General features: G+C 42.2%; 63 protein-coding genes, 2 tRNA genes and 10 pseudogenes (2 of these 75 cut by a window edge). 16 read left to right on the forward strand and 59 right to left on the reverse strand.

Annotation, left to right across the window (positions count from 1 at the left end; all coding sequences use genetic code 11):
- The 8 genes from JCM10519_RS10405 to JCM10519_RS28685 all read right to left on the reverse strand — a co-directional run.
- Positions 1-1,105, reverse strand: partial view of an acyl-CoA dehydrogenase gene (locus JCM10519_RS10405; protein WP_054739040.1) — the 5' portion only. 38 nt of this gene lie to the left of the window's left edge; the window shows 1,105 of its 1,143 coding nt (coding positions 1-1,105); the start codon lies at positions 1,103-1,105; its stop codon lies off the left edge, out of view.
- Positions 1,106-1,140: 35 nt separating this feature from the next.
- A complete protein-coding gene (locus JCM10519_RS10410) occupies positions 1,141-2,007 on the reverse strand; it encodes an acyl-CoA dehydrogenase family protein (RefSeq protein WP_347843788.1) in 867 nt (288 codons plus the stop codon).
- Entirely contained in the window at positions 2,004-2,276 is a 273-nt protein-coding gene (locus tag JCM10519_RS28680) for an acyl-CoA dehydrogenase family protein (RefSeq protein WP_347843789.1), read from the reverse strand. Before JCM10519_RS28680 ends, JCM10519_RS10410 begins: the two co-directional genes overlap by 4 nt.
- A gap of 59 nt (positions 2,277-2,335) precedes the next feature.
- A complete protein-coding gene (locus JCM10519_RS10415) occupies positions 2,336-3,109 on the reverse strand; it encodes an enoyl-CoA hydratase-related protein (protein ID WP_054739043.1) in 774 nt (257 codons plus the stop codon).
- Positions 3,110-3,115: 6 nt separating this feature from the next.
- Positions 3,116-3,775 (reverse strand): MBL fold metallo-hydrolase, encoded by a 660-nt coding sequence (locus JCM10519_RS10420; RefSeq protein ID WP_054739046.1) that lies wholly within the window; start codon positions 3,773-3,775, stop codon positions 3,116-3,118.
- Between the two features lie 68 nt (positions 3,776-3,843).
- Positions 3,844-5,022: a CoA transferase gene (locus JCM10519_RS10425; RefSeq protein WP_347843790.1), complete on the reverse strand. Its 1,179-nt coding sequence runs from the start codon at positions 5,020-5,022 to the stop codon at positions 3,844-3,846.
- A gap of 35 nt (positions 5,023-5,057) precedes the next feature.
- Positions 5,058-5,951: a CoA transferase gene (locus JCM10519_RS10430; RefSeq protein WP_347843791.1), complete on the reverse strand. Its 894-nt coding sequence runs from the start codon at positions 5,949-5,951 to the stop codon at positions 5,058-5,060.
- A complete protein-coding gene (locus JCM10519_RS28685) occupies positions 5,926-6,243 on the reverse strand; it encodes a CoA transferase (RefSeq protein WP_347843792.1) in 318 nt (105 codons plus the stop codon). Before JCM10519_RS28685 ends, JCM10519_RS10430 begins: the two co-directional genes overlap by 26 nt.
- Positions 6,244-6,608: 365 nt before the next feature.
- Between JCM10519_RS28685 and fixA the strand changes: the two genes are divergently transcribed.
- The 8 genes and pseudogenes from fixA (at position 6,609) to JCM10519_RS28705 (ending at position 12,247) form a co-directional block, all read left to right on the forward strand.
- The gene (gene fixA, locus JCM10519_RS10435) at positions 6,609-7,370 is read left to right on the forward strand and encodes a putative electron transfer flavoprotein FixA (protein ID WP_054739047.1); all 762 of its coding nucleotides are present in this window, start codon (positions 6,609-6,611) and stop codon (positions 7,368-7,370) included.
- A gap of 29 nt (positions 7,371-7,399) precedes the next feature.
- Positions 7,400-7,987 (forward strand): hypothetical protein, encoded by a 588-nt coding sequence (locus JCM10519_RS28690; protein WP_347843793.1) that lies wholly within the window; start codon positions 7,400-7,402, stop codon positions 7,985-7,987.
- Complete coding sequence (locus tag JCM10519_RS28695; RefSeq protein WP_347843794.1) at positions 7,956-8,327, forward strand: FAD-binding protein; 372 nt, start codon at positions 7,956-7,958, stop codon at positions 8,325-8,327. Before JCM10519_RS28690 ends, JCM10519_RS28695 begins: the two co-directional genes overlap by 32 nt.
- Positions 8,328-8,404: 77 nt before the next feature.
- Positions 8,405-9,925 carry an AMP-binding protein gene (locus JCM10519_RS10445; RefSeq protein ID WP_347843795.1) on the forward strand — a complete coding sequence of 507 codons (1,521 nt, stop codon included), beginning with the start codon at positions 8,405-8,407 and terminating at the stop codon, positions 9,923-9,925.
- A 14-nt stretch (positions 9,926-9,939) separates the two neighbouring features.
- Positions 9,940-10,744: pseudogene (locus tag JCM10519_RS10450) on the forward strand (electron transfer flavoprotein subunit beta/FixA family protein).
- A gap of 13 nt (positions 10,745-10,757) precedes the next feature.
- Complete coding sequence (locus tag JCM10519_RS28700) at positions 10,758-11,015, forward strand: hypothetical protein (protein ID WP_347843796.1); 258 nt, start codon at positions 10,758-10,760, stop codon at positions 11,013-11,015.
- On the forward strand, positions 10,919-11,761 hold the full coding sequence (locus tag JCM10519_RS10455; protein ID WP_347843850.1) for an electron transfer flavoprotein subunit alpha/FixB family protein: 843 nt from the start codon (positions 10,919-10,921) through the stop codon (positions 11,759-11,761). The genes JCM10519_RS28700 and JCM10519_RS10455 overlap by 97 nt, the downstream gene beginning before the upstream one ends.
- Before the next feature lie 315 nt (positions 11,762-12,076).
- Positions 12,077-12,247, forward strand: a complete 171-nt coding sequence (locus JCM10519_RS28705) for a hypothetical protein (protein ID WP_347843797.1) — start codon at positions 12,077-12,079, stop codon at positions 12,245-12,247.
- A 95-nt stretch (positions 12,248-12,342) separates the two neighbouring features.
- On the opposite strand, the pseudogene JCM10519_RS10465 reads toward JCM10519_RS28705, so the two are convergent.
- The 25 genes and pseudogenes from JCM10519_RS10465 to JCM10519_RS28740 form a co-directional block, all read right to left on the reverse strand.
- Positions 12,343-13,248, reverse strand: a pseudogene (locus JCM10519_RS10465) (DUF4261 domain-containing protein).
- Positions 13,249-13,673: 425 nt separating this feature from the next.
- A complete protein-coding gene (locus JCM10519_RS10470) occupies positions 13,674-13,973 on the reverse strand; it encodes an MGMT family protein (protein WP_054739051.1) in 300 nt (99 codons plus the stop codon).
- A 621-nt stretch (positions 13,974-14,594) separates the two neighbouring features.
- Entirely contained in the window at positions 14,595-14,756 is a 162-nt protein-coding gene (locus tag JCM10519_RS28710; RefSeq protein ID WP_347843798.1) for a PhoU domain-containing protein, read from the reverse strand.
- On the reverse strand, positions 14,701-15,249 hold the full coding sequence (phoU, locus tag JCM10519_RS10475) for a phosphate signaling complex protein PhoU (protein WP_347843799.1): 549 nt from the start codon (positions 15,247-15,249) through the stop codon (positions 14,701-14,703). The genes JCM10519_RS28710 and phoU overlap by 56 nt, the downstream gene beginning before the upstream one ends.
- Positions 15,250-15,294: 45 nt before the next feature.
- Positions 15,295-15,879 (reverse strand): phosphate ABC transporter ATP-binding protein, encoded by a 585-nt coding sequence (locus JCM10519_RS10480; RefSeq protein ID WP_347843800.1) that lies wholly within the window; start codon positions 15,877-15,879, stop codon positions 15,295-15,297.
- Positions 15,880-16,065: 186 nt separating this feature from the next.
- Positions 16,066-16,389 (reverse strand): ABC transporter permease subunit, encoded by a 324-nt coding sequence (locus JCM10519_RS28715; protein WP_347843801.1) that lies wholly within the window; start codon positions 16,387-16,389, stop codon positions 16,066-16,068.
- Between the two features lie 8 nt (positions 16,390-16,397).
- A complete protein-coding gene (locus JCM10519_RS28720) occupies positions 16,398-16,943 on the reverse strand; it encodes an ABC transporter permease subunit (protein WP_347843802.1) in 546 nt (181 codons plus the stop codon).
- Positions 16,909-17,754: a phosphate ABC transporter permease subunit PstC gene (pstC, locus tag JCM10519_RS10490; protein WP_054739053.1), complete on the reverse strand. Its 846-nt coding sequence runs from the start codon at positions 17,752-17,754 to the stop codon at positions 16,909-16,911. The genes JCM10519_RS28720 and pstC overlap by 35 nt, the downstream gene beginning before the upstream one ends.
- Entirely contained in the window at positions 17,751-18,629 is an 879-nt protein-coding gene (locus JCM10519_RS10495) for a phosphate ABC transporter substrate-binding protein (RefSeq protein WP_347843851.1), read from the reverse strand. Before JCM10519_RS10495 ends, pstC begins: the two co-directional genes overlap by 4 nt.
- An 83-nt stretch (positions 18,630-18,712) precedes the next feature.
- Positions 18,713-19,411: a phosphate ABC transporter ATP-binding protein PstB gene (gene pstB / locus JCM10519_RS10500; protein ID WP_347843803.1), complete on the reverse strand. Its 699-nt coding sequence runs from the start codon at positions 19,409-19,411 to the stop codon at positions 18,713-18,715.
- Between the two features lie 830 nt (positions 19,412-20,241).
- Positions 20,242-20,622, reverse strand: coding sequence for a CGGC domain-containing protein (locus JCM10519_RS10505; protein ID WP_054739057.1), 381 nt, complete (start codon positions 20,620-20,622; stop codon positions 20,242-20,244).
- A gap of 149 nt (positions 20,623-20,771) precedes the next feature.
- Positions 20,772-22,433, reverse strand: a complete 1,662-nt coding sequence (locus JCM10519_RS10510; protein WP_347843804.1) for an ATP-binding cassette domain-containing protein — start codon at positions 22,431-22,433, stop codon at positions 20,772-20,774.
- Positions 22,434-23,014: 581 nt separating this feature from the next.
- Positions 23,015-23,440 (reverse strand): hypothetical protein, encoded by a 426-nt coding sequence (locus tag JCM10519_RS10515; protein WP_054739059.1) that lies wholly within the window; start codon positions 23,438-23,440, stop codon positions 23,015-23,017.
- A gap of 591 nt (positions 23,441-24,031) precedes the next feature.
- Positions 24,032-24,688 carry a peroxide stress protein YaaA gene (gene yaaA / locus JCM10519_RS10525; RefSeq protein WP_347843805.1) on the reverse strand — a complete coding sequence of 219 codons (657 nt, stop codon included), beginning with the start codon at positions 24,686-24,688 and terminating at the stop codon, positions 24,032-24,034.
- Positions 24,689-24,691: 3 nt separating this feature from the next.
- On the reverse strand, positions 24,692-25,147 hold the full coding sequence (locus JCM10519_RS10530; RefSeq protein WP_347843806.1) for a peroxiredoxin: 456 nt from the start codon (positions 25,145-25,147) through the stop codon (positions 24,692-24,694).
- A 98-nt stretch (positions 25,148-25,245) separates the two neighbouring features.
- Positions 25,246-25,656, reverse strand: a complete 411-nt coding sequence (locus JCM10519_RS10535; protein ID WP_054739062.1) for a peptide deformylase — start codon at positions 25,654-25,656, stop codon at positions 25,246-25,248.
- 259 nt (positions 25,657-25,915) lie between these two features.
- The gene (locus JCM10519_RS28725; protein WP_347843807.1) at positions 25,916-26,647 is read right to left on the reverse strand and encodes an alkaline phosphatase family protein; all 732 of its coding nucleotides are present in this window, start codon (positions 26,645-26,647) and stop codon (positions 25,916-25,918) included.
- A gap of 74 nt (positions 26,648-26,721) precedes the next feature.
- The gene (locus tag JCM10519_RS28730) at positions 26,722-27,219 is read right to left on the reverse strand and encodes an ectonucleotide pyrophosphatase/phosphodiesterase (protein ID WP_347843808.1); all 498 of its coding nucleotides are present in this window, start codon (positions 27,217-27,219) and stop codon (positions 26,722-26,724) included.
- Positions 27,220-27,622: 403 nt separating this feature from the next.
- Positions 27,623-28,612, reverse strand: a pseudogene (locus JCM10519_RS10545) (virulence RhuM family protein).
- 1,317 nt (positions 28,613-29,929) lie between these two features.
- Positions 29,930-32,509, reverse strand: coding sequence for an AAA domain-containing protein (locus tag JCM10519_RS10555; RefSeq protein ID WP_054739066.1), 2,580 nt, complete (start codon positions 32,507-32,509; stop codon positions 29,930-29,932).
- A 136-nt stretch (positions 32,510-32,645) separates the two neighbouring features.
- Complete coding sequence (locus JCM10519_RS10560) at positions 32,646-32,969, reverse strand: hypothetical protein (protein ID WP_054739068.1); 324 nt, start codon at positions 32,967-32,969, stop codon at positions 32,646-32,648.
- A 158-nt stretch (positions 32,970-33,127) separates the two neighbouring features.
- Positions 33,128-33,835: a hypothetical protein gene (locus JCM10519_RS10565; protein WP_054739070.1), complete on the reverse strand. Its 708-nt coding sequence runs from the start codon at positions 33,833-33,835 to the stop codon at positions 33,128-33,130.
- 16 nt (positions 33,836-33,851) lie between these two features.
- Positions 33,852-34,295 carry a hypothetical protein gene (locus JCM10519_RS10570; protein ID WP_054739071.1) on the reverse strand — a complete coding sequence of 148 codons (444 nt, stop codon included), beginning with the start codon at positions 34,293-34,295 and terminating at the stop codon, positions 33,852-33,854.
- A 273-nt stretch (positions 34,296-34,568) separates the two neighbouring features.
- Positions 34,569-35,525: a 23S rRNA (uracil(1939)-C(5))-methyltransferase RlmD gene (rlmD, locus tag JCM10519_RS28735; protein ID WP_347843809.1), complete on the reverse strand. Its 957-nt coding sequence runs from the start codon at positions 35,523-35,525 to the stop codon at positions 34,569-34,571.
- 81 nt (positions 35,526-35,606) lie between these two features.
- Positions 35,607-36,050 (reverse strand): hypothetical protein, encoded by a 444-nt coding sequence (locus JCM10519_RS28740; protein ID WP_347843810.1) that lies wholly within the window; start codon positions 36,048-36,050, stop codon positions 35,607-35,609.
- 385 nt (positions 36,051-36,435) lie between these two features.
- Between JCM10519_RS28740 and JCM10519_RS10580 the strand changes: the two are divergent.
- Positions 36,436-37,018 (forward strand): annotated as a pseudogene (locus JCM10519_RS10580) (prolyl-tRNA synthetase associated domain-containing protein).
- A 206-nt stretch (positions 37,019-37,224) separates the two neighbouring features.
- Here the strand turns inward: JCM10519_RS10580 and JCM10519_RS10585 are convergent.
- Genes JCM10519_RS10585 through JCM10519_RS10595 form a run of 3 tightly spaced genes read right to left on the reverse strand, consistent with a single transcriptional unit; the run spans position 37,225 to position 38,241 of the window.
- Positions 37,225-37,542, reverse strand: coding sequence for a diguanylate cyclase (locus tag JCM10519_RS10585; RefSeq protein ID WP_054739073.1), 318 nt, complete (start codon positions 37,540-37,542; stop codon positions 37,225-37,227).
- Entirely contained in the window at positions 37,530-38,015 is a 486-nt protein-coding gene (locus tag JCM10519_RS10590) for a diguanylate cyclase (protein WP_054739075.1), read from the reverse strand. Before JCM10519_RS10590 ends, JCM10519_RS10585 begins: the two co-directional genes overlap by 13 nt.
- Positions 37,984-38,241, reverse strand: coding sequence for a hypothetical protein (locus JCM10519_RS10595; RefSeq protein ID WP_347843811.1), 258 nt, complete (start codon positions 38,239-38,241; stop codon positions 37,984-37,986). Before JCM10519_RS10595 ends, JCM10519_RS10590 begins: the two co-directional genes overlap by 32 nt.
- Positions 38,242-38,415: 174 nt before the next feature.
- Between JCM10519_RS10595 and JCM10519_RS28745 the strand changes: the two are divergent.
- A pseudogene (locus tag JCM10519_RS28745) lies at positions 38,416-38,611 on the forward strand (helix-turn-helix transcriptional regulator); the annotation flags it as partial.
- A 171-nt stretch (positions 38,612-38,782) separates the two neighbouring features.
- On the opposite strand, the pseudogene JCM10519_RS10605 reads toward JCM10519_RS28745, so the two are convergent.
- From JCM10519_RS10605 to JCM10519_RS10615, 6 genes and pseudogenes are all read right to left on the reverse strand, one after another.
- Positions 38,783-40,569 (reverse strand): annotated as a pseudogene (locus JCM10519_RS10605) (aminopeptidase P family protein).
- On the reverse strand, positions 40,566-41,177 hold the full coding sequence (locus tag JCM10519_RS28750; RefSeq protein ID WP_347843812.1) for an FAD-dependent oxidoreductase: 612 nt from the start codon (positions 41,175-41,177) through the stop codon (positions 40,566-40,568). Before JCM10519_RS28750 ends, JCM10519_RS10605 begins: the two are co-directional and overlap by 4 nt.
- Entirely contained in the window at positions 41,162-41,524 is a 363-nt protein-coding gene (locus JCM10519_RS28755; RefSeq protein WP_347843813.1) for an FAD-dependent oxidoreductase, read from the reverse strand. Before JCM10519_RS28755 ends, JCM10519_RS28750 begins: the two co-directional genes overlap by 16 nt.
- Positions 41,518-41,997, reverse strand: a complete 480-nt coding sequence (locus tag JCM10519_RS28760; RefSeq protein WP_347843814.1) for an FAD-dependent oxidoreductase — start codon at positions 41,995-41,997, stop codon at positions 41,518-41,520. The genes JCM10519_RS28755 and JCM10519_RS28760 overlap by 7 nt, the downstream gene beginning before the upstream one ends.
- A 93-nt stretch (positions 41,998-42,090) precedes the next feature.
- The gene (locus JCM10519_RS28765) at positions 42,091-42,222 is read right to left on the reverse strand and encodes an HAD hydrolase family protein (RefSeq protein ID WP_347843852.1); all 132 of its coding nucleotides are present in this window, start codon (positions 42,220-42,222) and stop codon (positions 42,091-42,093) included.
- Entirely contained in the window at positions 42,219-42,788 is a 570-nt protein-coding gene (locus JCM10519_RS10615) for an HAD hydrolase family protein (RefSeq protein WP_347843815.1), read from the reverse strand. The genes JCM10519_RS28765 and JCM10519_RS10615 overlap by 4 nt, the downstream gene beginning before the upstream one ends.
- Positions 42,789-42,917: 129 nt before the next feature.
- Here JCM10519_RS10615 and JCM10519_RS10620 point away from each other — a divergent pair.
- From JCM10519_RS10620 to JCM10519_RS10640, 5 genes are all read left to right on the forward strand, one after another.
- Positions 42,918-42,991: transfer RNA gene (locus tag JCM10519_RS10620), tRNA-Pro, on the forward strand.
- Between the two features lie 142 nt (positions 42,992-43,133).
- Positions 43,134-43,772: a CatA-like O-acetyltransferase gene (locus JCM10519_RS10625; protein ID WP_054739079.1), complete on the forward strand. Its 639-nt coding sequence runs from the start codon at positions 43,134-43,136 to the stop codon at positions 43,770-43,772.
- A 67-nt stretch (positions 43,773-43,839) separates the two neighbouring features.
- Positions 43,840-43,912: transfer RNA gene (locus JCM10519_RS10630), tRNA-Val, on the forward strand.
- Positions 43,913-44,569: 657 nt separating this feature from the next.
- Complete coding sequence (locus JCM10519_RS28770; protein ID WP_347843853.1) at positions 44,570-44,758, forward strand: methyltransferase; 189 nt, start codon at positions 44,570-44,572, stop codon at positions 44,756-44,758.
- A gap of 216 nt (positions 44,759-44,974) precedes the next feature.
- On the forward strand, positions 44,975-45,187 hold the full coding sequence (locus JCM10519_RS10640) for a GNAT family N-acetyltransferase (protein WP_347843816.1): 213 nt from the start codon (positions 44,975-44,977) through the stop codon (positions 45,185-45,187).
- Positions 45,188-46,305: 1,118 nt separating this feature from the next.
- Here JCM10519_RS10640 and JCM10519_RS28775 read toward each other — a convergent pair.
- The 17 genes and pseudogenes from JCM10519_RS28775 to JCM10519_RS10700 all read right to left on the reverse strand — a co-directional run bounded on the left by JCM10519_RS28775 (position 46,306) and on the right by JCM10519_RS10700 (position 56,952).
- Positions 46,306-46,458, reverse strand: coding sequence for a hypothetical protein (locus JCM10519_RS28775; RefSeq protein WP_347843817.1), 153 nt, complete (start codon positions 46,456-46,458; stop codon positions 46,306-46,308).
- 432 nt (positions 46,459-46,890) lie between these two features.
- Positions 46,891-47,292 carry a hypothetical protein gene (locus JCM10519_RS10655; RefSeq protein WP_054739084.1) on the reverse strand — a complete coding sequence of 134 codons (402 nt, stop codon included), beginning with the start codon at positions 47,290-47,292 and terminating at the stop codon, positions 46,891-46,893.
- Positions 47,293-47,391: 99 nt separating this feature from the next.
- Positions 47,392-48,273, reverse strand: a pseudogene (locus tag JCM10519_RS10660) (ROK family protein).
- 16 nt (positions 48,274-48,289) lie between these two features.
- Positions 48,290-48,601, reverse strand: a complete 312-nt coding sequence (locus JCM10519_RS28780; RefSeq protein WP_347843818.1) for a hypothetical protein — start codon at positions 48,599-48,601, stop codon at positions 48,290-48,292.
- Positions 48,577-48,771 carry a hypothetical protein gene (locus tag JCM10519_RS28785; RefSeq protein WP_347843819.1) on the reverse strand — a complete coding sequence of 65 codons (195 nt, stop codon included), beginning with the start codon at positions 48,769-48,771 and terminating at the stop codon, positions 48,577-48,579. The genes JCM10519_RS28780 and JCM10519_RS28785 overlap by 25 nt, the downstream gene beginning before the upstream one ends.
- A gap of 24 nt (positions 48,772-48,795) precedes the next feature.
- Complete coding sequence (locus JCM10519_RS28790) at positions 48,796-49,221, reverse strand: type I phosphomannose isomerase catalytic subunit (protein WP_347843820.1); 426 nt, start codon at positions 49,219-49,221, stop codon at positions 48,796-48,798.
- 208 nt (positions 49,222-49,429) lie between these two features.
- On the reverse strand, positions 49,430-49,708 hold the full coding sequence (locus tag JCM10519_RS28795) for a hypothetical protein (protein WP_347843821.1): 279 nt from the start codon (positions 49,706-49,708) through the stop codon (positions 49,430-49,432).
- Positions 49,705-50,223, reverse strand: a complete 519-nt coding sequence (locus tag JCM10519_RS10670; protein ID WP_347843822.1) for a hypothetical protein — start codon at positions 50,221-50,223, stop codon at positions 49,705-49,707. The genes JCM10519_RS28795 and JCM10519_RS10670 overlap by 4 nt, the downstream gene beginning before the upstream one ends.
- Before the next feature lie 61 nt (positions 50,224-50,284).
- A complete protein-coding gene (locus JCM10519_RS10675; RefSeq protein ID WP_347843823.1) occupies positions 50,285-50,929 on the reverse strand; it encodes a GntR family transcriptional regulator in 645 nt (214 codons plus the stop codon).
- A gap of 140 nt (positions 50,930-51,069) precedes the next feature.
- Complete coding sequence (locus JCM10519_RS10680; RefSeq protein ID WP_054739086.1) at positions 51,070-51,873, reverse strand: gluconate 5-dehydrogenase; 804 nt, start codon at positions 51,871-51,873, stop codon at positions 51,070-51,072.
- 366 nt (positions 51,874-52,239) lie between these two features.
- Positions 52,240-53,580 (reverse strand): annotated as a pseudogene (nrdD, locus tag JCM10519_RS28800) (anaerobic ribonucleoside-triphosphate reductase).
- Positions 53,468-53,785: an anaerobic ribonucleoside-triphosphate reductase gene (gene nrdD, locus JCM10519_RS28805; RefSeq protein ID WP_347843854.1), complete on the reverse strand. Its 318-nt coding sequence runs from the start codon at positions 53,783-53,785 to the stop codon at positions 53,468-53,470. The pseudogene nrdD (JCM10519_RS28800) and the gene nrdD (JCM10519_RS28805) overlap by 113 nt, the downstream one beginning before the upstream one ends.
- Positions 53,782-54,315 (reverse strand): annotated as a pseudogene (gene nrdD, locus JCM10519_RS28810) (anaerobic ribonucleoside-triphosphate reductase); the annotation flags it as partial. The gene nrdD (JCM10519_RS28805) and the pseudogene nrdD (JCM10519_RS28810), both read right to left, overlap by 4 nt.
- A 213-nt stretch (positions 54,316-54,528) precedes the next feature.
- Positions 54,529-55,353 carry a hypothetical protein gene (locus tag JCM10519_RS10690; RefSeq protein WP_054739089.1) on the reverse strand — a complete coding sequence of 275 codons (825 nt, stop codon included), beginning with the start codon at positions 55,351-55,353 and terminating at the stop codon, positions 54,529-54,531.
- On the reverse strand, positions 55,260-55,487 hold the full coding sequence (locus tag JCM10519_RS28815) for a hypothetical protein (RefSeq protein ID WP_347843824.1): 228 nt from the start codon (positions 55,485-55,487) through the stop codon (positions 55,260-55,262). The genes JCM10519_RS10690 and JCM10519_RS28815 overlap by 94 nt, the downstream gene beginning before the upstream one ends.
- 18 nt (positions 55,488-55,505) lie before the next feature.
- Positions 55,506-56,294, reverse strand: coding sequence for a hypothetical protein (locus tag JCM10519_RS10695; protein ID WP_054739091.1), 789 nt, complete (start codon positions 56,292-56,294; stop codon positions 55,506-55,508).
- A gap of 155 nt (positions 56,295-56,449) precedes the next feature.
- Positions 56,450-56,952, reverse strand: a pseudogene (locus JCM10519_RS10700) (manganese catalase family protein).
- A 119-nt stretch (positions 56,953-57,071) separates the two neighbouring features.
- Between JCM10519_RS10700 and JCM10519_RS10705 the strand changes: the two are divergent.
- A protein-coding gene (locus JCM10519_RS10705; RefSeq protein WP_347843825.1) for a DUF4163 domain-containing protein crosses the window boundary here: on the forward strand, positions 57,072-57,247 show its 5' end (the start). 325 nt of this gene lie beyond the right edge of the window; only the first 176 of its 501 coding nucleotides appear in the window; its start codon is at positions 57,072-57,074; its stop codon lies off the right edge, out of view.

Raw genomic sequence — 57,247 nt, forward strand, 5'->3', positions numbered from 1 at the left:
GAACTTCGCTGGTTCCTCCATAGATTTCTGTAATCTTTGCATCACGCATCATTCTTTCCACCGGATACTCTCTGGTATAGCCGTATCCTCCAAACAGCTGAACCGCTTTGCTGGTCACATACCCGGCAGTTTCAGACGCATATAGCTTTGCCATTGATGCTTGTGCAGTATATTTTTCTCCTGCCGTCTTCATACATGCGGCACGGTAGACCAGCAAACGAGCCGCGTCGACACGTGTCTGCATATCTGCCAACGTAAACTGTGTGTTCTGGAAAGCAGAAATTGGTTTTCCGAACTGGATGCGTTCTTTTACATAGGCCGTAGCCGCGTCAATTGCCCCCTGCGCAATGCCAAGTGCCTGTGCCGCAATCCCAATACGGCCCCCATCAAGTGTCGCCATCGCAATCTTGAATCCTTTTCCAGCTTCACCAAGTAAATTTTCCTTTGGAACCTTAACATTGTCAAATACCAGCTCATAGGTAGCTGAACCGCGGATTCCCATTTTGTGCTCCTTGCTTCCAAAGGTAAATCCTTCCATCCCTTTTTCAAGAATGAATGCGCTGATTCCTTTCTTTCCCAATTTCTTATCTGTCACTGCAAAGATGATATATACATCAGCGTAAGACCCATTGGTAATAAAAATTTTACTTCCATTTAACAGATAATGATCACCCTCATCGGAAGCCGTTGTTGCCTGCATGGCTGCATCCGTACCGGCATTCGGCTCGGTCAGGCCAAATGCACCAAGCTTTTCGCCTGCAGCCAAATCCGGCAGATACTTCTGTTTCTGCTCTTCTGTCCCAAAAGCAAGAATGGGCCAGCAGCAAAAGGAGGTATGGATCGATACGGTAACGCCTGTACTTGCACATGCTTTTGAAATCTCTTCTACCGCCATGGCACATTCTAAGTCTCCCATTCCGACTCCACCATACTCCTCTGGAATCGGAATACCCATTACGCCAATTTCGCCAAGCTGGGGTATCAACTCTTCCGGAAATCTCTCCTCCCTGTCAAGTTCTGCTGCAATGGGCGCAATTTCCGCTTCTACAAATTCCCGAATTGTGTCACGCAATAATTCCTGCTCATCATTTAATTTAAATTCCATAATTTTCTCCTTTTGTTTCCTATATCTGTTATCTCTTATCGATATCTTTTCAAAATCTGCTTGCTTGCAATCACCGTCTGAATCTCACCAGTACCTCCAGAGATGCGTGTAATTCTAAGATCACGGTAAATACGGCTTACACGGCTTCCGCAGAATCCAATGCCTGCCATTACCTGCATGGCATGATCTACCACAATATTGGCAGATTCGGAGCAGAACTGTTTTGCAATGGATGCTTCCTCTCTTCTTAGGATGCCATTATCCTTATTCCAGGCATAACGCAGCAGCATATCGCGCATTGCTTCAATTCTCATCGCCATCTCCATAATATGGTTTTGGATCAGCTGTAATCTTCCGATTTCTTTGCCAAAAGCGATTCTCTGGTTTGCATATCTGCATGCATCTTCGTATGCACACAAAGCCTGAGCATATGCGTTAAACGCATCAATGAGACGCTCATAATCAAATCCCTTTGAGGTCGCCAGCAGGCCGTTTCCTTCTGTGCTGAACATATCCTTTTCTTCGATTTCTACATCGTCAAACCAGATATCGTTTACATTTTCCATATGCAGACCCATGGTCTCCATAGGCTCCTTCTTACAGCCGTGGCCATTGGTAGGAACAAACCATAAGGTCAGCTGCTCCGGATTTTCACTGTTCTTTGCAAGTGTCAGGCAGTAATCACTTCCCTGTGCACCGGAGATAAAGTGCTTGTGTCCATTGATATATACTTTTCCATTTCTGCGTGTATAGGTGGTCAAAATCGTACCGCTGGAGAGATCCGTACCTGCAGTCGGTTCTGAAAAGCCCTGTGCATACGCCGGATGCCCCTCAAAAAACAATGGCATGAACTTTTCAATCTGCTCTTTTGTTCCATTCTCCAGCAATGCATCTGCTTTCACATGATCCCAGAATAAGTATACCGGTGTTCCGCATCTTCCAGCGCTTCCATTACAAGGAGCATCGTAATCGCGCCCTCGCCGTCTCCGCCTGCCTCCTCCGGCAAGAACATGCTAAAGCATCCCAATTCTTTTAAAATATCCCAGAACTTGTGGGGATGCTCGTGATTCTTATCGCATTCCTGAAAATAACTCTCTAAATTCTCACGTGTCAATGCCTCTTCAATTGCCTGTACCATTAATTCCTGTTCCTCTGTAATTCTAAAATCCATATTTCTTTCCTCCATTATTCTGTCTATCATTATCCTACGGGAGATTCAGCGGTTTTCAATCATTTTCCCTGCCAGTCAGGTTTTCGTTTCTCCAGAAATGCTCTTGGTCCTTCTACAGAATCTTCTGTTTTTTCTATATAATCCCAGCAACGGTTACAAAAGCGCTGCGCATCCTCCTGAGATACCTGGGGAGCAATGTGTAAAATCTCTTTGGTCAGCTTCAGGGAAATCGGCGCATTGGCAGCGATTATATGGGCAAGTTCCAGAGCCTTTATAAGTACCTGATCCGAAGGCACCACATAGTTCACCAGGCCAATCTCATATGCACGGGAAGCAGAAATTAATTTTCCAGTCAGGCACATCTCCGCCGCAATTTTAGGCGGCACCAGCTTGGGAAGACGAATCAGTCCGCCACTGGTTGCCAGAAGACCTACCTTCACCTCAGAAAGTCCAAATTTTGCATGTTCTGCCGCCACGATCAGATCACAGGACACTGCAATTTCAAGTCCTCCTGCAACTGCTGTTCCATTTGCCGCGCAGATAATCGGTTTTGTGGACACCCTTTCTGTGATTCCAGCGAAACCATGGGCCATAATCGTCTGACAACCGCCATTTTCATCGTATGCACTTAAATCTTCTCCTGCACAGAAGCTTCTTTCTCCAGCACCGGTTATGATAATGCAGCGTATCTTTGAATCATTTTCTGCATTATTTAAAATTTCTTCCAGCCTTGCAGATGTTTCCGGATCAATGGCATTCCTCCTCTCGTCGCGGTTGATTGTTACAATCAACACCTCATCCCTTAATTCTGTAAGTACCTTTTGTTTCTCCATGCTTCTTTACCTCCTGTTATTTATGTAATCTGCCTGAATCTTTACTAAAGCATTGCAAATACGGATTATTTCTTTTTTTTCTTCCGAAAGTGTCGTAAGCCCCTCATGCCCCGGATACACGTTATAATCTCCTTTCATTTCTGAAATCCGGCGCAATGACAAATGCATCTGGGCATCATCACCTCCTGCAAAGTCAGTACGTCCAATGCTATTGCAAAACAAGGTATCTCCTGTAAATAGTCCATCCTCCACCAAAAACAGTACAGACCCTTTTGTATGCCCCGGTGTGTGGTATACGGTAATTTCAAAACCCGCCAGCCAAAGCTTCTGACCTTCTTTGATTCCTTTGACATTTGAAAACGCAGTTACGGTGGGAAACACCATACCCATGTCATGTTCCTCTTTTTCCTTCGGGCAGTCCAGCAAATGACAGTACACAGGAAGTTCCTTCCACAACGCCTGCAGCTTCGGAACTGCCAGAAAGTGGTCATAATGTCCATGGGTAAGAAGAATGGCCTCCGGAACCAGATCCTGCTGCACAAGCCATTTCCTGATGTTCTCTGCATCATCTGCCGGATCAATTAAAATACATTTGCCCAGACTCTTGCCTGAAATAATATAACAATTTGTCTTAAACATTCCCAAAACAAGTCTCTGTACTTCCATCACTCACCTCCCTGCATTCTCTTTCGTTATTCTTTAGAACATGTGCTCACCGACAACACCATCATCGATTAATTTTTGAATCCCTTCCCTGGAATATCCTGCTTTCTCCAATATATCTCTTGAATCCTGCCCCAGCAGCGGCGAGCCCCTGTGAATCGGCAGATCTCGTCATTGAACCGGATGGGATTATTGTAAAAGCGGATGAAACCAATTTTATCCTGCCATGCCAGAGCCGTGACATCTGTCTGGTTCGCATGGTCCGAGGTATAAGCTTCAATAAATGGCAGAACCTCCGATGCCCCGACTTCCACCGCCAGAAGCTTTTCTTCCACTTCTTTGCGGAACATGGTACGGGTCACCGCTTCTATCTTTTCGGTAAGTGCTTCCCTGTTTGCAATGCGTGCTTCATTTGTTGCAAAACGGGAGTCTAAAAGCAAGTCTGTCAGCTTTAAAGTATTAGCAAGGGCTTTCCACTTTTCCTGGGTATCAGCAATGATGGATACCCAGCCATCCCTTGCTTCAAAGATTCCATAGGGTGCAGTAAAACGATCGTGATTCCCAAAGCGCGCCTGGGCCTTTCCTTCCATACCGTAATCCATTACCGTTTCTGCACATGCCTCCATCACAACATCCGACATTCCAATGTCAATTCTGCATCCCTTTCCAGTCCTTCGGGCTTCGATCAGTGCCATAAGCACCGCATTAAACCCATAAATTCCGGTAAGCGTATCACAGTTTGCATTTCCCGCCTTTACCGGAGCCCCCTCTGCCTCACCATTGGTGGCCGCAAAACCGCCGCGCGCAGCCGCGATTGCATCATAGCAGGGATATTTCATCAGCGGCCCGCTGGCACCAAAACCACTCAGCGACATAAACACAATCCCGGGATTGATTTCCTTTAATTTGTCATACCCAAGTCCCAGCCGGTCGATGGAACCGCTCTTGAAATTTTCCAATACCACATCGCATTGTTTTACCATCTCATAAATGATGTTTTTCCCTTCCGCTGAGGAAAGATCCAGTTCAATGCTTTGCTTATTTTTGTTATAGGCACAGTAAAGCGTACTCATGCCATTTACAAATGGATCCCATGTTCTGGATTGATCACCGGCGTTGTATCTCTCTACCTTCCACACCTCTGCGCCTAAATCAGCAAACTGCCATGCCGTAAAGACTCCCGCCAATGCTATAGTAAAATCCAAAACTTTCATGCCCTTAAATACACCCTTTGACTCCCATTTGGCCATTTTTTTTCTACCCCTTTCCATATATTTCATTCCTGTCAGATCACACCGTCTGCCCGCAAACGTGCAATCTCAACCTGCTCAATATTAATTCCCGCCAGATAATTATCGGTATCTTCTCCAAGCAACGGTGCGGAATCAATCACATGGTCCTCTTTTCCATCCCATGAAAACTTCGCAGCTTTTCCAATCTGCAGCGTATCGCCAAGCTTTTTATCCTGAATATGAAGCAGCATCTCTCTGTCTGCAACCTGTTCATCATGCACCAGTTCCATCACAGTATTGCACGGACCTCCCGGTACCATTGCCTCCCGGCAAATCATGTCTGCCTCCTGGATGGTAATTGTCGCAAAATAATCTTTTAACTGCTGGTCCAAATCTCCGAAATAATTTTCCATGGAACGAGCAGGATCATGTGCATATCGGGGATCTTCTGCCCAGTCTTTTCGGCCCGCACACTGTGCAAAAGAAATCCATTGTGCATCACTGCCGATACTCAAAGAGAACCAGCCATCCTTACACCGGAATGTATCGGTAGGGTTTGTAGTCGGGAAACCATTTCCAATCCTCTTTGGCAGTGCGTTCATGCCAAGAAGGCCTTCTGCAAACGTATCGTCCAGTGACATCAGCGTATGCCACACGCTGACAGAAACCTTTATCCCTTCCCCTGTTTTCTGCATGCTCAGATAAGCTGCCATCATTCCGGCACTTAGATGCCAGCCTGCATAAATATATCCCAGGGGAAAACCAAATTTCGTAGGCTTTGCAGGAAATCCCGTCTTTTCCTGTAAACCGGAACGGGAATTAATAAGCAAATCATAATCCGGCATATCCTTCCACGGCCCGCTTTCTCCATAAGGAGTAAGAACTCCGTAAATCAATTTAGGGTTTTTTTCTTTTAACGATTCAAATCCAAGGCCCAGCGCTTTCATATCCTCTTCTTTTTTTATTGACAATCACCATATCAAATTGTGGGATCAGACGCCTTATAATCTCCTGGCCTGCCTCCTTATTGATATCCAGCGTCATGCTCTTTTTGCCGCGATTGTAAAAAGCCTGGTAAATCCCCTCACCGGCATCTGCTGCACCGCGTCTGCGAACAGAATCTCCTCCATCCGGTTTCTCAATCTTTAGAACCTCCGCACCATAATCAGCAAACATGCTGCCTGTGTACGGGTTACCATCTGTCATATCCAAAACTTTCAATGAACAAAGTGGCTTCATGATCTGCACTCCCTTTCCGTTTTACTTTTACGTGAAATCAAGGAAAATCGACTTCCTTTTCAAGTTGTGTGTTTTAGTATAACATGCACATAAATAATAAGTCAAACTATATTTCGTCTAATTTTTAACTATCTTTTTCATGCATATTTTACATTTTTACGTTATAAACCACCCTTTTTTCACATTTTTACCCAATGCTTTTTTTTAATATTTCTCAAGAAATTTAACATTTTTTTCTTCTCACCTGTTGACAAAATAATTCTTTTTGTTAATATAAAAACAAGCACATTGCTTTCACGAGAAAGTAGTTGTTCTTACAGACAAAATAAACTACAATGTAAAGAAAGGACAGATGGGTAATTACTATGAAAATAATTGCATGTTGTAAAATTGTTCCAAATGAAGAAGAAATCAGCATCCTTCCAACTCGCGAATTGTCCATGACTGGCGCTTCCTTAAAAATCAGCCAGTATGATTTGAATGCCCTTGAAACCGGAAAGCAGTTAGCGTCAGAAACAAAGGGAACTTTGACTGCACTCAGCGTTGGTCCGGCAGCATCTTTAACAAATTCAAAAATACGAAAAGATATTTTATCCAGAGGTGCAGACGAATTAAGCCTTGTACAGGATGACTCCAATGAATCGTTTGATTCTCTGCAGACTGCCAAGACAATCGCCGGAGCATTAAAACTCATGGAATACGATGTTGTAATATGCGGCGCAGGTTCCAGTGATCTATATGCCCAGGAAGTCGGCATCCAGGCCGGCACTTTGCTTGGTATTCCTGTTATGAACAATGTCACCGGTATCAAAGTATTATCAGAGACCATGCTTGAAGCGGAACGCACCTTAGAGGACGAGGTGGAGACATTGGAAATTTCCCTTCCAGCAGTATTATCCGTTTCTTCAGAAATCAATATCCCGGCCGTACCGAGTATGCGTGATATTATGAAAGCTGGCAAAAAGCCTGTAAATGAGTTGATTATTGAAGCAAAAACAGATGCGTCGACCCAGACATTAGAACAGCTGGCTCCTGCCGGGCAGGACCGCCGTCAGGAGATTATTGAGGGAGATGGTGAAGAAGCAGTCAGCGCACTATTTCAGTTCTTAAAGAAAGAAGGTTTCTAAAATTAATCTGGTAAAGGAGGATAATTGATATGGCTATTCCATCTATTTTTATTATAAGTGATAATTACTCTGTGCTTCCCGAGTTCTGCTGCGGAGCAAAAACTCTGGCTGACAGTGTTACTGCAATTGTTTTCGGCGATGAGGCTGCTGCAAAGGCTGCTGCAAACTGCTCGGCAGACAAAATCATTTTCTGCCCTGCTGCAGGAGAAGATGCACCGGAGGATTACGCATCTGCCATCGCTGCCGAAATAAAGGCAGTTCCAAATGCCATTGTGATGGTAAACAACAGCATACGCGGACGCCTGTTAGCCGGAAAAATTTCCGTATATTTAGATACCGCTGTCATCAGCGGTGCCAATGATCTTTCCATGGAAGAAGATAAATTCATCTGCAGCCGCATGGTATATGGCGGAACCGCACAGCGCAAAGAGGTATTTACAAAGCCTTATGGCATCGTTACCATCGCAGGAGGTATTTTCGATGTGACGCCTGATGGAGGTGAAACCACAGATATAAGGGCCATTGAAGGTGCACCGGAAGGTTCCATCCGGCGTATCTCCCGCAATGAAAAAAAAGGAAGGCGCCGTGAATCTGGCAGCTGCAAAACGTATTGTTGATATAGGCCGCGGACTGGCTGCAGAAGAAGATCTGGATATGTGCCGCAAGCTGGCTAAATTACTTGATGCAGAGGTTGGTTGTTCCCGTCCTATAGCCGAAAATAATAAATGGATGCCAAAAGCGTGCTACATGGGCATTACCGGTGTACAGGTCAAGCCAGACTTAATCGTGACCTTAGGTTTGTCCGGACAGGTGCAGCACATTGGCGGCATCAATAAATCAAAGGTCATCATTGCCATCAACAAGGACAAGGCTGCACCGATCTTTAAGAATGCAGATTTTGGACTTGTGGGGGACATGTACAAAATTGTTCCGGCATTAATTGAAAAACTTTCTTAAATAACATTTGACAAACGCAAGGAGTGTCACTATGGTCGCAGATATGGTAGGTAGTAAAACGGTACAAAGCCAATGGAATGAAACAGTTTCTTATTACGGAGGCAACACTTTTTTTAAAGTATATTTCTGTCAATGACGAGGTAAGCTGCTTTACCTATCATGAATTTGATTTGAAGGTAAAACAGGCTGCTAATGTTTTTTTAGCTTTGGGCATTCATAAGCAGGAATTAGTCGCCCTTCATCTTCACAATAAACCTGAGTATTTGATCTGCTGGCTGGCTCTGGCCCAAATCGGAGCTGTATCCGTCCCGATTAATGAACATTTTCAAATTGATGAATGCAGGTACATACTTCAAAAAGGTGATATTTCCCGTGTGATTACAGAACCATGCTGTTTGAATATATACACAGAGCACTATAACGAGCTGAAACTTGACACCCTTATTTTAACAGATGGTTTCAGTGAAGATTCCCGCGTTCATCTGCTGGAAAAAGAAATGGCACTTCAGCCGGTTTCATTAAATGCGCAAGTTTCCGTCTCTGCCGAAGAAACCGCTGTCATACTATTTACTTCCGGCACCACAAAACATCCGAAAGGCGCACTTTACACCCACTGCAATGTCATTTATGGCGGGCTATTCCACTGTGCACAAATAGGCATGCGCACAGGAGACATCTTTTTAACTTCTATGCCATGTTATCATATGGATTTTCAGGAAATGGCTGCGGCTCCCGTTATCTGCGCCGGTGCAACTCTTGTTATGGTAGAGCATTATAGCGCACGCCGATTCTGGCGTCAGATTTGTGACCATAAAGCAAACTATACAGATACCATGTCCATCATGAACCGGACTATGCTGCTGCAACCCGTACAGCCCTGGGAAAAGGACCATCATCTAAAGGAAATCTACTTTTCCATGGGTTTAAGAACGGAGGAAAAAGAAGCTTTTGAGGAACGTTTCCATGTACGGCTGCTAAACTCCTATGGCATGACAGAAACAGTTTCCGCCGTAACCTGCGTTCCACTGTATGGAGACCAGCGTTGGCCCTCCGTTGGCCGCCCAGCCATCTCCTATGAAATAAAAATCGTAGACCAGAACGGCAATACACTCCCCGCCGGTTCGGAAGGTGAAATTTGCGTACATGGCATCCCCGGACGTTCCATCATACCCGGATACTTTAAGGATGAAGAGGCTACCAGGCGTCTCATTGATAAAGACAACTGGCTTCATTCCGGGGATTGGGGGTATTTAGACAATGATGGCTGGCTCTTCTTCCTTGGCCGCTGCGGAGATATGATTAAACGTTCCGGTGAAAATATCAGCTGTGCGGAGGTTGAATGTGTACTCACCTCACACCCTCTGATTGAGGATGCCGCTGTGATCGGGGTGCCTGATCCCATCCGGAATCAGGCAGTAAAAGCGTTCGTGAAGCTGGCAGATGGCGCCGCATTGACAGCGAATGAAATCATCGCTTATTGCGAAAGCCGCCTTGCCTGCTTTAAAGTCCCCGAATTTGTGGCATTCGTAAAGGATTTCCCCCGCACTGCCACAGGTAAAATAAAGAAAAGAGAGCTGCCAACAGCAGACAAACAATAACAGGAGGAATGACCATGAATATACTTGTATGCGTAAAACAAGTACCCGATACTACCGAGATCAAAATTGATCCCGTAAAAAAATACACTGATCCGCGAAGGGGTGCCATCCATCGTTAACCCATTTGACGGGTACGCCTTAGAGGCGGCTGCGCGAATAAAAGATGCCAATCCGGACACCAAAATCACCGTTCTTTCCATGGGACCGGAGCAGGCAAAGAATGCACTGAAAGAATGTCTGTCCATTGCCGCTGACTCCGCCTATCTGGTAACCGACCGTGTCTTCGGCGGTTCCGATACCCTTGCCACAAGCTACATTCTTTCCCAGGCCATTAAAAAAATTGAAGAAACTGAAGGAACCTTTGATCTTATCTTCTGCGGCAAGCAGGCAATCGATGGCGATACTGCGCAGGTAGGTCCTGAAATCGCGGAGCATCTTGGCTATTCCCAGATTACTTATGCCCTGGAAGCAGAACTTAGCGGCGACCGGATCAAAGTTAAAAAGGAAGCCGAGGAAGGCATTCAGATTATTGCTTCTACCCTTCCCTGCGTCGTCACGTATACAAAGCCTTCCTGGGATCCAAGACATCCTACCATTAAGCGTAAAATGGCGGCAAACAAAGCTGAGATTCCAAATATCACAGCAGCAGATCTTCCTGACATCAATCTGGAGCGTACCGGCTTAAAGGGTTCTCCTACAAAAGTCAAGAAAACTTTCGTACCGCCCAGAAAAAGCGGCGGTGTCAAAATTGAAGAAGAATCCGGCGCAGATGCAGCAAAAAAGCTGTTCTCACTTATGAGCGACGCTGGTATCATTTAAGGAGGAAACATTCATGGAAGTCAAAAGCAAAGATCTTTGGGTATTTATTGAAACAAAAGAGGATGGTTCCGCAAAAAAAGTCGGTCTTGAACTCTTAAATCCAGGTAAAGACATGGCCGGAAAACAGGGCGGCAGCTTACTGCCATCATTATTGGCAATCATGTCAACCCGGCTATTGAAGCCGTATCTTCACACGGTGCCGATAAAATCATTGTGGTCGAGGGAGAAGAATATCAGGATTACTCTACGGATGCATACACCGCTGTTATAGAGCAATTAGTGAAAAAGTATGGTCCGACCAGTATGCTGATTGGAGCGACAAACAATGGACGTGATCTCGGTCCACGTATTGCATGCCGTTTAAAAACCGGTCTGACCGCAGACTGTACTTCATTGGATATTGATGAACAAACCGGAAACATTGCATGGACACGTCCGGCATTTGGCGGTAACTTAATGGCCACGATCATGTGTCCGGATCACCGTCCTCAGCTTGGCACAGTGCGGCCCGGTGTGTTTAAAACGCCCGACGAGGCAATTTCTCATGCCGAAATTATCCGGGAAAATATCCATATCCCCAAATCTGATATCCGTACACAGATTCTTGAACTGATCAAAGAAATGGATTCAGAAACAATCGATTTAGAAGGTGCACAGATTATTGTATCCGGCGGACGCGGTGCGAAAGGACCGGAAGGGTTTGCTCCAATTAAAGCGCTTGCCGAAGTTCTCGGTGCAACAGTTGGTTCTTCCCGTGCAGCAGTTGATGCAGGCTGGATTTCTCACCCACATCAGGTTGGACAGACCGGAAAAACAGTTGGTCCCAAACTTTATATTGCTTGTGGTATCTCAGGCGCAATTCAGCATCTTGCCGGAATGAGCAGCTCTGATGTCGTAATTGCCATCAACAAAGACCCTGATGCACCTATCTTTGGCGTTGCTGATTATGGCATTGTTGGAGATTTATTTGAGGTTCTTCCTGTGCTCACAGAAGAAATCCGTAAGGCAAAGGCATAATTTTATTTTTAACAAATTATCATAGAAAAGGCAGATCAATTTCATGCAGTGAAGGAGTTGTGAGCCAATATCATTTAGATAAGCCAAAAATATTTATCAAGATGTAATGTTAAAAGTAATCCCTGACAAATTTTGTATAAAAAGAAATGCAGAAATATAATAAACATCCTAATGTTATCTGATTTTTTGCTATTTTTTTGAGGCTCAAAAACAGCACCTTTCCCCCTGTTTTTAAGCCTCAAAATCGATTTAAGACCACCCTGACACAAGCAAGTCCCCCACTTACTGTTTTCGCATTTGAAGTGGGGGATTTATTTGATTCGGTTAATTTATGAATTAATCCGCAACGAATTAAAAGATTTAGTAAGAAGCAGCGCAGAGGAAACATGGATTTCAGAAATACATAAAAATTTTGAAGACATTCGCTTTAAAGAGATTCAACCTATAAAAGTAGCTTCCTTGACTTTTAAAGGGGAATATATTTAATATATACCACATCTCACCCAAAACAGAAAATCAACCCAAAGAAATGATTACGGAGGTTTGTTTCCCAATTAAAGCTAAGTAGAAAATAAATGTCTCTATTGCTCCCTGCCCCCTGAAGCATATTCATTCATACATATGTCAAGTACCTCTCTGGCCGGCTGGATCAAAGCACTTTCATACTGGCATTTCCACTGCACAGTTCGTTCCATGTGTCCGTCTACTATTCCATCTACCGTTTCACCACTTTTGATGGGCGCATAGTTCGTGTACATATAGCTCAGTAGATTATAAGCATGATTGACCACCCAGTTTGGATCCATTCCGTGAAAATGATATTGTAAGTCGGGCAAGTAGAGCGTGCTCATGCCAAGTGTATCCACCATCATATCCTCCGTGTTCTCAATGTTGAAGAAACGGACATTGACCGCAAAATAGATAAATCGGTCTTCCCGTGGAATCTGATGGTTTAAGATTTTTTTCTCTCGAAAACATTTTCCCAGAGGTCTGAAACTGTACGGCAACACATTCCGGATATAGTTCAACAAGTGCCTCCATAAAGTCCATCATCATATCCGCCCTGTCTTTATAATCCGTCATGGCTCCCGCAAGCATATCGGTTGCAACTACCTGATAATTGCATTCAGACAGGATCTCGGCGCTGTTTTCACAATCCCACATCTGGCTTTTTGTGATATCATCTATCTGATATCCTTCCGCTTTAATGCATTCCATGACCATCAGCTGGGGCGGCATACTCCCGTCTTTAAACTCCACCTTGTATTTCTTTGGCGCAAATCCAGCCACCTTTGTGTCGTGGCAAAAACAATCCACTTCTCCCAGATGCTTTTCTATGACAGCAGTCATCTTTTCTTGGGATGGCATCTTACATTTATCCTTCATTAGCAGGCGCATGAGAAAACAGAGCCAGGCTGCTCCTTTTGCCTTAAATCCTGTTTCAAAGAATTGTTTTCTTTCTTCTTAAACTTATCCAAAATGCCCATGATGCTTCCTCCCTCTATTTTTCACACATAATTTTTTACACAAATCCTTCCATGCAATGCCACGGGTGATTAGAAGCTTCTGCTCTTCGGTGAAGGCGATTGTTTCACCATTTTGCAAAGCCACATCTTCTGGACTTGTGTCAATAGCGTAGACACAAGTCCAGTTATCCAACTATTTCATAGTACAAATTATTTGAATCGCTAACAGCATTAAGTATACTGGCTATTATTTTATTCATGAACAAACAATAGCTATACGAGTTTATCTGGATAATATGTTATGAAACCTTTTAACACAACAGGTACCCTTTTCCTTTAAAATACAATATAAACCGATCAGTTTAAAAAGCTAATTTGCTTTTTTTAATAGCGGTATGAATATGGCATCGGGTTAGGTGCCGCCAAGAGCTGCGGCAGCATTGATCTCATATTCCATATGTAGAAAAATCTATGCATCCGTCCTCAGATACTTCTACTCCTTCCGATCTAAGAAGTTCTCTTTGAATCGCTGCATGTCTTTTATCCGTGATTGATATTTTGCCTTTGGAGTTAATTATCCGGTGCCATGGGAGATTGTACTTCTCAGACATAGAATGAAGTATCCTGACTACCTGCCTCGCTCCTCTGGCATTTCCTGCAAGTCTTGCAACCTGTCCATAGCTCATAACTCTCCCATATGGTATTCCCCTTATTATTACAAGAACTTCCTCAGTAAACTGTGTCATATGGAACAAATCTCCTTATTAAACCTTTAAATATATTAATTCATCATAGAGCTCTGTTACAGCCAATGTACGGATTGCTATGCTCGATATGACCGCAGCTGGACCGAAATTTTGGACTCGGCCTGATGATTTCATCGACCTTTGCGCTTATGATCATCTGGATTATAGTATACCGCCTTGGTATACACATGGTCATGCCCGTCACTCCATTCATTTGCATGTTCCTTTCCAATCAGAAATCTTTCGGAGAACGGCCAGGAACAATCAGCGCTTTCAGTCTCTCCTGAAATATCCTGCCTATTTTATTTTCTCTGTTTCAATTTCATGAATATGACCTATAAACTGCATTTATATTGCCGGCACTCTCCACCTTTGGATTAACCGAGTCACAGAGTATCTAAAAACACGTATCAAAGTGCATAGGAAACATCCACCGACTTATTTTATCTAAAACTGATTGAATAAAATAATTATATCATATCTTTCCAGTTAATAAAATGCATACCTACACATATCTTGTTGCTGCATTTCTGATGACCAGGATCATTCGATTACGGCTGCATACATAATAATACTCCGGACTCTCATAATATAAAAAGGAAATAAATTAGAGGCATGCCTCTAATTTATTTCCTTTAACTCACCTGTAATCATGTATATGGTTCTTTCACATATATTGGTAGAATGGTCGGCGATCCTCTCAAGATACCGTCCTAAGAACAGAAGTTTAGTACCTTGTTTTGTAAGTTCCCTTTTTTTCTGTGATAATGTTAAGAATTTCATTTATAACGGTTTCATAGAGCCTGTCAACATCTTCGTCCCTCTCAGCTGCCTTTTGTGCAAGGGCAATATCCTCATTTACAAAGGCATCAAGACTCATTTTTAACATTTTCTGAGCAATTTCTGCCATCCTTGGAATATCTTTTAGGGAATTCATAATAGGTTCTTCGCCAATCTCAAGTATTACCTCTGCAATGTTTACTGCATTATCTCCCATTCTTTCAAGATCTGTTATGATTTTCAGAACCGATGCAATTGTCCTTAAATCCTTGGCGAGAGGCTGCTGAAGGGCAAGAAGCATCATACATTCCTTTTCAATTTCAAGTTCTAACTGATCTATTTCGTCATCTTTCTTCAGAACATTCCTTGCAAGCTCAAGATCTTGTGTCTTTAAAGCAGTCACTGCCGTGTCAATAATATTCTCAACCAGTGCTCCCATTTTTAATACCTTTTGTTTAACCTCAAGTATCTTCTGTGTAAAACGTTCTCTAACCAATATGCTCATCTCCTTTTACAAAAAAATAATAGAATATACGGAATTTTAACCAAATCTTCCGGTAAGGTAATCGTTGGTTCGATTATCCTTGGGGAATGAAAAAACCTCTTGGGTGTAACCTTGTTCAATTAGATCTCCCATTAACATGAATGCTACCCGGTCAGCGATACGCCCAGCCTGCTGAACCGTATGCGGTGCAATGATAATGGTGTATTGCTCCTTAAGCTGTATTAAGGATTCCTCAATTTTGGCCGTTGATATTGGGTCAAGAGCGGAACAGGGTCTGTCCAGCAAAATAACCTCCGGTTCAAGAGCCAAAACCCTGGCAATGCACAAGCGCTGCTGCTGACCACCGGATAATCTGGCTGCAGGAGTATCCAGCCTGTCTTTGACATCATCCCAGAGGGCAGACATACGCAGAGCCTTTTCTACTTCCTCTGCCACATCCGCCTTGGTTTTCGCTCCACCCATACGGGGGCCTAATGCCACATTGTCAAAGATGGACATAGGCAGAGGTGTTGGTACATCAAAGACCATCCCTACCCTGCGGCGCAGTTCTGTCACATTAACGTCCGGGTCAAAGATGTTTTTCCCGTCTAAAAGTATCTCACCCTCCCGACGGGCTCCCACAGTCAAGTCACTCAGACGGTTTAATGTGCGAAGCAGTGTTGTTATACACTGTTAGCCGGACCAAAAACAGCCATAATCCGATTTTCAGGTATCTCCAGGTTCAGTTCTTTAATAACCTGCTTTTGTTGATAATAGAAGTTTAATCCTTTTATTTCTATTTTTGATTTCTGTGTCATTTTTCACCTCTTAACGGCCTTTAGCTATGAATCTATTGACCAGCATATTGAAACCAACATTAAGCAGAAGAATAAGAATAATCAAGAGCGCTGCTGTTCCATAAGCGTTATCCATGGATATTCCCTCCCTCGCCAGTATATAAAAATGTACTGCCATCGTTCGAGTTGGGGAGAAAAGTGATGTAGGCATACGCAATGCTGATCCGGCTGTTAAAATAACAGCCGCTGTCTCTGCTACACATCTCCCTATGCTCAAAATTACTCCATTAACTATACCAGGGAGTGCTGATGGGAGTACTGTCCTGGTTATTACCTGCCACTTTGTGAGTCCCAAAGAGAAGCCTACCTCCGGTATAGCTGTGGCACAGTACGAATCGCCTCTTCTGATGTACGTATGATAGTAGGCAGAATCATGATAGCCATGGTTAATCCGCCGGACAAAATTGACCAGCCCATTTTTAAGTATATGACAAAGAAGATAAAACCAAAAAGTCCATATACAATGGATGGTATCCCTGCCAGAGACTCGGCACTGAAGCGGATAATGCGGGTGACTCTGCTCTCACGTGTGTACTCCGTAAGATATATGGCTGTTCCAATTCCAAATGGTGTTGCTACAATAACGGCTACTGCAGTCACAATCAGAGTACCGACAATGGAAGAAGAAATACCCCCAGAACGGCCCATATCCCGCGGAATATCCGTTAAAAACTGCCAGCTGAGCATAGGTATGCCCTTGACTAATATATGGATAATGATAGAAAAAAGAATTGCAATAACAAGAAGAGCAGCTGTCCAAATTAAAAATTTTGCTATCTTTTCAGAAGTTTTTGCGTTAATACTCATAGTGACCTCACCTCTTTCGTGTGATGTATTGGGCAGAAGCATTTAAAATCATGATAATAACAAACAATACAATACCAGTGGCGAAAAGCGCCTGCTGGTGTTCGCCAGATGCATATCCCATTTCAATACCGATATTCGTAGTCAGTGTCCTGACAGGGTCAAGAACCGATTCAGGAAGTGCGACAGCATTACCCAGAACCATAATTACCGCCATAGTCTCACCAATTGCCCTGCCTAAACCTAAAATTACGGCAGCAACAATACCCGATTTGGCCGCAGGTAACAGCAGGGAACGTATTGTCTGCCATTGTGTCAACCCTAATGCAAGCGCCCCATCCTTATAATGGCGCGGCAGAGCAAGGAGGGATACTTCGGTGATGCTGATGATCGTTGGCAGGATCATAATACCCAAAATGATGGAACCGGCCAATATGCTTAAGCCCGGCCCTCCTAGGTAATTACGTATCATTGGTACAACGAACAATACTCCCCAGAACCCATATACCACGGAAGGTATGGCAGCCAGCAGCTGAATGGCGGGTCTGAATATGTTTCTAAGTTTTGCAGGAGCAAACTCAGCCAAAAAAATACTGCAGCAAATGGCAATGGGAACTCCCAGGATTGCTGCCCCTAAAGTGACCGATACAGATCCCACTATCATCGGGAAAATGCCATAGGCACCTTGGCTGGGAGCCCATTTCATCCCAAAAACAAAGTTTATTATACCAACCTTGGCAATAATAGGGATACCTTTTATAAATATAAACACAGTGATAAGCGCCAGCACCGATAAAGTCGAAAGAGCAATCAGAAGAAACACACGCTCAGATAATTTTTCTTTAAAACTTTTCATTTTCCTGCCCCCTCTGCTGATGGAATAAGTCCCTCATTGCTCAGTAATCTTTGCCCTTCTGAAGAAAGGGTAAAATCTATGAATTCTCTATTTAACCCGGTCGGCTCCCCGTCGGTGACAAATAAAAACTGCCTGGACAGTCTGTAGCTGCCATTCATTATATTTTCTCGTGTCGCTTCGATGCCATCTAAATGTAAAGCTTTCACTTCATCCGTAACCAAACCCAAAGAAATAAATCCTATGGCATTGGGATCATCCGCAACCAATTGGCGTACCGCCCCATTGGAGTCCTGGACGATAGCTTTCGGGGTTATCTCTTTTTCACCCATCAACAGCTCCGCAAAAGCACTTCTTGTACCTGATCCCTCTTCACGCGCTATGATATTGATTTTTGACTTTGAGCCTCCCAATTGACTCCAGTCGGTAATCGTAGCTGCGTAAATATCGCGAATCTGATCTGAAGTAAGGTCTTGTATCGGATTCTTAGGGTTCACTATTAATACCAATCCATCCTTGGCAATTTCTACATTCCACAGATTCTTTTCCTCATCGTTCAATGAACGGGAGGACATTCCAATATCAGCACTGTGTGTCTTGGTTGCCGTAATGCCGGCCGAAGATCCTCCACCCTGGATATCGATTACAGCGTCTGGATTTAAAGCCATGTACTCTTCTGCCAGAATCTCAGCATAGGGTTGTACGGAAGTTGAGCCGCAACAATCGTGGCTGGGCCAGATGCTTGGCTGCAGCCAGTCAGCACACCCATAGAAAGGATCAATATCACTACGCTGACAGAACCTTTTATTCGTCTTAATAATTTGCACGTTACAATCTTTTTCCTCATGTCTCTCACAAAAATCAAACACCAAAATCATCAACTATGATAAAACTCCAATGCTTGATTTCCTCCATTTCTCAGAATATATTAACGAACTGCAAGTTCACATTTTAAAAATTTTTATCCGAACCGACCTGTAATATAGTCCTCGGTACGTTTATCCTTAGGATTCGCAAAAATTTCTGCTGTTGGAGCGTATTCGACCAAGGTCCCCGCTCTATCATGATCCATCATCATAAACGCAGTCATATGAGAAACCCTTGCCGCTTGTTCCATACTATGAGTTACAATAATGATCGTATATTTTTGAGCCAGTTCCTCCATTAACCCCTCAACCTGCATTGTAGATTCCGGATCAAGAGCACTGCAGGATTCATCCATTAATAAAACCTCAGGCTCCACAGCCAGTGCACGGGCAATACATAGACGCTGCTGCTGGCCCGGAGAAAGATCAAAAGCAGATTCTTTCAGTTTGTCCTTAACTTCGTCCCATAAAGCCACCTGGTTCAAGTTCCTCTCCACAATCTCGTCAAGACGAGCTCTTTGCTTTATTCCATGATGCCTTGGGCCAAAAGCCATATTATCATACACAGACATGGGAAAGGGATTAGGTTTTTGAAAAACCATACCAACTCTTTTTTTCAGTGCAACAACATCCATATTTTTATCATAGATAGAAACACCATCAAGCAAAATTTCCCCCTCTACCCTAACTCCTGGTATCGGGTCATTCATACGATTAAAAAGACGCAGAAGAGAAGATTTACCGCATCCCGACGGCCCAATTATGGCTGTTATAGCACATTCCGCTATATCCATTGTAACATTCCTCAGCGCTTGGAAGTTGCCATAAAAAAAGGTTTACCGCGTCTGTCTTTATCTTGGCTTTTGCCCAGATTTTAACATTTGATCATCCATTCGTCACCCTCGCTAATCGACTCCTTATTAAAACTTTAATTAAGAAGTTCTTATCCTTTATAATATTTTAAATTTCTATTTTCTTTTTCACAACAATTATTAATTATACAATAATTAAAGATAATTAAAGCATTATCTATGTTAAGTATAGGTAAAATTTGTGTAAAATATTTCACTTCTGGAAAGACCAGCAGGTAAGGTAATATAAAACCCTCCCTGCGGGAATCATATGTTACCGATATTCTTCAATAAGAATTTCAAAGCATTCTTGAAAACAATTCTTCGAATATAATCACATCTTGTCCTTTATAACTATCTTGTCCGTAATTCCAAATATATTTTCATATTTATACTGTTCAAATTCCCAAATTTTTGTTTATTTATACTGTATTCAGGTTCGTTTACAAGGAACTAGGCGCAGACCGTGAAATGGATTGCTGACAACAAACAGCGGTATGCACCTGATAAAGTGCATACCGCTGTTTTGTTGTGGGGGAATCCAAAGGAGGCAGCGCCCCTTTTGGCACACGACTTTATGAAGCAGAGTGTAGTGTGTTATACATTCTGTAGGCGTTGCTGCTTCAAGTGCAATTGCCGTTTCAAATGCCGTTGCCGCCGGGGGCTTTTCTTTTTCAAGATGGAATGGGGCATGAAAGCCACACAGGGGCTTTCATGCCTTGATTTCCCATAAGCGAAAGCATGAGGGAGTGTCAAGGACTTCAACATGAATATTATTGTTTTACTTTGATCAACTTTTTCTTATTAATATTATTGTTCTTTTTTCCTTCAGCAGATCCATGGGTATATCCTATAATATCAAAGTCTTTGGATAATGCATCCACAAACTCTTGATAATGCCCGCATTTACTTCTAATGCATGAGGACAGATGAATCGTATCAACATCTGCCTTTTTGAATTTTTCAATTTTAATTAAAAGACTTTCCATCGGTGCCTCATCACATCCAGCGCAGTTGTTAAATGCTACCAGCTTATAATCTGATTCATCATAGATGCTAAAAGAATCTTTATTTTCATTAAGTGCTCTCATACATCCATTTGCCGTACACTTTTTCGAAATGTTTCCGCAAACATATATGCCTATTTTTTTCAAGTGTGTCTCTCCATTGTATACAATTTTAAATATTTATTATATCTATCTTTTTAATAAATGTATGTCTGCTTATTTATGGGAAAGAAGTACAACCATCTCCATATGGGCTGGGACAACCGTTCTATACTGTATAATGAAACTTATGGAAATTATGTCATTGATATTTTCATTTTTTTAATAATTTCTTCTAATGACTCCATCAGAACCTTTGCCTTTTCAAATTCATTTGTTCGAAGCAACTGTTGAATTCTGGTTTCTGTCTCTTTCTTCTTTTGCTCCAGCAGCAGATAGTCTTTGTCAAAATGATTGGCATAAATCATCTGTCGAAATTTGCGGATGCTCATTCTGCGCACAGTGTTGTTTTCTACCAAAAGTACATAGTCCATACAATTGGCCACCGTATAATAATCATGAGACACCATAAGAATTGCACCTTTGTACTCTGAAATCGCCTGCTCTAATGCAATCTGCGCATAAACATCCAAATGCCCCGTCGGTTCATCTAACAGCAGAAAGTTGGCTTTTTCTAATGAGAGCACTGCTAATTGAAACAAATCCTTTTCTCCACCAGATAATTCACTCACTTTCTGGCTAAGCGTCTCTCCTTCAAAACCATATTTGTTCAAATAGTTCTCTATATCATTTTTTATACCAAAACCTTTTTCTTCAAAGATTTCAAGCAACGTTTTCGTATCGTCATATAATGAGCCGGTAATCTGGGAAAACATGCTAACCTTTGCTCCTTCACTAATCCTGATCGTGTCTTTCTTATTTTCAAAGATTTCACATAGCATTGTTGTTTTTCCTGTTCCATTACTCCCCACAATAGCTACATGCTCTGCAGACTTCATTTCAAAATCTACATGTTCTAAAAGCTGCTCATCAAATGCAACGCTGTAATCCGTCAATTCCAGAATATTTTCATCTGTCACTTCGTCTTCCAGTCCAAAATAAATCTCCGGCTGTTTGATATCCACGAAAGGTGCCTTTGTTTTTCTTGCTTTCAGCCGGTCCACCAAGGTCTGTCTTGCGTGTACGGCTCTTCCAAGGGATGGGTTGTCCATTTCCGTCGCTCTCACTCTGGATTTTTGTAAGATTTTACTTTGACGGTCAATCTCAGCTTGGTCTGCAGCTGCTGCTTCTTCTAAATCAATCTTTGTAGCCAGAAGTTCATAATTATATTCTGTATAGGTTCCATCAAATTCCTGAATATCCATATTTTCCATGTGAAGTATCTTGTTAAAGCAATGATTTAACAAATACCGGTTATGTGTGATAATAAGAAGTGTTCCCTTGTGGGCATTGATCAGATTTCTTAATGCATTTAGATGATTAAAATCCAAAAACACATCCGGTTCATCCATAATAAGAAACCTGAGGCTCAGCATCATCTCTTTGATTACCTGAACCAGCTTAAATTCTCCACCACTCAGACTACTGATTTTCTGTTCTTCTAATTTTTGCAGATCAGCTAGTTTTAATTGCTTCTTAATATTGATTTCGTGAGACTCTCCATCAATCGCATTCCATTCATCTAACTCTTTTTGATATTCCTCGAAGATTTTTTCCAGGTCTACAGCAGTCTCCATCTCCTTACAAAAGTCAAATATTCTCTGCTCATGCTTTACAAATTCATCGCTGATATACTGAAACACGGTCATATCTTCTTTTGGATCTAATTGCGAAAATTGACTGACATATCCGATTCTGTCTGTATTGTCAATTATTATTTTCCCATCGTACAGATACTCTTCGGAGTGCATTAGTAAATCGAGTAACGTACTCTTTCCTGTACCGTTGGTACCAATCAATGCACAATGTACATTATCTTCTATTGTAAATGAAACTTTTTTTATATAAATCCTTTTGCGGATATGAGTAGGACAAGTTTTGAACCTTAATCATGATTACCTCCTATGGTATTTATTTACGATATAATTTGACACAAACTTCACAATGTGATGCAACCGTTTTTTAATACTTCGTGCCAAAATCCCACTTTAACCCGCCTACTATTAATTAAACAAGATTATTTAGTTGTTGCATTGTCATTTTTATCACCTTATTATATCGGCGTTTTGGTATGACGTCAAGATATGCTGTAATAATCGGCTATTCAGGATTCTCAAAGCTATAGCTGGTAATCACATGACATTTTTTATATGCTTTTCCTTTCCCTAATAAAAATATAAAAAAACATGAAGGCTGTTCAAACCTCCACGCTTTTTATATATCAGATATTCATTTTTCTATTTCTTCGTCCGTTGCAGTAGGACTACAACTTCTGTATGCCTTGAGTGTGCAATAATGATGCCGTATGTATCTGTTAACCCCTTTGCGGCAGGATATTACCTCCAAAAATCTTCACTGATCAATCAGCAGAAAAATAGAATTAGCTTCTATTCTGCCTGATTGTATGAATAAACAATCTCATTTTATATAACTCTGCATCTGAAAACTTGTGCCGCCATTCTCTTTCATAATACTTGCTTTCATCATCCAGTTTCTTAGCTTTTTCAAAGGAGGCTGCAACTTCTTTTACAAACTCAAGAAATTCGCCATTTGTTTCAAAATCGATACGATATGTTTCTTCTTTCTCAAGATGTTTTCTACCCTTGGGAATTGTTTGTGATTCGTATATGTTAATGTTTATTGTTTCATTTTGTCTTTCTAATTTCCAAATATATGTACCGGGCTCATCATCCCAAGATATCCAGTTTGTTTTTGATTTATCATCTGTATTAACAATGGACAAGTCATTTACTGCTTTGAGAAGTTCAAAAGGAGCATCATGGCCGAGATAATTAGTAAACTGCATAGCTTCCAATAAATCTTTTGTGAAATCACATCCATAAGCTGAGTTATCTTTAAAAGTAAGATCATTAAATTACACAAACTTGAATTCTGCCGCATCAAGACAATTATTTTTAAATGTCAAATCATTAAGATCGCAATAACTAAAATCACATATCTTCAGATTACATTTATCAAATACTGTTTTTGTAAGATTTGCACCGGAAAAGTCCGCAACAAAAAAACATCTTTCAAAGTAAAGACTGCTTAAGACCTTCAATCATAATTTGCATATCAGGGCAATACCCTAAAGCTCGGTTAAGCTATTCTTGAATATAATGCATATTGGTACCAGCAGAAACCACACAACTACCATAGGTATCCAAAGGGTCAGCCAACATATCTTCATTTATAAAATACTCGTCACACAATAATGACTCAGCCCATTGTTCAAAAGCATTTTACCAAAATGTATATTATCATTGGGTGCCAATGAAGCCCAAACAGGTATGTTCTCATGACAACCTCTAGCCTCACATTATGAATACGTATTTTGAGTTGCTGGAAAGCTCCTTGCAATAAGTAAATCCTAGCTCCTGAAAATCCTTGAGACCATTCAGATCAGAAATATTATTCTCCGCCATGAACCGCACCATATCACCGCGAGCATCTTAGATACTGTTCCCTTTTGCTTCACTTTCCCTTCCACTAGCTGACCAAACTCAATCGTAATAAATCGATCCTTCGGTGTGATATATTTCTCGATGCATTGTGAGTATTCCTTGGAAGCCAAGTTAAGGATAATTCTGTCATCGTCCACTAGACTATGATACAACCGGTCTCCCCAGAAATCATATAAATCTTTACAATCATTCACGGATAGCTTTGCCTGCATTTCTAGTCGATATGGCGTTACCCCATCAAAGGGCTTGAGTACTCCATAAAAGCCTGACAAAATCCGCAAATGATCTGACAGGTACGAAAGTGCCCTAGTTGTAAGCACTTTCGGAGCCATATGCTGATACTGCAAGCCCTCATATGCTATTACTGCCGGTGTCAGTCTACGCATCAAATCCATATCTTTGTAGCGCTTATAGTTTAATTCTGCCAATTTATCATTGCATTTCCATAATGCTTTTCCCTCTGATAAGGACAAGGACTTCATTTCATGCATCAATATTATAGCATCATTAATAAATCCGGGCACTCCGGTAACCTCAATGGAATCCGTATCCTCAATCATCTTCTTTGCCGGAGAAATTATTATCTTCATATCCTAAAATTGCGCCAGCATTTGTGCCGGATTCTCCTCTGCCTTCACTTTGTCAAAGGCTTTTACCATTACTCCATCTTCATCGATGAGATATGTGGTTCGAACCACTCCCTTGCTAACCTTACCATAATTCATTTTTTTCCTGCCAGACATCATATGCCTGAATACAGGTAAGTTCCGTATCAGAAAGCAATGTAAATGGTAGTCCATACTTTTCCTCGAATTTTTTTTATGAGATGCAACACTGTCTTTACTCACCCCAAGAACCACAGCTCCCTTTTCCTGAAACTGCGGATACAACGCTCCAAAGTTGCAAGCCTGCTTGGTGCAGCCCGGAGTATTGTCCTTTGGATAGAAATATAAAATAACCTTACTACCCTTGTACTCCTCCAACGTGTGCATCAATCCATTCTGATCCGGCAATGAAAATGCTGGTGCTTTTGTTCCTACCTGTACCATGATCTTACCTCCTGGTTCTTATGTTAAGCATAAAATCCTTCTATTCCGCCTTTTTAGTATTCATTTCACTATTACAACTTCCATCAATGCCTATACTTCTATATCACTATGCCATCGCAGTGGTCGATTTCATGTTGTATAATCTGTGCAATCCATCCGGAATACTTCTGGCACTGTTTATTGAAATTAATATCCTGAAACTCTACCTCGATATCCATATATCTGGTGGTCTTGCGAACTCCAATCAAAGAAAGACAGCCTTCCTCCGTCTCGTACGCACCAGACTTCTTCACAATCACCGGATTAATCATAGCAATATTAGCAAAACCCATACTCACTGCTATTATTCTCTTCTTGACACCAATCATGTTAGCCGCCAGTCCTACACAACCTACTTCATTCGCTTTTAAAGTATCAAGCAAATCCCGAACCACCTGCTTGTCCGCTTCCGTTGCCGGTTCTGACTTCTGATTCAGAAAAACGACATCCTTCATTACTGATCTAATCATTACAAACCTTCTTTCATTTTCTCAAGATAGTTGTATTTCAGAGCATTCTACCCCCAAGACATTAACGTATATTTACCCTACGGTACAATTACGCTAATGCCTATCTTTATTTACTGTATTATTTACTTATCCGTTTTCATATGTCAGATTGGTATAACTTTTCTGTCCTTCTGCCTCAGGCTTTCTGCAACAGAGTTATTACCTCCACATGCCTTGGGTAAGTAAAAATAATGCTGAAAAGCCATACTTCTTCCCAGTTTTACGCTTTCGTATTAATTCTGAATATCTCATCCAACACTCTGCCGTCACAAGGACCGAAATCAATGCCGAGAATTGCTGCAATCGTAGGAGCTATATCTACCATCTGGATTTCTCCCAACTGGTATTCTTTCTTAATACAATTTCCTGATACTACAAAGCCACATCGATACTCTGGTTTCTCTGGTGAATACCCATGAGTTGCATACTTTCTATTCTCTTTCTCCAAGTCAGTCACAAGGGACCCGGTAAGGCTGTCATCAAAACAGTATCCAGTCTTTGCTTCCAGCATATACCCCGAAACTGGGAACGCATGAAAACGTTCCAGTTCTTCTCTGGTATAGATCCTCTCAATACCTAAGTTCTTCTCTTCTACCGCTTTTAGAAGAATCTGTAGTACACGCTGCTTCGCATCCTCGTCATTTTCCTTCAGGTGCAAATAGGCAGACCCTCCTGTAGACTGTATATAGGCTCTCCAAAGCATTTCCCCTTTTTCTTCATAAATAAGGCCTTCTTCTTTTAACAAATGATTCAGCTTCACCTTGTACCTTACATTTTTCTGCCCATGATCTCCCAACACCAGAAAAACCGTTTCCTCAAAAATGCCGGCCTCCCGAACTGCCTCCATAATCCTACCGATTCTTTCATCCATCCGGATCAGAACCTTGTCAATCTCAGGACTGTCTGTCCCATAATGATGCTTCGCATCGTCCAGTTCAATGAAGTGCATCATCAGAAGTTCTGGTTTTTTTGCTTAGAATGGTGTCTTTTCCGCACATGGCTGTAAAGTCATCCAGGTAAGGCTGTTCAATCCCCTTTCTTGATTTTCCATATTTTTTTCTCAAGCCCCATGCAAAAAATGGACTTCCATTTTTTTAAGATCTTAAGAGATTGATTCTCACGTCCGATTGCCTTTATCTCCGGAAGATTATAGCGAATGGAGGCCTTTCCGGTAACAGGCCACAGGATTCCGGCTGATTTCATTTCACAATTTCTCAAAGCATCATACACAGCAGGTGCCTTGATATCCTTTTTAAACCAGAACCACGCCTGTTCTTCTTCATCAATGAAAGGCTGGAGAGGGGTATTATGATAGATTCCATGCTTATCCGGATAAACGCCGGTCACCATAGTGGTATGCACTACATAGGTAAGAGTCGGATAGACGCTTTTTAATTTTGTACTGAACGCTCCGCTTTTTATTAATCGGGAAAGGTTGGGAAGCCGACTTGCTTTTTCCCAGTTATCTTCAGAAAATGCATCATAGGAGATCACTACCAAATGCTTTGCTTTTCCTTTGCTCATTTTTTCAGCTCCATCATCTTTCATCTTATTTTTGTTCTTTAGGAAGTTTCAGAAAATCACTAATCCGTCAAAAACCACAATATTTTGTTGTCTATCCCCTGTTTTTCTTGTCAAAACTACAACGCATCATCATTGTCACCGCTTCAACATGTGTTGAGTGTGTAATTCGGATGACCGCATCATCTGGTCTCCCTTGTCGTTAGGGTATATTTTCAAATTGTGTTTCAGCATTGATTTCTGCCTGTTCTGCTGACATTCACCCTGCATCCATCAACAAATTTCGTCCGCTCACGGAATTGTACAGTTCTTTGATTAACGGCATCCATAAAGATTTTTTTTAGTTGATTTCAGTAGTTTCAACTATCCGTAAATTTCGGATAATTCGCCCCCTTGAATTCCAGAATTATTGTTTTTTCCCTTTTTGTTCTAATATCTTTATGCTATCCAAATAATCTTTCTCTACGTTACTGATCGTTTTTGCCTTATATCTCTTGTATTCTGTCTGTGCCTTTTCCATAGCCTGAAGATGGCTAACAGTTCCATTTCCTGTAAGGAGATTCTCTCCCGTCGAAGTCAAAATCCCATCAAGATGTTTTGCCCAATCATCCATTGTCATGGGGATTTCTCTTTCTGCCTGTCTCTCCGCAAAATCCAAATATCCAGAAACAAGTTGCCCCATAGCTCGCAGTTCTTTTTCATTCAAATAATTCTTTGCTATTTTTGCCTCCCGCAGTGTAGGCTGGTCTCCTGAAAATGTCATCAGTCCCATAAAATCTTTTTCTGCATCCGCACGATGGTAAATTACCTCAGCTGCAGTTCCTCCGGAAACAGCATAATGAATTTTATTCTGTATTTTTTTTGAAAAATTGAATGGATACTTCTGCCTTGGGATTATAATCAACACTGGTTGCATAGATTTCGAGCACCTGACGGTAAAACACCTTTTCGGATGCCCGGATATCTCGAATTCTTTCAAGCAGTTCCTTGAAATATCCGCCACCACCCAGTTCTTTCAGACGCTCATCATCCATCGCAAAGCCTTTTTTTAATATATTCCTTTAATATGCTTGCTGCCCATATACGGAACTGTACACCACGCTGAGATTTCACACGATACCCGACAGAGATGATGACATCAAGATTATAATATTCAACCTGATATGTCTTCCCATCAGAAGCAGTTGTTGCAAATTTTGCAACAACTGAACTTCTAACCAATTCACCCTCATCAAAAATGTTTTTTAATATGCCTTGAAATTGTGGATTTATCTCTTTGAAACAAATCAGCCATCTGTTCCAATGACAACCACACTGTTTCATTCTGCATATTGACATTTATCTTCGTCAGACCGTCTTCCGTCTGGTAGATTATAATTTCTCCGTGATTGTCCACTACGTCACCCTCCAATCATTCAATTCCATATCTATCAGTGTCTTTCCAAACTCAATAGCCACATAATTAACCCATTAATACTTGTACAGAATCCATTCCTGCCAGTTTAGTTTTAGTTTTCATCATGTTATATAAATCATCTAATACCTATTGTAAATATCTCAATCGTTTATTTTAACATATACTATGGTTTTCAATAAGTTTTCTTGAAAATTTATTGAAAACCATAGTATGTAGCTTGAGACACTATTTTTTTCGTTAACATATTAACGTCATCTATTACAAATGCTAATAAGTCCCCCTTTCTGAGCTTGTTAAATACACCACGCTTATTGCCTAGATCTTTTCGAATGCTAAACATAATATCTTCCATTATAAATAATATATTTTGAGGATTTTCATCTTTTGTTATAGATCCTTTGCGAAATTTTAGCCACTTCTTAATTACTTCATTGGATCCCCAAAGAGTTAACTTTTTTTGAAAATTCATTTAATGCTAAAATCATGTCTTCTCCATCAACAGGTAGGTTTTTCCTTGATATATCTAAAACATCATAATATATATTAATAAATGCAACATATGCTGTTTCTTTTTTTCATATTGATATTTTTTTACATTATATCCTATATTCATAAATTTTACCTATAGTGGAACTAATTAAAATACTAAGTACAAAAAGACATATTTATTATCCTCCCCCATTTCATGTTTAATTTAATCAGGTTTCAATTAGACTGATTTTTTCTTCACTCCCTCTTCCTCTCATACGCCCATCTACTCTCGACGCAACTCGACACAAACCTCGCAATGCGTTGAGGCTGTAATTCCGATGGCCACAGTATCTGTTACCCCCTTAGAGATCCCTCCTATTTTTACAAACCCTTCTCAAAATCTCTTATATTACAGTTTTTTTAACTGACTGCTGAACCAAGGTAAATCAATAGTCGATACATATCAGCCCTGTTTTCTTCTTTACCTATGAAATATAAAAACCAGACACTTTAAGCACATATTTTTATAATACATGCTTCTTACTTTCATCATAGGCAGATTACGTTTACACTATGGCAAAAACTCACATCAAAATCCACCTTTTTATAGCCCCTCTACCTTTTTAGAGAGAAAAGAAATAAGTCTCAACATTCAAGATCTGTTTTTACAGAAATTTCTTCATACACTCCAATTGAAAGTTGTAATTTTACCTCCAATTACTTTATTTATTTTACTTATAAAAAGTATGATCCTATAAACATTTCCCAACAGTAGTTTTTAAAAATTCATTACATTTAAAAAGAATAAAAATCAATTTTTCTACCTTATCCCATCCAAAAAAATCCCGAATGACAACAAGTATTTCTTAAATCCTTGAATTCAGATAGATTATTGTAATATATATCCCACCACTCTTTATCGCATAGCTCATCATTATACATTACCTGTCTCTGAGCTAACTGCTCTCGATTACTTTCTTCCTTTAAAACCTGTGTGAAAGTTCCCACCATCGCCTTTTCAGGACGCACCTGAGACAAACTGGTTCTATTAACATTTAGGTTCGGAAAAAGTTGCTGAAAACCGAGCAGAAGGCAATCTTTTAGTTGCAGTTCCATTGTTTTACACAACAAGATTCCACTGCAGGAGTAATCCATATCATTAATCTCATATCGTTCTTTGAACAATGCGAAAAGAGAATAGAGTTTCAATCCCCATATCAGACTCTGCTTTATCTTCGGCTCAATATGCTGCAGATAAATTGACGAAAGTCCCCATTTACACAATTCTTCCTCGGACAAATGATTCTGGTCAGCCCATATGTCTGAAATTGCCTTCAAAAAGGTATTGACCATAACTTCGCCAATTTCATCTTCCACCTGAAAAGACTCACTTGATGGTACCTGCTTCAACAATGATTCTATTTGAGTTTGGTTCGCCTCCGACTCTGGATTCTTAGCAATTTCATGTAATGCACGGATAGCATAGCTGTCCATGATGCATTTTACTTGCTGCATCACATGAGAATGTTGCCAAACAGTATAATCTCCAATGATATACAAGCGGTACTTGGCTCTGGTGACCGCAACATTTATAATGTTTGTATTCACCCACCGAACTGCTGGAAGAGCATTTTTATCACAACCAAGCAAAAAGATTACCTCATCGGCCTCCTTGCCCTGAAAAGTGTGAACCGTACCAATATGGGTTCCCGCCCAATCCTGAATACGCTTATTATCACGGCATGCAGGTAAATTATTTAATTCTTTTCTGAAACCATCTTTTACCGTGGTAAAGGGAGTAATCACATACAAACTCGGTATACCATCAGTCTTTGAAAATGCTTGTAAAACTAGTTCTATTGCCTTTTGCCCTTGCAGCCCCACATAGTGATCTTTACCCCTGCTACTGTTTTCAGTACCGCACACGTTAATCCATCGGGAACTTTCCAGACAAAAGCGCGCTTCCATTTCCGGTTTTGGCTTCTGTGTTTGCTGCTTCATGGTGTTATTATACGAAATAGCATTTGATATTTCATACATAGGGCTAATACATCTTCGGTGTACTACCAGAGGACATCCGACCCATGTTTTATCATCACCCGATGGTTCTGTGTAATATGTACCAATAGGATTGATACGGTCTGCAAATTCCTGAATAGAATGTTTTTTTGACTGATACATACAATTTTCATCGTTGCGAATGATTTTTTTAATTGTATCCATCTCTGCAGTAACAACCGGCTCCACCTGTTTCGGATCACCCACAACAATAGCACGCTGGCAGCGGTACAACGCCCCCAATGCCATTTGTGGCTGTGCCTGGCCTGCTTCATCAATAATTAACAGACCAAGCTCCCCTCGTTGCTTAATATCCGAAAGCATGCTTCCCACAGAGGCAAAGGTCGTGGAAAGAACTGGCGTTAATAATAAGATGGTATTCAACAATGCGCTAAAACAGTTTTCCCGGTCTCTCAAAGAAAAGGTTGGCAACTTGCCTTCGTTGTCTTCAATCAAGCGCCACATCAGAGCAAGATTTTTGATATTAAAGAAACAGGATTTGGAAGACAAGATAAAGTTCTTATGTACCTGCAGAGCAAGGTAAAATAGTTTTTCTCTCTCTCGATTATATTCAACGGTAAACCAGGGGTTCAGCACCTGTGCTTTAGTGTTCTCCTCTTCTGATTTACTATCATACATCTCCCAAAACACTTCATCCAAAACAGTCATCTGATGTAAAATATCTTCCGTCTTTTTGGCAGATCGTAAAAAGCTCTGATACTCTGCACATGCTCTCTCAATCGCATTCTTTATATCATTTATCGATTGATACATTTGCTTTTCCCGGTTTTTAACTATCTCAGCTTGCTCGATAACTTCTTTATGTTCTTTATCAAACTGCTGTACTTGTAAGGATAGTTCATCACAACGTTTTTCTTGCTCTTGCATTTGACCTAGAATTTGGTGTAACCAATCACTATGTTCCTTGTACAGATTTTCCATGGGTGAAAGTTTTGCATACTTTTCATCAATAGTTTTAGTAAGCATGTTGACTTTTCCAATTAGTTCAAAAAGCCAGTCTTTTATGCCCCGCTTACTTTCAAGCTCCATGATTTCCTTTCGAATTTCTTGAATTTCACTCTCTAAACCACGTACAAGAATTGTTTGATGTTCTTTTTGTATCTCTAAGGAATCGACCTCTTGAATCGCCCCCTGTCTCAAATCTATAACTTCTTGTTGTCGTTGTTCCAACTCCACAGTCTTCTCTTGAAGCTGTTTAATATACTGCTGATTTTTAGCAATTGTTTCCAATAAATGAATACATTGCTGTTCAAGTTCATTTTTTTTCTCCTGAAACTGCTTTCTTGCATAACTAACAGTCCTAATACACCGTTGTATTTCTTCCACGATGGCAAGTTGCTCCTTGAACTGCCGTACAGTTTCGATATACTGCCCTTTGCGCTCTGCAATTTTATCTTTTGTACCAAAATCCTGGATATATGGAAGTAAAACTTTTTGAGCATAGTGAGTTATATTGCTTGCCTTACCAAAAGGTGCAGATATAATTCCCCATCGACTCCGCTCTGTTTTTTTCCTTTAAATCCAACATATCATTAGCATATTTAGAAAAATAAATGTCAGGATATGATTCAAAGCAATATTGGTTTTGCTCATCATTCCAGATTTTATGCTCTTCTGTATGAATGACTTCCTTTATATCAAACAGCCGCCGCACCTCGTCCAGCCCTTTTACAACAGCGGGTTTATCTTTCCCATCAAACAGCAGGCCCTTACACAGAGCCGTTCCGTCCGGCAGCTCTTTTGTAATATTTTCAACTGCTGCATTATTGCAAGAAGCAACTAACATTCCATATCTTTTGATCTCGTTATTTTTTTAATTCATAATATACATTATGATAATTGCTATATCCATTTTTGGATTTATCACCATCCTGAAAGCGTTTTTCTACAAATGCCATATCAGGGTCATCATACTCTATCAGAAGCCGGGCCCTATCCACAAGATTACCAGCGATAATTTCCTTTAAAAGTGTAGTCTTCCCTGTACCGGGAGGTCCGTTGACAGAAAAAAATTGTTCCACCTATTTCCTCTGGATGCATACCAAAATTAATAGCTAGCTGCTGCATAAATGCCGGCATATATTTAGAAGGCCATTTACCAATTGGTGCCATAGAAATATCAAAATACCGGTTGAAAAAGTCTTGTCTTCCAGCCTCGTTATTTCCCTCCCAGCCTTTACGAATATCTACTCGTTTAGAGAAGTCTATCCATTTAGTTTCCGGAAATTCTTCTGCATATGCACCTACAATATAATCAATAAATGCCTTTTGTTCAGTATCTTTACCATGGCGGGGGCGACGTAAAATATTACTATTGAGAATCATCTGCAAATCATTCGTAAAAAAGCTGTTACTTAAATCACTAAAATAAAGCGAATCACAATCTCTGGTCTTGTCCTCTTCTGTTTGGTATCTCTTATATATCATAACACCTTCCGATATCACCGAATTATCACTCCCGAAAAGTGAGATGATATATTTACTTACAGCGGAGCGAAACAGTTGTTGCAATAATTCAAAAGAAAGTTCTTTTCCACTACGCTTTCCATCCGCGTCACTGTACATCAGTTGTTCTTCCATTAAAGACATATCTATGCTGTAATCTTTCAATGAAAGCAACTCCGCCAAGTCTTCATTGCTTGTCTCACCCATATGATATTGTAAGCGCTCAATTCCCCAAATCAGCGGTGAAATACTGAGACTTTTTTTCAATATAAATACCCTGAGAGTCACATTTAAGTCCAATCAAACAAATTTTACTATGGTCCTCCTCAATTGTATCATCTTTCAAACTAAACTTTTGCTTAAGATATTTATCACAGTCTCCCCGGCGCACCTTTCCCATGCAGATATCTATTTCATCCGATATTTCCCTAAGGTTCGAATAAATTTGAGCATCCTCCTCAAAAGCCATAGTTGGACTTTTCTCTCCTGGGGAAAAAGAATGATATACCGTGATTTTCTTATACCAATTTATTTTCCCCTCTACTACCCTTTTGTTACTTTCTCGATTTTCTTTACTTTCCACGGGGAAATTAATCTGATCAAGAAATTCAATCAAATACCAATACTTTAAAATTTTAGCCGCAAAATCATATTTATCAATACCCATAGTATCCCCTTTTGTAAAAGTATATATTTTTTATAATGAAAATTCAAAAAACAGACTCCCAGAACATTCTGCAAAAATTCCGGGAGCCAATACTTCTTCAATATATCTATGCATTTGCTTTGATAACATCTGTTTAAGATGTAAATCTTTATCGGCATAAGCAGAAATTCAAACCACAATTCCCAAGTAATATCAATCCTTTAAAATTAGTTTATAGTAATTACCTCTTCTTTTATTTTACCATATAGTGGATATAATATATATTACAAATTGTTATTTTACTCGACATATTTCGACGCAAACCTCACAATGCTCCGTTGCCGGAAACAAATCCACCCCCCATCCCATCTTCGCCTCATACCCTTTCTTTCTAAAATACTCCAAATCCCTTGCCAACGTCTCTGGCCCGCAAGACACATAAACAACCCTTTCCGGTTTCACTTTCGCCACAGAATCAATAAATTCCTCCGTGCTTCCACTCCTCGGAGGATCCATAAACACCACATCCACCTGCTCTCCGTTTTCCGCCATATTCACCATAAACTTCCCTGCATCATTGCAGAAGAATCTGGCATTCTTAATTCCGTTGATTTTGGCATTTTCCACTGCATCCCGTACTGCATCCCGATTTAACTCCACGCCAATAACTTCCTTAGCGTATTTGCTGGCAACAATCCCTATGGTACCTATCCCGCAATAAGCATCAATCACCCGCTCCTTACCTGTAAGCCCGGCGGCTTCAATTGCTTTATTGTAAAGAATCTCCGTTTGCACCGGATTTACCTGATAAAAAGATTTGGAAGAAATACGGAAACGGCAGCCACACAGGATGTCCTCAATATATCCTTTCCCATACAGCACGTGTTCCTTATCTCCCAGCACCATACTTGTCCCCCTGCCATTTACATTCTGTATGATTGTAGTTATCTCCGGATGCTTTTCCCTCAGTGCTTTTACAAAGTTATTTTTAGAAGGAAAAATTGGCGAGGCGGTTACCAGGACAACCATAATCTCTCCCGTGGCAAATCCCCTCCGTATCAATACATGGCGCAATAATCCATATCCTGTATCCTCATCATAAGTGCGTATCTTAAAAGACTTCAACATGCCTCTAATTGTCCTGATAATCTCATCCGCCTTCTGATCCTCGATCATACAGTTTTCCACCGGAACAACTCTATGGGAGTTAGCCTCATAAACGCCTGAAATTGGATTGCCTTTTTTTGTCATGGTCAAATACTGCATGAACCTTATTACGATAATGATAAGGATTCTCCATTCCAATAATCGGTGCAACACTGCAATATGGCTTCAACAATTTTTCCAGATACTTCTGCTTCTGTTCCAGCTGTTTTTCATAAGGCATGTCCAAAAGCTGGCAGCCTCCGCAATTACGGGATACTGGACATTTTGAAGAGGAATTTCTTTCTCCCCTGCTTGCCTTATTAAGCATATTTCCACTCTGCCCGTTCCTGCTGCCGGTCTTGCTGGTATTCCTGCTGCCAGTCTTACTGCCAATGCTGCTGTCGTTTCTATCACCATTCCGACTACCAATGCTGCTATCGTTCCTGTTCCCATTCCTACTACCAATGCTGCTATCGTTCCTGTTCCCATTCCTACTACCAATGCTACTATCGTTCCTGTTCCCATTCCTACTACCAATGCTGCTATCGTTCCTGTTTCCATTCCTACTACCAATGCTGCTGCCGTTCTTACTGCCATTCCTATTATCGCTTTTACTGCTGTTCCTGCCACCTTCCTTTCCCTTTTTTCCCTCCACTTTCGCGTTATCACTGTCTTTTACCATTCTATCTTTTCTGAATCTCTCTTTTTCAACCGGTTATCTATCATATCTGCAATCTATCCTTCCTACATTTAGTCTCTTCCTATTATTAGTCTCTTTCAAATCTTTAATCTCTTTCTATTCCTATCCCTTTACATAATAAAACCCCGGCCACCCCATAAAACACTTTCATTCCTACCTTTCCGCCGGGTTTTTTACTTTATTTTTTCTCCACAGCTATTATAATACATCTCTATCTCCAAGACCACTAAAATCCTTCCACATCTTAAAAATGCTTGTAATTTTTTTCCCCCTCAGATATAATAGATCATAAAAAGACAAAAGGAAGTGTAACAAATGATTCATACAAACGATACCTTTTACCTGGATAAAACCCTTTATGACGGGTGCCCCAATGATCTAACAGGGCGTCTTCCCAAGGAAATCCGCACCTATGAATTGCTGGATAAACTCAACATATCCTATCAGCGGGTGGATCACTCCCCGCTTCCCACCATAGAAGCCTGCCAGGAGGTTGATGCGCTGTTAAAAATAGAAATCTGCAAGAATCTGTTTCTCCGTAATGCCCAGAAAACCGATTTCTATCTCCTGCTGCTGCCAGGCGAAAAGAAATTCCGTACCGCTGCCCTTTCCAAGCAAATCGGCTCAGCCAGACTCTCTTTTGCTGAACCGGGAATTTATGATGGAATTTCTGGACATCACCCCTGGCTCGGTTTCGGTCCTGGGGCTTATGAACGATAAAAACCGCCGTGTCAGGCTATTGATCGATAAAGATGTACTGACCCACGAATTCTTTGCCTGCCACCCTTGTATCAATACCTCCAGCTTAAAATTTAAAACCGCGGACCTACTGGACAAGCTTCTCCCTGCAATCCAATGTGAATACACTCTGGTAGATTTACCCTCCGAACAGAAATGATCCCTGTTTATCCACAGGCATCTGCCAGATAGTAAAAATAAAAAAACTTAAAATTAAAAATCATAAAGACGAAAGGTTTTAAAGGTAAAAGGTCTTAAAGATAAATGGTCTTAAAAATAAAAGGTCTTAAAGATAAAAGATCTTAAAAATAAAAGGTCTTAAAGATAAAAGGTCTTAAAAATAAAAGGTCTTAAAAATATAAGGTCTTAAAAATAAAAAGTCTTAAAAATAAAAGGTTTTAAAAACAAAATATTAAAGAATAAAAAATGGGACAGGATACACACCTCCTGCCCCATTACATATTCCAATCTCCTATAATCCCCGGCCACAATCCACATCCCATCAACCATCACCAAAAAAGCAATCCGGTTCTTTCCGCCATGTTTTGCTTTATACATGGCCCGGTCTGCTTTGGAAAATAGCTTTTGATAATCCTCTCCCCGCTCTCCAGTGCTGGGAGCAATTCCAATGCTGACAGAAATATGCCATTTTTCTTCCGGTATGATCCTTTCTACCCTATCCAACAGATTATCCGCCTTTCCCGGGCATTTTCTTCGGTTGTAAAAACAACAAATTCGTCTCCGCCTGCCCTTCCCACCAGATCCGGTTCCGGATAAATATCACAGAGCATTCCGCCTACCTGCATTAAAATCCTATCACCGGCCAGATGGCCGAAGCAGTCATTGATTTCCTTGAAATTATCAATATCGATCATGCAGAGCCAGCCCGATCCGCCGCTCTTTAACTTCTCCTCTACCCGGTATTTAAAGGCCATTTTGTTGTATAAACCGGTAAGTCCGTCTTTAAGGGACTGGAGTAAAAGCTGCTCTTCCCTTGCCTTCAGCCCGGTAATATCCTGAAGCTTTCCAATAAGCTTGACAGGATCTTCTGTCCGGTCTTCCCATTGGGCGGTAAGCTTACAGCTGCACCAGTGATATGGTTCTCCCGTTTTCCCCAGGCAAAAATCAAAGGAACGGATCTCCTTCTTGGGGGGCATTGTCCCTATGCTTATGTAGAATCCGTTCAAAAGCCAGCAGATCTATCTGTCCTTTGGCGTTTGGTGACAGATAGAGCCTCCTATCTATATAAGAATATTCAAATAAAACCGTATCTTTAAAAAGATTTATGTTTCTGTACATTTGCTCCGTCTCACTAAAACGGAAGAACTCATGCTCGTTTACCGAATTCCACCTCTCGAACTGCCTTCCTGAATTTCCTGTCATGATCCTTCCCCCTGTACCTGCTGGAATCATTCATTCCGCTTCTTTTCCATTCGTATATGGTATATGATAACGCTTTTCATCCGTATATGCAACCAATTTTTAAGCCATTATTACGCATATAATACGTAGCATTTGCATACAATATCCTTTATGATTAACCTAGAGGTGATAATGTTGGATGAACAGTTTGTCAGGAATAGGATCACGGAGCTTCGTCTGAAAAAAGATATCTCCGAATATCAAATGAGCCTGGATCTGGGAAAAAACAAAAGCTATATCCAGGGAATTTCTTCAGGACGTTCCATGCCATCTATGAAACAATTTTTTTGAAATCTGCGATTATCTTGAAATTACTCCCATAGAATTTTTTTAAAACTGAAAAAAAAGAACAGCCTCTTCTAAGGGAAGCCGCTGCTTTGATGAAAGACTTGAGCAAAGAAGATTTGGAAGCAGTTTTCCCCATTTTACTGCGGCTCAAAGCAAATGCGGACATTCAAAAACAGACAGAACCGTGACTCACGGTTCTGCCTTGTTTTATCAGCTAAATAGCTCTTGTATTCTCTTTCAGCCATAATGCTTCCTCTCCTGTAAAATACGGGGAAAGGGCTTCATAAACGACTTTGTGATAATCATTTAACAGCTTTACGTCATTTTCCGTCATAATGGATTTATCAATGGCTTCCAGATCAATGGGAACCATGGTCAGGAATTCAAATTCCATAAATTGCCCATACTCATTCTTTTCAGCCTTCCTGCAAACAATCAGGTTCTCCGTACGGACGCCGTGGCTGCCCTCTATATATACTCCAGGCTCATCGGAAGTAATCATGCCTTCCTCCAGGATACCATTGTCCTGCGCTCCGGTACCATGCGCCACCGGATTCCATTGGGACGCTCATGGACATTTAGGAGATATCCTACTCCGTGGCCGGTCCCATGGTCAAAATTAATGCCGCGGCTCCAGAACGGCTCCCTTGCCACATAATCCAGGGTCAGTCCCCGGCATCCGTAAAGGAATTTCACTGCACCCAGCCGCAGCATGCTGATGACGGTAAGCGTAAAATGCTCTCTCTCTTTCTCTGTCAACGGCCCTACCGCAATGGTTCTGGTAACATCAGTTGTTCCTTCATAATACTGTCCGCCTGAATCCACCAGATAAAGTCCCTTAGGCTCTATATTCACATCACTTTCCGCTGTAGCCTTATAATGGCACATAGCTGCATTGGCGCCATAGGCGGAAATCGTGTCAAAACTCAGTCCCAGATTTCCCTCCTGCTGGGAGCGCAGATGATCCAGATACTCCTGAGCACTGACCTCTGTGATTGTTTCCTTTCCCACATTCTTCTTCAGCCAGTAGATGAATTTTACCATGGCCACTCCATCCTTTATATGGCCTTTTCTCATATTTTCCACTTCCACAGGATTTTTCATGGCCTTTGAAAGGGCGGTGGGATTCATTTTATCAACAATGCTGTTGGAGCTGTCAAGATTTTTTACAATGGCATAATTGATCTTACCCGTTTCTAAAAGAACCTTCTGGTTTCTTAACTGAAGAACTGCCGTGTAAATGTCATTGTAAGGGCATACCGTTACTGATAGGTTCTTTAAATAGGCTTTCACTTCATCCTTTAACACCTTTTCATTGATGAAGAGATAGAAACGATCCAGGGTTATCATTGCATAGGAAAGGACTACCGGATTGCATTCCACATCATTTCCCCGGATATTTAAAAGCCATGCAATGTCATCCAGAGAAGTAAGGATATGAACGGTTGCCTTTTCCTTCTTCATCTGGCTTCTCAATTCTTCTATTTTCTCTGCAGAAGATTTTCCGCTATACTTTTCATCAAGGATCCAGACCGGTTTTGCAGACAGCTGGGGACGTTCCTTCCACAGAACATCTACCAGGTCCTCCTGATAAGCCAGGGTCACATTTTTATCGGCCAGAAGTTTTTCCAGTTCCTGTCCTAACTGGCAATTTACCACCCGTCCGTCAAATCCCAGACAGCCGCCTTCCGGGAGGACCTGATCCAGATATTCCCCAATTTCAGGAACATCAGGCTGTCCCATTCTCTGCAGGGTAATTCCGGTTCCCTCAAGCTGCTTTCCCGCCTGCACGAAATAACGGCCGTCAGTCCACAGACCGGCTCCAGCCTTTGTAATCACTGCCGTACCAGCTGATCCGCTGAATCCGGTCATAAATTCCCTGCATTTAAAATATTCTCCCACATACTCGGATTCATGAAAATCTGAGGTTGGAATCATATAAGCATCCATATGGTGCTCTGCCATCAGTTTTCTTAATTGTTCCAGTCTTTCCTGAATCATCGCTTTATCTCTCCTTTGGTTTCAAAATAATTCTCTATGGCTGCCCCAATTCCTTCGCTGTAAGTAGGATGGGCCCGCATGGCAAGCATAAGCTGTTCTGCGGTCAGACCGTTTGCAATAGCCGTTGCCATCTCGCTGATCATATCGGTTGCCCTGGGACATACGATCTGGGCTCCTATAAGAGTACCGGAATATTCCTCAAATACCAGATGAATGAACCCATTCTGCTCCCTGGTTATAATGGATTTTCCATTTCCGCTCATGGAGTAGCGGCCACAGCTCACCTTCATGCTGCAAGCGCTGGCAGCCTCCCTTGTAAGACCTACGGAAGCGATTTCCGGTTCCGTATAAATGCAGCTGGGTACCACAGGCAGCTTGACGAACATGCCGTTGGGCACAACAGAAAGCCGGATGGTATGACCGACTCCTGCAATCTTTTCCACTACATAGGTCCCCTGTGCGGCCGCCACATGAGCAAGCTTGATATTAGCCGCCACGTCGCCGATGGCATAAATTCCCGGTTCACTGGTTCTGAATTCTGAATCCACCTTCAGATGGCCATTCTCCATCTCAAGATTCACATCCTGTCCCATCAGCCATGCAGGCAAGGAGCCCGTCCCGCTGCCATGAGGACCTGTCCGGAACGAATGGTTTGTTCCTCTCCATTTACATCAAAGATACATGTCAGCCCTTGATTGGGTTCCTCCCGGATTTCCTTAACTTTTGCCCTGCAATGGATCGCGATTCCTTTCCTTTTAAGCTCTTCTTCCAGGGCCTGGGAGACCTCAGAATCCATAGGCCCTAATAAATGGGCCTCGCTCTCCAGTATGGTCACATGGGAACAGAGGGCGCTGAAAATGGTGGCAAATTCCACCCCGATCACCCCTCCTCCAATGATCGTAAGACGGTCGTAATTCCACGTATCAGAAGCTAACAGGCGGTCACTGGTCAGCACCCCGGAAGGTCTGCCCCCGGAATCTTTAGGATCACCGGTTTTGCCCCGGTGGCAATGATGATGTGATCTGCCTCATAATAATCCTTGCCTTCCGGGCTGTTCACCTCTATGGTCCGCCCCCGGCGTATGGTAGCTGTCCCGCAAATAACGGTTATCCCGGCAGCCTTAACAAGCTCGTCCACCTCCTTGCGGTATGCCTTTACGGAACGTTTCTTATAATTCTGCATCTTTTTAAAATCAAAAGAAATAAAATCTGTGGATACCCCGAATTCATCGCTGTTTTGAAGAGATTCAAAGATACTGGAGGCATGAAGCAAAGCCTTTGTTGGAATACAGCCTTTGTTAATACAGGTTCCTCCCAGCTTGTCCTTCTCCACAATGGCGGTCTTAAGTCCCAGACCGGCTGCTTTTAAAGCCGCCGTATAACCGCCCGGCCCTCCGCCGATCACAAGAATATCATAATGTTCTGCCATTTCAGTCCCCCTACCGGATTAACCCAAAATGCAGGCAGGCATTTTTAATCCCCTCCTGATCAATCGGATCCGTAACGTAATCGGCTACTTTCTTTAGTTCAGCCATGCGTTGCCCATGGCAATGCCCTTGCCTGCCATTTTTATGATATCATAGTCATTCATGCTGTCTCCAAAAGCGATTGTTTCCGAAAGAGGTATCTTATAATATTCGCAGAGCCTTATCAGCCCATGGCTTTAGACGCTTTCCTTTCCACCACGTCCGCTCCCCGTTTGTCAGCAAACATATGCACATGAATTTCCGGGAACTCCTCTTCCATGGCCTTTGCTCCTGCTTCATCTCCAATATATGCCATGGTTCTCACTTCCAGATCCATAAGCATTCCTGGATCCTTAAATCTTCTTCCGCATTCTCCCCAGAGGTTTGCATCATGCCTTTCAACCACTTCCGGATGAACATAATAATCCCATTCCCCAACAGTAGTTCCGACGCTGTAAGGGGTTTTCTCCGTATAGGCCAGAATCTGTCTCAGCAGACCCTTATCAAAGGTATGCTCATAAATGATCTTATCTCCCACGGTTACTTTTGTTCCATTGAGATGGATGATCGCCTCCGGCCTTACCTCATCCCGGATGGCAGTACTGAAAAGAGAATCCATATCTCTGCCCGTTGCCAGAACAATGGTATAATTTTCTCTCAGCTTTTCTATGGTTTCCAAAGCGCTGGCAGGAATTGTCCAGTCTTTATGGTCCAGCAGTGTCATATCTACATCAAAGCTTACAATTGGCTTCATCTATATTCACCTATTTTTCTTCCTAAAATAATCGTCTCTTTATCATAATATATTAAATTTGAAAATTTTTCAAGAAATATACTTTACCAATTGGAAATTTTCTGCTATAATGTCATAGTGTCAAGGGAACGGAGTATGGCGTAGCTTGGTAGCGCGCTCGGCTGGGGGCCGAGAGGTCGCAGGTTCAAATCCTGTTACTCCGACTGACAATATACTTAAGAATGCCGGTTTGCCTTATTAATATAAGGTTCCCGGTATTTTTTTGTATCATAATTGCGCGTACTGCCCGCGCTTTTTCTAACGATTTATGTTATAATTGGTTTATGAAATCAGGAGGTGTTTCTTATGAGTTATCATTATCTTGACATGGAACATTATCTGCGTAAGGATCAGTTTGACCTTTTCCGTAATCTCGCTTATCCATATGTAGGTATGACCGCAAATTTGGACATTACAAGTTTCATGAGCTACATAAAAGAAAAAAAGCTGCCCTTTTATTTAACTTTCCTTTACGCGACAGCCCAAACAGCCAACTCTATCCCGGAATTTCGCCGCCGTATCCAAGGAGACGGGATCATCGAATATGATCATTGCATTCCTTCTTATACCCTGGCGTTAGAAAATGAAAATTATTGTTACTGCACTGCAGACGACCGGCTTCCCTTTGACGCCTTTTTAGAGGATGGGAAACAGCGGCAGGAAAAGGCCAGGCAGAGCCAGGTCCTATCAGACGGAAGAAACCAGAAACAGCTCTTTTTCTTTTCCAGCATTCCCTGGGTAAGCTACACTTCCATCATTCAGCCGGTTCCCATTCCTGCAGACAGCAATCCCCGTATTACCTGGGGAAAATATTTTAAATCAGAGGGAAACATAAGAATACCGGTATCGGTCCTGGTTAATCATGCCCTTATGGATGGATTCCATATTTCCAAGTTTTTTATGGAACTTCAAAGCAGGTGTGACAACATGGATTGGCTGCTGTAAATTCTTCAAATTTATGGAAGAATTTCGCTTGCCTTTTTTTTCAGATTTTCAGTTACAATGCTCTCATGGAGACATAGCTCAGCTGGGAGAGCATCTGCTTGACGTGTAGAGGGTCGCAGGTTCGAGTCCTGTTGTCTCCATCAGCTGATATAGGGTCGAAATTTGGAGCAGTTTGATTGGACTGCTTGGGATTTCGGCCCTATATCTATGTTAAAAACCTTGATATTATTTGGATTCCTGTTCAAAAGTAGTTGGGGTGTTTCCGATCCTATATAAGGACTGATAACCTTGTATACTGGGGATACCGTCTTTAAGTGCTATCCATCGTTTACATGTATTTTCTCCAAGCCTGCTTGAAAAAGACTTTTCTCAATAGACCGTTCATGGCATCTGTGATATAATTTTAGCAAAAAATTAGTATTTATATTGTTACGTAATAGTAAAAGGTATGGGGAGGAGCTTAAAATGAATGCATTTTTATTAATAGTACCTATCTTTCTCATAAGGTTCGGCTTGCTGAAAATGATTAATCAAGATGCCCTAAGCCGTGCCGCTTTCTTTGCCCCATTAGAGGATTGCGAAAAGGTTTTCTTCCTTTTTTTACCAGCTTTCAAACGCTTTTATGATCTTATATTCGTTTTTTTCTGAAAATCCAGACCAAACCTCCCTTGTTTTTTATCGCCTTATTCATCTACATCTTAGGTATCTCTGTTCTTATAATTGCTACTGTTAACTTTGCAAAACCTGGGCAAAGCGGAATAAATACAAACGGAATATATAAGATTTCCCGAAACCCTATGTATGTAGGATATTTCATATATTTCCTAGGCTGTGTATTGTTCACACATTCTATGTTGCTGCTTATATCACTGCTTGTTTTTCAAATATCTGCACACTGGATTATTCTTTCCGAAGAAAGATGGTGCGCCAACAAATTTGGGACAGAGTATATAAACTACATGAACAAGGTTAAGCGGTACATTTAGTATACTTCTTCCTCAGAACTACTCCTTAAGTATTCCCCCGCCCCACTCATCTGAATGTTATGAAAGGCTTCCAGAAACATTATTCATGAACTACACGGAACAATCAAATCTGCATTTAATTATTTTAAAAGAGACCCAAACATTTTTCATCACTCCTTGATGCCACATATAGTAAGTGATATAATGTCTTTATTACGAATACAGGAGGTAACGCTTATGGGCTTCACATATGGCTCAAACCAAATCGCTCTCTATCATTCCGATAATAACTTACTCGCCGAGGTCACTTTTCCAACAGTTGACCAGAATACCGTAAATATCAATCACACCTTTGTAGATGATTCTCTAAGAGGCCAGGGTGTGGCAGGACAGCTTATGGAAGCTGTAGCAAAACAGTTACGTTCTGAAAATAAAAAAAAGCTATTCTGACTTGCTCCTATGCTGTCAAATGGTTCGAAAAACATCCTGAATATAATGATTTGGTGAAATAGTCCTCCCGCGGCTATTTCACCTCCTCAAATCTTCCCTTTCATTCTACCCCTCACTGTCTTTTTCCAGTTGTTCTATCTTTTCATTCTCAAAAAATACCAGTGTACTTAATCCAATAACTGATGTAAGATATTTATAAATGCAAAAGGGGTACATATGATGCTAAATTCAAATAACAAGAACAGTGCATTCCATGACTATATGGCTTTGGCTGTCAGTCTGAGCCTAATATTCGGGGCTGTAATAAACAATTTGGGAATAGGATTCATAATGGGGATATCTTTAAGCTTTTTGTTAAGCAAAGGCTACTTTCAAAGACGTTAAATTTTACATACAACATAGATCAATACTTTTCTCCGCCCGCCTTTATTGACACATATGCCTCCAAAAACGGCCATCATTCAATAGGTAAATCTACAATAGATAAATCAACAATAGAAAAATCTGCAATTCAAAAATCTGCAATAGATAAAGCCCCACTCACATACCACTCTTCCACTTTGCAAAAAGCCAGGGCACGGTTTATAAAATTTTGATTTATCTCATCACATCTGTTGTCATATAGAACTGCTTTAATCCTCATAAGACTATCTTCAGTTGAACATCAAAAACCGGTCCATCTTTATTTTTTTATACCCATTACATTAAAAATCCCATGCAAATCAAGCACTAATACGTATAATTTCAAATAAATTTAAATAATTCCTTAATCCGCGTCACAAAGTCTATTTATTCCCGTTATTATATATGTAACATCATACGGGCGGAAGTTCTCCTTTGCTCTGCTTCCGCCCATCCCTTAATACACATGCTTTCAGCTTGTTCACATATTTTGTATAAATACATATATTATTATTACAGAACGGCTTATGGAAGCAGCGGCAGAAAGAAGCAATAACAACTCTCAGCCGCCGCCTTACCAATGACAGATAACTCATTTTGGTTATGTCTTCTTTTCTTCTGCTTCATATAAGAAGTCCTGTAAAACTGCCCGATCATAAATATGAAACCTCAAAGGGGTGGAGACCAAGGCATCTGGTTTCCACCCTTTTTAAGAATTAATCCGACCTTCTTTTTGTATTGGGACCCATGCCTTCCCGGCGGGAGTTATGAGTCTGATTCTGGTTTTCGGGCTTGCCTTTTTCTGACGTGCCATGAGACATTTCATTTTTATTTTTCTGGGAAAGCTTTTCCTGGCTGTTCTTCTCCATTTCCATCACCTCACCAATAGTATGTTCCGGGTACATAAGATTTATGTAAAAACAGCATTTACACGCATAATACGTTCCGCGGCTGTGCATCATAAAAATGAGGTGATGAACATGTCATATATAGCTCCCGCAGTCCAGGCCAAATTCGAGACGCTTTCCATCGACTTAAAAAAAATGAAATCCTGGAGCGAAACGTACAAATTAACACCATTTACGATTTAATCCGTGTTTTGGAGGAAATTGTGAACGAAGAAGGTAAATGATTTCTTTAAAAAAACAGTCACAAGCCGTGATTGGCCTTATGGCTGTTTTTTTAATGCAAAATCCAAATATCTTTCAATAGAAAAGAGGCCGGACCCATACGGTCCGACCTGGTCAAGCGGATATTCGCAATCCGCTTTGCTGTTTGATTCAGTTAAAATGCAAAAATAATTATCTCCAACATCCGTAAGAGGATTTGCACTGACGTCCACTGTTTGTGGTTGCACCCTTGGTTTTGGAGCAGGAGCTGTTGTTCTTACCGCTGGAACAGGTGCTGTTCTTGCTGCTTCCGCAGTTACTGCCGGAACAGGTAGCACCCTTTGTGCCGGTTGAACCGTTGCTGCAGGTGGAACCATTATTGGTGCAGGTCGTACCGTTGCTGCAGCTATTACCGTTACCGCAGCCAAGCTTGCTTAAAATGCTGTTGATATCCCCAGACTGTCCAAAGCAGTTTGAAATGGTATAGCAATTGCCTGATGACACCGGGCAGGTTGCTGCCTGAGCGGTCATTGGAACACCTGCTACAGTAAGTACGGTTGCTGCTGCTAAAACGAATACTGGTAATTTTCTCATGGTAATATCCTCCTTATTTGTTACATAATTATTACATTTCTGTTACAAAATGTATCATAACATACAGGAAATGGAATATCACTAGGAGAAAATTGGCAATTATCCTCTATTTTCCAGCTGGTATTCATTAACAGCCAATTTCAAGGCTCCCATGATGCCCTGATTATCATTTAAGCTGGGAAGAACGATGTAATGCTCTATATCCTCAAGTTCTTTTGTCCTGATATATCCTGCCAGCTGGCGCCTCACTTCTTCTCTTACCAAAGGCATCATGTGTTCCTGATGCATGACTCCTCCTCCAGAATAATTCGCTGGGGAGAAAGAACCATAATATAATCACAAGCGCCTGAGCAATGTAATAAGCCTCTAATTCCCACACTTCCTTTTGGTCTGCCAGCTCTGCACCCTTCTTTCCCCACCGGCTTCTATGGCAGGACCGGAGGCAAGGCCTTCCAGGCAGGTCTTGTGGTAAGGGCATTTTCCTTCATAGTTATCATCCGGATGCTTAGACAGCAGCAAGTGCCCTCCTTCCGGATGGAGCATTCCGTGAAGCAGCGTTCCATTGGTAATAATCCCCGCTCCAACGCCGGTGCCGATGGTAATATACATACTGTTTTCAAGGCCCTTTGTAATCCCCCAGGTGGCTTCTCCCAGAGCAGACCCGTTCACATCTGTATCAAATCCAACCGGAACCTTAAGGGCTTCTTTTAAGACTCCTACGATGTTATAGTTGGCCCAGGCAAGCTTTGGCGTGGTGGTAATATAACCATAGGTCTTTGAGCTTCTGTTTAAGTCAATAGGGCCGAAACAGCCGATTCCCAGGGCTTCTATTTCCTTATCCTTAAAATACCCGATCAGCTTTGGCATGGTGATTTCCGGTGTCTCTGTAGGTATGGAAACGCGGTCCAAAATTTCGCCGTTTTCATTGCCTATAGCACAAACCATCTTTGTTCCGCCTGCCTCTAATGCTCCAAGTCTCATATTTATTTGCCTCCTTTTACTCTGGGTTGGAACAGATGATAGAAATCTTTCCCTCAAATCTGCACTCTCCGCTTTTTGCCGGTACGATGAAATGCTGCCCTGCCTCCAGGGGAATCCCGTTTACCGAGCCTTTTCCGCTTATAACGCTTACATTGGTAAAATATTTTCCGGACTCCTTTGTAAAAACGCCGTCAATATCATATTTATCTACTGAGTAAAACTGGCAGGTCACTAAATGGGTGTGCACTGTACCTGGCACTTTCTCTGTTTCCGGATCAGTCTGTCCTTCCTTAAATGGCGCCCTTATATTGGCAATGCTCTGCTCCACATGAAGCTGCTTGGTTTTCCATTGGACAAACGGTCATAGTCATATACCCGGTACGTAATATCGCTGCTTTGCTGAGTCTCCAGTACCAGAGTACCTCCCTTGATGGCATGAACGCAGCCAGGATCGATCTGGAAAAAGTCTCCTTTTTTTGATTGGAACGGTCCTGACAAATTCCTTCCACCGGTGATCCCGTATCATGCTTCCATCTCTTCCCGGTCCTTAGCATGATGGCCGATTGCAATTTCAGTTCCAGGCTCACAGTCCAGAATATACCAGCACTCTGTCTTTCCCAGAGAACCATTTTCGTGAATTTTCGCATAGCTGTCGTCGGGATGGACCTGAATGCTTAAATCCTTCTTTGCATCAATGATCTTGATCAGAAGAGGGAACTTGTCTCCGGGATAATTCCCGAACAGCCCAGGCTCTTCTTTCCACAGGCTGCTAAGCCGTCTGCCGTCATATATTCCTCCCGCAACTTTACATTCCCCGTTCTCATGGGCGCTGATCGCCCAGCATTCTCCGGTTGTATCGCTTGGTATCTCATAGCCGAATACATCCCGGAGTCTGGTGCCTCCCCAGATGGCCTCCATAAACACAGGCTCCAGAAACAAAAGTTCCATCTGTCTTCCTCCTTATGTAGTGATTTATGACCACTGCCTATATTTTACCTGAATAAACGAAAAAGGAAAAGAGGTATTTCTACTTTTTCTCAGAAATGCCAGAATCAGAAATAAAGAATCATGGAGACAGCGATGGGGTTTCCCAGGAATGAAAAAAAGTGCCGGAATGTCCGTTATCCGGATCATTCTGACACTCTTCTTTTTATTCTCACTGGGAGTCTTTTCCGTATACCTCAATCTGGGTGAGGGCTGGGAATGGGGAAGGATCGTCTGCTTTTATCAGATCACTTATTTTCACCCATGTGATATTTTTTCTTTCCAGGGAAAACAGGTGAGGCTTCACGCTCTTTTCCATTTCCACTGCCTCTTCCGTTCCGTCGGAAAACGTAAGCTTTGCCTTTACCCACCAGTTATCATGAGGGAAATCTGCACGTGTATATAAAACAATTTTATCAAAATCTACAGGACGGCCAAAGTCCAGGGTCATTTCCGCATCATCCTGACGGTTGATTCCCCATGACTCATAGGGCCATGCTCCGTGGGATTCGTTGGCGAGAACGCCGTCAATGGCATTGCGTGCCGCAAACACCGCTTCCCCTCTGGTTTCCACGTTGCGAAAGCATGAGGGAAACAGCCCGTATCACCGTGCTGGTCCATAACATTCTTTGCCAGGTTCCTGTAAATGCCTGCTTCATGGTCAAAAGCTTCCCGTATGGTCAGATAATGACGCTCTCCTGTAAAGGCTTGCGGGTTATAGGAAATCTTTTTCTCTCCAAATGGTATGGTATAAACTACTTCCGTCTTTGTCAGATATACAAAGGATTCATCCATGCAGTCATCAACGCGCACTACATAATGAGCGCCTGGCTTGTCTGTTGTGAATACAATGGTATCTCCTTCTTCGTATTCTCCTTCAAACACGAGGATTGCCTGGTCCTCTCCCAATACGGAGGCCTTTACCCCGCCATTCTGGTTTCTTACAGCTATTGATACATTCGCCATGATCAGTCCTCCTGCTCTTCCTGCTCAAAATAGTCTTTATATTCTACTTCTATCTGATACTTCATTCTCTGCATGCTGTAACACAGATGTTCTCTGAGGGACCGCTCCAGACCTTCGATGTCTTTTTTTTCTCCAGCAGTTCAAAAAGCTCTGTGTGCTCCCTGATGATTCTGGTAAAATCCGTTTCAGTCACAAAGTCAAGCATACGGAACCTTGTATAATGTAACTGTTGGGCCTGTATCATATCCCAAAGCTTCTGTTTGCCGGTAGCCTGATACCAGATCGCATGCATCTGGGCATCCATACGGTAAAACTGCTCCGGTTCAAATCCTTTTTCCTGAATCAGAGCCTGCTGCTTGCGGATCAAATACCGGACTTCCTCCATCCAGAGAGGCGTCGCCATATTCATAAAATCCCGCATTACCATGGTTTCCACCGCAACACGCATGTATATCATCTGTTTAATTGTATCCAGGTTCAAAAGCGTTACCTGTGTGCCGGAATATGGCACCGAATTGACAAAGCCCTGTTCCTGAAGCCTTCTCACCGCTTCCCTGACAGGCGTCCGGGATACGCCAAACCGTTCACAGATTTCATTCTCGCTGATGATCTGCCCGGGCCTTAATTCCAGGTCCAGAATCTCCTGCTTTAACGTCTCAAACACCAATTCACCGCGGTTTTTATAGGTTTTGGTCTTTCCTTCCATTGAACCCTCTCCGTCTTCTATATTAGACCTGTTAAAAATATGCCATGACCTCCGCCCTGAAAGCAGACATCATGGTCATATTTTTAGCATCAGGGCCGGCTCATGAAAAAGGGCCGGACCTGAATCTTGAAATCTGACTGTTACTGCGGCTGTTTGCCAATGTAAGCTAAGATACCGCCGTCCACGTACAGAATATGTCCGTTGACAAAGTTGGAAGCGTCAGAGGAAAGGAATACAGCCGGACCTGAGAGATCCTCTGCTTCTCCCCAGCGTCCTGCCGGAGTCTTAGAGATAATAAACTGGTCAAATGGATGTCTGGAACCATCTGCCTGAGTCTCGCGCAGCGGTGCGGTCTGCGGGGTAGCGATGTAGCCAGGTCCAATGCCGTTGCACTGAATGTTGAATTCACCGTACTCAGATGCAATGTTCTTGGTCAGCATCTTAAGTCCGCCCTTTGCTGCCGCATATGCGGATACGGTCTCACGGCCAAGCTCAGACATCATGGAGCAGATGTTGATGATCTTTCCGTGGCCTTTTTTGATCATGGACGGAATAACTGACTTGGCAACAATAAATGGAGCATTCAAATCAACGTCAATTACCTGTCTGAACTGTTCAGCGGTCATATCGCACATAGGAATGCGCTTGATAATACCAGCATTGTTTACCAGGATGTCGATCACGCCGACCTCCTTCTCGATCTGAGCTACCATAGCGTTTACAGCATTTTCATCGGTAACGTCACATACGTAACCATGGGCTTTAATTCCCTCTTCCTTGTATGCATCAATTCCCTTATCTACTAATTCCTGCTTAATATCATTAAAAACAATGGTTGCGCCTGCTGCTGCAAGACCTTTTGCAATGGCAAAGCCAATGCCATAGGAAGCGCCTGTGACTAATGCAATTTTTCCATCAAGGGAAAACTGGTTTGCTAAATTCATGATTAATCTCTCCTTTGCTTATTTTTTGGGGTCAGTTATCTCATTATTTCCGTGTTTTGAAGTGTATCCAAACCATAAAATTTGTATACAAATCTAACACCTTGTATATATGCTAGCATATCCCTTCTCTTTTTTCAATGTACATATTTAACAAACAATAACACTTTTATTTATCTATAATTTTTCCAGGAATATTCCCTGTTTAAATATTCACCTGTTTTCTTAGCTGCCGGGGCATTCGCCCAAATAATAAGCAAGCATATTTGCCCGGACCATTGCTCACAGAAACCAAAAATCCCGGCTTTCTTAAAGAAAACCGGGATCTTGTCATGGATCCTGCTCACTATGTATATCCGGCTTCTGATTTCAGTCTTCCAAAATCATCATTTTCCGGTTTTTAAATTCCTGGATTTTTCCCTCATTCCAGTCATGTACGGGACGGTAATATCCGGCGATCCGGCTGTATACGTCTGTCTGCTTCCCGCATTTGGGGCAGATTTCCTCTCTTCCGGTAAGATACCCGCAGGTCTGGCAGATAGAATACACCGGTGTAAAGGTCATATATGGAATATCATAATTTTCCGCCATCTTCCTCAAAGAATCCCGGATTCTCTTCCAGTCCTTTGCCTCCGCTTCCATATAAACGGAAAATACGGTGCCTGCCGTATAAAGGGGCTGGACTGCATTCTGGTTTTCAAGGGCTTCTTTAAGTGTTCCTCCAAAATCAGAGGAAAGCTTGGTGCTGTTGGTATAATAAGGGATATCTCCCGCCTTTCCTCCTGTCTTAATCTCCGGAAATTCCTTCTTATCGATCATGGCCAGCCGGTAGGCCGCCGACTCCGCCGGAGTCGCTTCTAAGCAGTACAAATTCCCGTACTCCAGCTGATAACCAATCAATTTCTCCCTTAAATGCTTCAGCACATCCGCCGCAAAATCCCTTGTCCTTTGGGATTCCATTCCGGATTTTAGCCAGGAAGCATTAAGGCCCGCCTCATTCATTCCAATGACACCTATAGAAGAAAAATAGTTTTCCAGGTTTCCCAGATAACAGGCCGTATAAGGATAAAGCCCTTTCTTTAAAAGCCTGCCTATCACATCCTGTTTAATCTTCAAGGACCTGGCTGCAATATCCGCCGCCTGGTCCAGACGTTTGTAAAAATCTGATTCATCGGAAGATAAAAAAACCGATCCTGGAAAGATTTATGGTTACCACGCCAATGGACCCGGTATTTTCCCCATATCCGAAGAATCCTCCTGCCTTATTGCGCAGCTTTGTAAGATCCGGGCAACGCCGTGATAGGAAACCCTCACATCTCCCGGTACCTGGCTGCCCCTGATATAGTTGGAAAAATAAGGCGTTCCATAGTGGGAGGCAAGGGTAAACAAAAGACGGTTATTCTCTGTATCTGACCAGTCAAAATCCTCAGACACACCATATACGGGAATCGGATACTGAAATCCCATGCCGCCTGCATCTCCGGCCAGCATAGTCTCTAAAAACCCGCGGTTTATCATATCCATCTCGGTCTGGCAGTCCCCATAGGTAAAGTCCATTCGCTTGCCGCCTACAATGGCCTTTTCCTCTTTCATATCCTCAGGAACCGTTAAATCCAGGGAAATATGGGAAAATGGCGCCTGGGTTCCCCAGCGGCTTGGAGTATTCACTCCAAACACAAAAGCCTCCATGCATTTTTTTAACCTTGTCATAGGCAAGGCCATCAGCCCTGACAAAAGGCGCCAGGTATGTATCAAAGGATGAGAAGGACTGGGAAGCAGCCCATTCATTCTGCATGATTCCGAGAAAATTAACCATCTGATTGCACAGGGTAGCCAGATGCTTTGCAGGAGAGGCTGTAATTTTTCCCGTAATTCCTCCCAGCCCGTCAAGCAGAAGCTTTTTTTTAAAGACCACCCGCAGCTGTATCCTGTCAGCATAGAAAGGTCATGGATATGGATATCGCCCCTGTTATAAGCATCTGCGATCTCCTTATCGTAAATTTCGGAAAGCCAGTAGTTTTCCGTCACTGCTCCGGAATTGTTAAGGATCAGGCCGCCGACAGAATAGGTCACCGTGGAATTTTCCTTTACACGCCAGTCTTCTACCTTTACGTAATTATCCACCACATCCTTATAGTCAAGAGTGGTGGCTCCCAGACCCCTGATCTTTTCTCTCTGCTTCCGGTACAGGATATACGCCTTTGCCACATCCGTATATCCTGTCTCCTCCAGCACCTTTTCCACACTGTCCTGGATATCCTCCACGGGGACCCGGTCTTCCCTGACCTTATCGTTAAAATCAGAAGCCACCCGTAAGGCCAGCAATTCCACAATGCTGTCCGTATAATACTTTTCGGTTGCAGTAAATGCCTTTTTCATAGCTTCTTTGACCTTTGACAAATCAAAGTCCGCTTCCGCACCATCCCTTTTTATAACCTTTAACATGTTAGTCCTTCTCCTTCAAATCCTATTTGACCTGATAGATCATGATACGGTCCCTGCTATGTAATTCCTGCTGGAAATATCCGTTTTCCCCATTTACTTCCAATACTACCTGTCCAGTCACGTTTTTAAAATCCAATCCGGAATATTCCAGCATGTCCATGAGATAATATGGCTGGTGATCCGGCTTTAAGGGAAGGGTCAGGGGGTTGTCATTTAAAAAGAACGTGATCTTTCCCTTGCTTTCACCGGTCTCTTTTGCTTCCCCATTCCCTGCCCGGGAATCTGTGCTGTTGGAGCCGCATTAAGAAAGCTTAAATTGGCTTCCTCCTGCCTCTCCACTCCGGCATTCTTTTCCGGTTCTTCCTTTGTTTCAGCTGCTGTGCTTTCTATTATAATGCTGTCACCGGATTTCAGAGGCACATCCTCCTTCACCTCTTCGCCGTTTACCAGTACTCTGTTCCCTTCTGAAAGCTCTGCCACATCGGAAAGCATAGCAGAAGCGTTCTTTCCACGGCTGGCGGGCACAAATACGATCCAGTCCTCTGTATTTACCGGATCAGAAAGCTGTGTTTCTTCTCCATTGAGTTTTAATACAGACGGCTCTGCTTTCTCTCCATAAAAAACCGTTCTCTTTCCATTGACACTTACCACCAGGTTCTGGCCGGAATGGCCGATCATATCCTGATAATTGTAGCCGTTCATCATCAGAACATCCATTACGGTAAAACTGCCGCTCCGGAAGACCTTTGCCGGCCTGTCATTTAAAGTAATGCGGAAGCTGTCATTGACAATGCTAAAGCCTGCGGATATGACGATTCCAAGAGGAGTGGCAAATTCCGGATTCTCAAGGTCATACTCGTCTGAATAGGCATTGATTTTAAAATTGTTGCCGGCAATGGCGACCCGTTTCGGGTCAATTTTTAAATGCTCTACGATCCCTTCCTTTAAACCGGAAAGCCTGCTTCCTCCCCCTGCCAGAAAGACTGCGACGGCACCCCGCCGTTTACCTCCAGGATTTTTGCTGATATCTCCTCGCAAAGCCTGGAAGATGCTTCCTTGATGCACTCAAAGATGGATTCCCGTGTGATGATTTGTTCAAATCCCAGAATATCCGTAAAATGAAGCTCCTCCCTTTCGTCAATCTCTGATTTGATTTTTTTCTGCGGTATCAAAATCCACCAGATACTCCTTCATAATGGTCTCTGTGATCTCATCTCCGGCAAGAATTGCATGGTATAGCCGGTCACGCAGCCATCCCTGCAGACCGCAATATCAGAGGTTCCTGCTCCGATGTCCACCATTGCCAGGTTTAACAGACGGATATTCTGAGGAATCGCTGCATTGATCGCTGCAATAGGCTCTAAGGTAAGGCTTGACACCTCCAGATCGATTTTGTGCATGGCCGCATAAAGGCTTTCCACTACCTCTGTGGGAAGAAAGGTCGCAATGATGTCAGCTTTTAAGACCCGTCCATGATGGTCGATCAGATTGGATATCATGTAGTTGTCCAGGTAATAGCGGCTTACCGTATATCCGACCAGATAAAACTGCCGGTCTGATTCCCTGCCTTCTCTATTCATAAATAATTTTTCTGCTTCACTGATTGCACCTGCCTCTAAGCGGCTGACAGATTCCGCATCGATCTTCTGAGGCCTGGGAAGCTCCATCTCATAGGTCACGCTTTCGGTCCGCAGCGCTCTTCCGGCAGCAGCTACACTGACCTTATCAAGCCTGCACCCCAGCTTTTTCTCCAGCCTGTCCTTGACCTGGCCTGCGATCTTTGCCACCTGGTCGATATCCTCGATCTGGCCGTCAATCATCGCCCGTTTCGTGTGCTCGGCTCTCTCTATGGCAACGATATGAATTCTGTCCCCATCAGGCATGCCCACCATGCCGATGATGCTCCGGGTTCCAATATCCAGAGCAAAAACAGCCTGATCCGGAAGTGTGTCTGTCAAAATACTATGTCTGTTATCCATAAATAATGCCCCATTCTCTTGTATATTTGTCTATTATTCTACTAGTATAAACAGCCTCCGTCAATCGAATAAAGGAAATTTTTGCGGAAAAACCACGTAAACTGCCGCAGAAAAACAGGCCGCAGCTTAAGGATTTACGCTGCGGCCTGTTTTCATTAGCACTGATTTCTAATATCAAAGCTTGGATTGAATGCGTAGAAATTCCTGCTGTCTAAATTATCCTGGGTGATTCTTAAAGCTTCCCCAAACCTCTGGAAATGAACGATTTCCCGTTCTCTTAAATAACGAATCGGATCACAGATTTCAGGATCTGTTACAACACGAAGAATGTTGTCGTAAGTACTCCTTGCCTTCTGCTCTGCGGCCATATCTTCCACAAGGTCAGTAATAGGATCTCCCTTTGACTGGAATTGGTTGGCATTAAACGGGATTCCGCCTGCAGACTGCGGCCAAATTCCTGTGGTGTGGTCAATGTAGTAAGGGCCAAAGCCTGATTCCACCACCTGCTCCGGCGTTAAGTTTCTTGTCAGCTGGTGAACAATGGTCGCTACGATCTCCAGATGTGCTAATTCTTCCGTTCCAATATCCGTCAAAAGTCCTTTACATTCCTTATAAGGCATGGCATAGCGCTGGGAAAGATAACGCATGGAGCGCCCATTTCTCCATCAGGTCCACCTTAAGTCAGAAACAGATAACCAGATTCCATACCTTTCCTTAAGCTCATAATTAAACCCATTTACCCATATATTATAGAAACCTTCCTTTTATGAGGCTCCCATGCAGACAATCTCTAAAAAAACGCTGACAGATATTATGCGCCACAACGGGGTCACCGTTTTTACCTATACAATCCATTATCCCCATTTTACCACCACATGCAGCTCCACCTCTGCCCAGAGCATCAATAAGTTTTATGAATTCCAGTCCAGACAGACTGAGAACTACTGCCGCAC

This window comes from Clostridium sp. NkU-1, from assembly GCA_001312405.1.

Bases quoted from the DNA above. Each gene is read 5' to 3' on its own strand.
- JCM10519_RS10415 (WP_054739043.1), bottom strand. From the start codon at position 3,109: ATGGAGAAACAAAAGGTACTTACAGAATTAAGGGATGAGGTGTTGATT.
- JCM10519_RS28700 (WP_347843796.1), top strand. From the start codon at position 10,758: ATGGAAGTCAAAAGCAAAGATCTTTGGGTATTTATTGAAACAAAAGAG.
- JCM10519_RS10515 (WP_054739059.1), bottom strand. From the start codon at position 23,440: ATGCAGTTTACTAATTATCTCGGCCATGATGCTCCTTTTGAACTTCTC.
- JCM10519_RS28795 (WP_347843821.1), bottom strand. From the start codon at position 49,708: ATGACCCTGGACTTTGGCCGTCCTGTAGATTTTGATAAAATTGTTTTA.
- JCM10519_RS10670 (WP_347843822.1), bottom strand. From the start codon at position 50,223: ATGGCGAATGTATCAATAGCTGTAAGAAACCAGAATGGCGGGGTAAAG.
- rlmD (WP_347843809.1), bottom strand. From the start codon at position 35,525: ATGACAAAAAAAGGCAATCCAATTTCAGGCGTTTATGAGGCTAACTCC.
- JCM10519_RS10530 (WP_347843806.1), bottom strand. From the start codon at position 25,147: ATGGTACAGGTAGGAACAAAAGCACCAGCATTTTCATTGCCGGATCAG.
- fixA (WP_054739047.1), top strand. From the start codon at position 6,609: ATGAAAATAATTGCATGTTGTAAAATTGTTCCAAATGAAGAAGAAATC.
- JCM10519_RS10625 (WP_054739079.1), top strand. From the start codon at position 43,134: ATGAGTTATCATTATCTTGACATGGAACATTATCTGCGTAAGGATCAG.
- JCM10519_RS10590 (WP_054739075.1), bottom strand. From the start codon at position 38,015: ATGCCCCCCAAGAAGGAGATCCGTTCCTTTGATTTTTGCCTGGGGAAA.
- JCM10519_RS28680 (WP_347843789.1), bottom strand. From the start codon at position 2,276: ATGGATTTTAGAATTACAGAGGAACAGGAATTAATGGTACAGGCAATT.
- JCM10519_RS10445 (WP_347843795.1), top strand. From the start codon at position 8,405: ATGAAACAGTTTCTTATTACGGAGGCAACACTTTTTTTAAAGTATATT.
- JCM10519_RS28770 (WP_347843853.1), top strand. From the start codon at position 44,570: ATGTATGTAGGATATTTCATATATTTCCTAGGCTGTGTATTGTTCACA.
- JCM10519_RS10420 (WP_054739046.1), bottom strand. From the start codon at position 3,775: ATGGAAGTACAGAGACTTGTTTTGGGAATGTTTAAGACAAATTGTTAT.
- pstB (WP_347843803.1), bottom strand. From the start codon at position 19,411: ATGGATATAGCGGAATGTGCTATAACAGCCATAATTGGGCCGTCGGGA.
- JCM10519_RS10640 (WP_347843816.1), top strand. From the start codon at position 44,975: ATGGGCTTCACATATGGCTCAAACCAAATCGCTCTCTATCATTCCGAT.
- JCM10519_RS28775 (WP_347843817.1), bottom strand. From the start codon at position 46,458: ATGGAGAAGAACAGCCAGGAAAAGCTTTCCCAGAAAAATAAAAATGAA.
- JCM10519_RS28730 (WP_347843808.1), bottom strand. From the start codon at position 27,219: ATGAGCAAAGGAAAAGCAAAGCATTTGGTAGTGATCTCCTATGATGCA.
- JCM10519_RS10570 (WP_054739071.1), bottom strand. From the start codon at position 34,295: ATGGGTATTGATAAATATGATTTTGCGGCTAAAATTTTAAAGTATTGG.
- JCM10519_RS10535 (WP_054739062.1), bottom strand. From the start codon at position 25,656: ATGATTAGATCAGTAATGAAGGATGTCGTTTTTCTGAATCAGAAGTCA.
- pstC (WP_054739053.1), bottom strand. From the start codon at position 17,754: ATGAAAAGTTTTAAAGAAAAATTATCTGAGCGTGTGTTTCTTCTGATT.
- JCM10519_RS10560 (WP_054739068.1), bottom strand. From the start codon at position 32,969: ATGTTAGTTGCTTCTTGCAATAATGCAGCAGTTGAAAATATTACAAAA.
- JCM10519_RS10425 (WP_347843790.1), bottom strand. From the start codon at position 5,022: ATGGCCAAATGGGAGTCAAAGGGTGTATTTAAGGGCATGAAAGTTTTG.
- JCM10519_RS28725 (WP_347843807.1), bottom strand. From the start codon at position 26,647: ATGATGCACTTCATTGAACTGGACGATGCGAAGCATCATTATGGGACA.
- JCM10519_RS10495 (WP_347843851.1), bottom strand. From the start codon at position 18,629: ATGATTTTGGTGTTTGATTTTTGTGAGAGACATGAGGAAAAAGATTGT.
- JCM10519_RS28790 (WP_347843820.1), bottom strand. From the start codon at position 49,221: ATGGAACTTTTGTTTCTGGAGCCTGTGTTTATGGAGGCCATCTGGGGA.
- JCM10519_RS10565 (WP_054739070.1), bottom strand. From the start codon at position 33,835: ATGGGTGAGACAAGCAATGAAGACTTGGCGGAGTTGCTTTCATTGAAA.
- JCM10519_RS10595 (WP_347843811.1), bottom strand. From the start codon at position 38,241: ATGACAGGAAATTCAGGAAGGCAGTTCGAGAGGTGGAATTCGGTAAAC.
- JCM10519_RS28685 (WP_347843792.1), bottom strand. From the start codon at position 6,243: ATGAAGCCACTTTGTTCATTGAAAGTTTTGGATATGACAGATGGTAAC.
- JCM10519_RS10675 (WP_347843823.1), bottom strand. From the start codon at position 50,929: ATGGAAGGAAAGACCAAAACCTATAAAAACCGCGGTGAATTGGTGTTT.
- JCM10519_RS28690 (WP_347843793.1), top strand. From the start codon at position 7,400: ATGGCTATTCCATCTATTTTTATTATAAGTGATAATTACTCTGTGCTT.
- JCM10519_RS28710 (WP_347843798.1), bottom strand. From the start codon at position 14,756: ATGAAATTCTTAACATTATCACAGAAAAAAAGGGAACTTACAAAACAA.
- JCM10519_RS10655 (WP_054739084.1), bottom strand. From the start codon at position 47,292: ATGAGAAAATTACCAGTATTCGTTTTAGCAGCAGCAACCGTACTTACT.
- JCM10519_RS28760 (WP_347843814.1), bottom strand. From the start codon at position 41,997: ATGGCAGAACATTATGATATTCTTGTGATCGGCGGAGGGCCGGGCGGT.
- JCM10519_RS10695 (WP_054739091.1), bottom strand. From the start codon at position 56,294: ATGGATAACAGACATAGTATTTTGACAGACACACTTCCGGATCAGGCT.
- JCM10519_RS10430 (WP_347843791.1), bottom strand. From the start codon at position 5,951: ATGAAAGCGCTGGGCCTTGGATTTGAATCGTTAAAAGAAAAAAACCCT.
- JCM10519_RS28720 (WP_347843802.1), bottom strand. From the start codon at position 16,943: ATGCTTCTGCCCAATACATCACACGAAAGAGGTGAGGTCACTATGAGT.
- JCM10519_RS10470 (WP_054739051.1), bottom strand. From the start codon at position 13,973: ATGACACAGTTTACTGAGGAAGTTCTTGTAATAATAAGGGGAATACCA.
- yaaA (WP_347843805.1), bottom strand. From the start codon at position 24,688: ATGAAGATAATAATTTCTCCGGCAAAGAAGATGATTGAGGATACGGAT.
- JCM10519_RS10615 (WP_347843815.1), bottom strand. From the start codon at position 42,788: ATGAAGCCAATTGTAAGCTTTGATGTAGATATGACACTGCTGGACCAT.
- JCM10519_RS10680 (WP_054739086.1), bottom strand. From the start codon at position 51,873: ATGAATTTAGCAAACCAGTTTTCCCTTGATGGAAAAATTGCATTAGTC.